The sequence below is a fragment of the Clostridium gasigenes genome, from assembly GCF_900104115.1.
In the GTDB taxonomy this organism is placed as follows: Bacteria; Bacillota; Clostridia; order Clostridiales; family Clostridiaceae; genus Clostridium; species Clostridium gasigenes.
Genome location: NZ_FNJM01000002.1, coordinates 470729 through 528399 on the forward strand (window position 1 = coordinate 470729; position 57671 = coordinate 528399).

A 57671-nucleotide genomic window follows, 5' to 3' on the forward strand; every position below is an offset into this window, starting at 1 on the left:
GATCTATTCAAATTTACATTCCACTATGGATAGATTAAAACTAAAAAACAAATAATTTTTAGGAGGAAAATTTTTTAATTTACATTCCACTATGGATAGATTAAAACTAACTTACATTCCCCCTAAACAGCCCACCCACTAAAATTTACATTCCACTATGGATAGATTAAAACAGACCGACAATAATAGCTAGTATTACCAACCATTCCAGGATTTGTTTTTGTCGATGTACTTTTACAATATATATATTTCACATATTATCACTTTAAAATTATATTATTATAACTTCAAACCATTAATAACAAAGGCTTTGTCTAACTAGTACTCTTTTATCACTATGTCACATCGACAACTTATTATTATTAAAAGAAATTTGATGTCGCATCATCTTGTTTTCCCCAAAATTCTTTATTTAGCCATCTTTCATTTCTACTCTTAAATATTATCACAGAATCTAAACTTTTTCTAATAAATTTATTTAATTCTGCATTTAATTTTACTATTTGACCTTCTGTCAACTCTCCTTCAAAGACAGAATTTTGAATATGAGTTAAGTATTTTTTACATATCTTAAACACTTTTCCTAATACTTTCTGCCCATCATCATCTCCACTTATATCATATACCAAAACAACATACATCTAATTAAAACCTCCCTACCACCACATTTTAAATCCTTCATATTCTTTTTCTTCCATAATATGCTTTATTAATTTATAGCATTCTAATCTTATCAGATGCTTATATGTAACATCTTTTGATAATTCTTTATGATAAATTGTTGTTTTTAACATTTCATCAAATTTCATTGCTATTGTTCTTGATGCATCTTTTGTTAAATGAAGATAGTTTAACTCTTTAGTAAAACTACTTGGTGTTATCTGGTTCTTGTTTAATAATGAAAAAATCAATCTATCACCTAAAATTGGTTTAAATACTTCTGCTAAATCTAAACTCAATGAAAATCTTCTCACCCCAGGTTCGTGTAAATAACTAATGGTTGGATTAAGTTGTGTGCTATATATTTCTCCCAAAACCCTTGTATAAACTAATCCATTAACAAATGAAATCATAGTATTAATCATATTATCTGGTGGATTCCTAACCCTTTTATTAAAGTCTATTTTTTGATTAACTATAACGTCCCACGTTGAATAATATTGTTTTCTAATATTACCTTCTATGCCCATTAATTCATTGATACTCTCCGTCTTCAATACTTTCTTCCTAAGGGATTCAATTTCTATCATTGCCTTTTCTACATCCTTACCTCTACCATTATAATATCTTAAATTTCTATAAATATTTGAGGCTGCAGCATCTATAAATTTTCTTGCTATACAAAGTCTTTTTTGATCATCCTCATAGTGCCTAACTTGTTTTACTAATAAATTACCTGCAAGTAAAGTTTCTTTAGGATAAAAGCTACCTGTATAAAAGCTATAATAATTAAAAAAATGTATTGGTATCTGATATTTTGATGCCAGATTTATAAATTTCGTATTAAATGTCATTTCTGACATGATATAAATATCTTCAACTTGCTCTATAGGAATATCTCTAGTTTCATTATCACTATTTTTAAATCTTAATGTATTATCTTTTCTTTTTATTTCTCCATCATTATATATATAAAAGCTACGTTTCAAAATAACTCATCCCCTTCATTAAATGTAGCATAATTCGAAATATGCACAACTCTTACAAATACTTTTTTTCTCAATAAGTGGTGGAAGTGGTTTGTTTACAAGTTCTTTCAAGTCTATTAATACTGTTTCTATATACTTTGCATCCTCCGCTGTTAATTCTATATCCACACTTTGTTTTAATAATGGATAGTCAACTTTGCCTGTAATACCTTCTACACCTCTTTGTTTTAAATAATACAAATAATATTTTATCTGCATTATACCAGCTTCCTCTATTTTTCTACTCTTTTTTACTTCATGCAATACGCCCCTATTTTTTATATAATCAATACTAATAACATCATCTATATTAATATGTTTTTCTTCTCTTCCATAAGCAGTTTCATCAAGAACCTTTCCTATTTTAACATTTTCATTATCTGATTCCATTTGTATTTGATTATAAAAGTACCATAGTTTCCTTTTACAGACAATATAATAATAAATCATCATTCCACTAATTGGCTTATCCATAACATTACCTCTCCTTACATGAAATTATCAACTAAGCCTTTTATTTCTTTGCTTGTTGCTCTTATAAATCCAAGTTTATCATATTTACAATTCATAACATCTATGAACTCATTTCTACTTAATTGAACTCTACTCACTCTTAGGTTTTCACCTTTAAAGAAGATATCATTTCTTCCAACTGGAACAGTATACTTTTTAATTTGCTCTTTGAGTTCCAATTTATCTAATCTAACTTTTTCTTTATCTGTCTTTGTTAGCTTAGGATTTATAGATTTTAGTAACTTTCTAGAATTCTCATCAATTTCTTTTTTATGATCTTCGTAAATTTTATTTGGTATTACATTGTAAGATATTATATCTCTTAACATAACCTCATCCTTATCAAGTTTATATGGTTCTAATTCACTTATCCACTTTGAAAATCTATTATACTTAACTAAATAATCGCTACCCTTTAATTTCTCTGTAGTAAGATTCTCTTCTATAATATTTATTTTCTCTCTTTCAGTTAAAACTCCATCAATATTCTTAAGTGCATTTTTTGATAATTCATATATTCTACTATCAATAAACCCTTTATCTCCATTTGTTAAAAGGTTTTTGTTTATGTTTAAGAACACAAAGCAATTAGGTTCATCTGTAGGCTTAACCCCTTTTCTGTTACATCTTCCAAGCCTTTGAAACAACCCTGTAATTTCTGATAGTTCTGTAAATAAATAGTCAAAATCTATATCTAAACTAGCCTCTACAATTTGCGTTGCTATCCATATACCAGTTCCTTTATTTTCAGTTTTACCAAACTCCATTATTTCTTTTTCTTTTTGCGCTCTTTCACATTTTATAAATTTGCTATGAAGTATATTGATATTTTTAACACCTATTTCTTTACAGCCTTCAAGTTCTTTATAAATTTCTTGAGCTTTTTTAACAGTATTACAAACTACAAGTATCTTATTACTTATACCTTTTTTTCTATTCTCTTCAAATTTACAATATATAGTTTCACAGTCAATTTCACTATCATAAACCTTTAAGTTATGCCTTTTGCTATCATTTATAAAAGTCATTTCCTTAAACTCAACTGGATTCTCTCCACTTTTTAGTTTATCTCTTATAAATGGAGCTAATGTTGCTGTTAAAATTGCAACCTTTCCTCCAAATTTATTTATGATTTTAATACCATAAATTAAGTATGCAAGTAAATCTGCGCTATACATTTGAATTTCATCAACAACTATTTTGGAATAAGATAAAGTCGTAAGCTTAAGCTCATATCCTTGATATTTGAAAACAAAATCAAATAGTTGATCCATAGTTGAAATGTTAAGTGGTATTGATAGTTGTCTGCTTTGCTTATAATAATCCATAATATCTAACTCTTTGCTCTTGTCACTATTATAATAACTTAATGCATCTGAATGTAATAATGCGAGTTTTGATTCAATATTATTCTTTTCTAAAATTTCTTCCTTAACTCTTTTATATATTGAATTAATGGCTGTTTTTAATGGTAATATGAAAAACCCCTTATTATCTCCTATCCAATGTAATCCACCTTCGGTTTTACCCATTCCAGTCTGTGCAACTACTAAAATATTTTCATCTGTGTTATTCTTGCAAAACTCTTGAAGTTCATTCCATTTTGCATTTTCATTTTCACTTTGCCATTTTTCTAATAATTTATCTAACCCACTATTTAAGAAATCATTTTTATGCTCAATTGGAAGATCTGCACTTGCACTATAATCACACTTATGAAGAAATCCTTTTATAAGAATAGCATCCTCTGTTTTGGTTATTCTTTTTAAGTTTTGTAGTGTACTTGGCTTAATAGTGTTAATTTTAAAATTGCTTAATAGGCTTTTAGCTAAATCTTTATTATCCTTACCTTGCAGTGCTTTTAAATTATCACAATAATTATGATGATATAAAACCGCAAAGGCTACTTTATAATAATCTTCTATATTTTCAAATTCACTTTCATTTATAAAATAAAGAGATAGCACATTATGTGCCATCTCAGTATTTTCATTAAATGTAGTATTATTCTTTATTCTATTTTGAAACTCTTTGTTAGCCTTACCATAATCATGATATTCACAAGCAATTTTTGTAAGTTCATATACATGATTACTTTTTATATAATCTAAGCCTTTTATTATCTCAAGATTATTTAATAAATCATCCGTATGCTCTCTTATACTTTTTTGTGGTTTAGCTTTATAAATAGATAAATCCATAATATCACCCCTAATTAAAGTTAACTATATATGACTTTTCTGAACTTATGTCAAAGTGCAGATTTTCACTACCTTCTTCTGCTACATATTCTGATGTGTAGACTACTTTCTTCTTATTAAAAATTCGTTTATTATCTTCTATTACATAATCTTTATTAATATAATACTTTGTACCATTTGCAGTAATTTTATCACCTAGCTTTAAAAATACACATTCATTTTTTATAAGGTTATAGTCAATATAAGCTGAATACTCACTAGTTATAGGCCCATCAATTGTATCTACAACTTCTACTATGGATGCATCTTTTATATCTACAAAATCTTCACTTCTACCTATAGATTTTAAATTATAAATATTATCCTTAATGTCCATAAGTGTTTCTTTATCGCTCTTTATATGGATTATTAACTCTATGTTATTTAAAACTTCATAGTACTTTAAAGACGTTGTAAGGATTGCAAAATTTGAATATGGTATCTCATATTCATTAACTTTATACGCCTTAATTCTATCGTTAATATTTTTCTCTAACTCTTTTATTTGCTTTTCTCTAATTAAAACTACGTTTAATGCTTCTTTATTTTCTTTAACCTTCTTCTTTTTATCAGCTAAATCTTTTTTACGCTTTTTAATAAGTTTTAGAACTTTATCAACTCTATTTTCTTCAAAGTCTTTAATTCTATCTAATAGATCTTTTAATTCCCTATACTCTGTTAGCAATTCTTGATTCATAACTTGTATTGTAGTTCCTTCTCTAAAGCTACTTCCCTGTTGTTTCTTAGCCTCAGCTACCTTGTCAAATCCTGTTGACAAGAAATTTTTATTATTCAATTTTACTAAGGTACCTCTATCGCCTTCACCAATAGAATTTAAGAAACAATAATCTCTATATGGTTCCTTATGCATGGCATCATATTTACCTTGAATACTTATATCCATTTTGTGATATTCTTTATAACCACAAGCACCATGTATTGCTCCAATTACAGTAGAAAAGGGTGGTAGAGGATATGTCATTTTATTTAAAATGGTTTCTTCTTTTTTATAGTTTGCACTACTTTGTGTTAGTATAATTCGTAAAACCTCCATACCTACACCCCATAGTATGTGTTAACTTCTTTTCTTAGCTCCACAAAGAATTTAGTAACACTAACTGGTGTTAGTCCACTTTTAATTTCATCTTCATTTTTGAAATTTCCACCGTCTAGTAGTGCAGCGCTACAACCATTTTTTATTCTATCTTTTAAGTCTTCTGTAACTAATATCTTGTCTTCCTTAACCTTTACTACATTTTCAAAGTAATGAGTTTTTCTATTTATTAAGCCCCCTACAACAAATAAAGGTTCTGCATTGTCTAAGTTTCCTTTTACAACTAAATTAAGCATTTCTACCGTATCTAAAATCGCTATTACTCTATCAGCTTTTTCTTTTGGTGATGCTTCTTCAGCCTCAAAGTTATCATCTTTTCCAATCATTTCAAGATCAATTGTTAAACTATACATTTTCATAGTTTTATCGTATTCATATTGATATGGCATAAGTCCACATTTACCTGCATCTGCTTGTAAATTAAGATTATTATTTTCTGCAAAATTTGATGCAAGGTGTAAATTATTATGGAATCTTGTTTCATTTACAAAATTATCACAAGCAATTGCATCTGTTAAATAAAAAGAACTCTTTCTAATATTTGTTGTTTTCCCCTTTGTATTCATATATCCACCTTCTAAAGCCCTACAGTTTGTAGCATTTATCTCATTTGATACTAACTTTTGTGTGGCTTTATCTACTGATGTTTGTAAATCATCATACATCCCACTTTGAACCATAATGGCATTTTTAAGACTTTCTCTACTTCTTGTTGCATAACTTTTACCGTTTTTAAAAACCTTTTGAACGCTTGATATATTTCCCGAGCCTTCTCCATAATTAGATGTCATATTTGCTACTACTGTAAGTGTTAATGCTTTTTTACTCATCTTTATTTCCCCCATTATCTTTATTAGATTCATTATTAAGTGCATTTATAAATGTGTATGCTATATTTTTATTTTCTTCAAAATCACTAAATAAGTCATATGCAAAATAAAATATTACTCCTGAATATGAAGATAATTGTAGTAATATTTCACAAAACCTTCCATAGTCTTTAAATGTTATAGCGCTAATTAACTTTTGTTTGTAACTGTTAACCTTCTTTTCATCATTTATTTTGACCTTTACCCTTCTAGCACTCTCACAAGCTGATTTCATTTTCTCATTCATTTTATCCCCTCCATAAATTAATACATTTATATCTATAAGCGTTTTAATGTTATACCAATAATTTGGATACTTATATGTTTTTGTATCTTGTTTTGGCTTTAATAATAATTCTATTAAATAATCAAGTTTAATATTATTTATAATACAGTCAGTCACTTCTTTTTCAACATTTATATTATAATTCTCATTTACTCTATATTTTTTAGGAATCCCCTTATAATCATCTATTGCTTCAAATATTTTAATAACACGCTTTCTAATAAATATAGTTTCATAATATTCTTTGTTTTCAAATTTTTTCCCTTTCTCTATTTTTTGTTTGCTAATAACTTCTACATCAAAATTTATATAATTTCCTGATTTTTTTAAATTTTCTAATAATGTTGCTCTAGGATTTTCATCAATACAAATCAGTTTATTCGTATTAACTAGTTGTTTTATCGAATAATTATTATTTATAAAGAAGGAATCAAAAGACTTTGAAAAGGCGAATGGGATAAAGTCAAACTCACTTTCATCTTCAAATCTATAATTTTTAAAATCCCAATTAAATGAAATACTTTTACTTTTCCTCCCCAAATCTATATCATAATTCAATAGCCTACATATTTTATTTTTTTTCGTAAATAAGCATTTACGATTAGAAAATTTTTTATATAGTTCATCTCTATTTTTATATGTCTCCTTTATTAAATACTGTCGCTTTTCATTGATTTCTCTCAGAATACCATCTTTATTTTCTTTCGAAAACTTTGTACCAAAAAAAACCTTCTTAATTGCTGCTCCTGTATCTAATTTTATATTTATTAACTTTATTTGCTCCTCTGTAAATTCATCACTTTGCAACATTTTTTCAATATCTCTATGTTGCATCTCACTTTCAAAATAACTCTCAACAAACATCAAATATCTTTCTTCTGTAATTTCTTCACTGTTGTATTCTATAACATCATCATCTATTTTATAAAAATTGTATTCTTCATCATAACCTCGCTCTACAAGATAGTCAAAATATTTTACAAGGCCAACAATAGCTGCACTATATCTCCAGTCCGATGTTTCCATACTAGTATTAAATTTTTGGTTTTCTAAATTTTCTTTCTTCATAACATTTCCCCACCAACTATCTCAAACAATCCAAATCCTGAGGATTTTCTGCTTCCAATTCCATTTGTATAAAGAAAACTTAGTAATGCTACATTGCCTGTAAATTTAAAACTTCCAACTGTCGCTTCCACAAATTGAGAATGGTGCCTAACAACGGTTTTCTTACACCTTATTGGAGTTATTTGAAAATCATCTAAAATAGACATCGATAACATTTTCGACTTATCTATTTGTGATTTCAATACATTTTTAAAAGCTTCATTAAAACCGTCTTTTTCATAAGAATAATATGTATCCTTATTATTTTCTTTATTATGTTCTCTGACGCATAATGGAGATTTAAATATAACATCAATTGTATCTGTTATAATTGGATATTCTTTTTCTATTATAATATTTTTTATAGTCATTGTATTTTCATTTGCTAATGGATATGGTTTGTTTTTCTGAATAGATAGTGCATTAAAAAAAACAATACCCGTTCCTATATTCCCTGTACTAAATACAATATTAATTTTTTTATCAGGAACTAATATCAGCTCTTTTGTAAATTTGCTATTAGGTATTCCCACCGCAAATGTAAACATCTTATCTTTTCCTATTTCATAATAAGAACTAAAATGTTTTCCATCTTCATATATAGTTAAACTATGTTTGAATAGACTTATTATCGCAGGACGATAATCTAAAAGCAAACGTTCACTTTTAAGTTCTAATTCTATTTTAAACCTCATTATTTTTATCCCCCTTAACTATAAATTTTAATATCACGCTTTATTATATTTTAACATATATTATCTCATTTGTTTATTTTTACTCATTGTCTTTATGCTTTTATACATAAAATGCTTATATTTTACATAATTAAAGCCCTTATTCTATAACACCACAATAGGTGCTATAATATAAGGGCTTTATTTTAACAAGTCCACTTTAATTTTTTCTAAATTTTGTTCCTCAGGCTAACTAGCACCTAAAGATACTTGCTACATTGCAAATGTTCCAAAGTTTACCTACTATTTCTTATGTGCTCTTTATTATGTCTCTAATATATATTTAATTTATCCTACTATATATAAATAAGTATCTAAGCTATTATCAACAGTTTCTGCTACTATTTTAAACTAATTGCCTTTCCTTCTACCCCACCAAGTTTCTCCCATATATAATTATGTTGTTCCACACCATTTGAGAAGTCCTTATTTTTCCAACTATTTAAAAATGCTAACAATTTTTCTTTATCCTCATAATTATTAGTATTTACAACTTCAATAAGTTTATTGCAGTCTTCATTAGTTATTTCTATCATACCCCAAGTATTTCCATCTGCTGCATTTATTTTAGTATTTATCATTCCATGCATTCTAATGTATACTCTTTCCTCAGCAACTATATTTGTATCAAAAACATCCTCTTTTGTACCAGCAGCCTTTTCTTTTGCCTTTGCCTCTTCTTTTTCTTTTGCCTCTGCTGCTATTTTATCCTTTGCTGCCTTTTCATCTTCCTCTTTTTTAAGTTGTACAATTTTTAGTTCATTTTCTTTTTTGATTTTATTAGTTATAGTAATGTATACAACCCCACTAGCTAATGCACATATTAAAATTGTAGATATTATAACTGTTTTTAAGTTTTTCATTTTATATAACCTCCATCCTATCTCACATTATATATTAGATAGATACAATTATATAGTATTTTGTCTAAATTGTTTTATTATGGATATATAATTAAATATCTACAAACCTTTGAATCTCTGGTATCCAATTTAATTTAAACATCCCAGTTTTTCCATTTCTATTTTTCCCTATTAATATTTCACAAATACCTTTTTCATTGCTATCTCTATTGTAATATTCATCTCTATATAATAATGCTATTATATCTGCATCCTGTTCTATAGCTCCCGAATCTCTTAAATCTGAAAGCACTGGTCTTTTATCTTCTCTTCCTTCTGTAGCTCTTGATAATTGTGATAAAGCAATAATATTTATTTCTAATTCACGAGCCATGCTTTTTAATTCTCTAGATATCTTACTTATTTCATATACTCTATTTCCACTAGATTTTGAATCTCCATTAATTAATTGAAGATAATCTATTACAACTATATCAAGTCCATCCTGTAATTTAGCTTTCATACATTTAGCTCTTATTTCACTAGTGTTTAAAGCTCTACCATCATATACAATTGCATATCTTTCACTTAAACATGCTGCTCCATTACTTATTTGTTCAAACTCATCACTAGATAATTTACCCGATTTTATCTTTCCAAGTTTCACACTACCTTCATCACTTAATAATCTATCTGTTAGCTCCTGTTTTGACATTTCAAAAGAAAATATAGCTACTCTGCTTTTTTTAGCTGCCTTACATGCAATATTTAATGCCAGTGCAGTTTTACCCATTGATGGTCTTCCCGCAATAATAAATAAATTCCCTTTTTGCAATCCACCTATAGCCTTATCAAAACTAACAAACCCTGTGGTTTTTCCAAGGCTCTCACCCTTGCTATTATAACGCTTTTCTATTTCTACAAGGGCGCTATCTAAACACTCAGCCATAGTGTACATCTTCCCATTATCACTACAAATTTTATAAAGTTCCTCAGCACCTTCACTAATAATATTCCTCGCAACTGATTTAGTATCATAAGCCTTTTTCATTAACTCTCGGCTTATGTGGATAATATTTCTCTTAGTCCACTTGTCCTTTATAATATTACAATGATATTTAATATTTTCAGAAAAAGTTGCTCCCAAGGAAAGGTCACTTAAATAACTAGCCCCTCCAACTTCCTCTATAAGCCCTTTATTATTAAGGCTTTGAGCTAAAGTTATTGTATCTATTACTAATCCCTCACTATATAAATTCACTATTTCTCTATATATTTTAATATGATTTGTATAATAAAAATCCTCACTTTTTAATAAATCAACTACTTCACTTGCAACACTTGGATATGCTATCATTGCTCCTAATACAGCTTGTTCACTTTCCATAGCCTTTGGTAATTCCATAACTACTCCCCCCCTTACAGCTTTCTATTAATCCTCAAAATCAAATTCTTTTAAATAGGAATAAACTAAACTCTTTTCCCCTTTGGATTCATTACTTTTTAAATAATGTTTATTTATATTATTATTAATAGGGTGCAAATTTTGTCCTTTAGTAGGTTCATTATTTGACCCTTGGTAGGGACAAATTTTATCATTACTTGATACCCCATTTTCTTTTCTAATTGCACCTAAATATAATCTTCTTTTACTATTAAACCCTTCCATTTTTTCAATTTTTAAAAGCAATAAATCCACAAGTTCTTTTAATACCTTTCTAGCTTTTCCCTTAGATACTTTAAGCATTTTCATAATATTTTCTATAGATGCCATAACAAATACTTGTCCAATTTTATCCTTCATAGCATTTCTGCTACTTAATTTAAATCTGTTAAGTAAAATTCCATATAATAAAATAGCATCATTGCTTAATTCACTATATAAACTTAAAGTATAAAGTTCCCTTGGAATAGTTATATAACCACCATTTAATTTTTCCCCTTGTGATAAATATCTAAAATCCCCCATATAATCCTCCGCCTTTTTTAAATTTTAATTACTCACTTTAAATATATGCAGAGAAGAGAATTATTGAAAAATTTATTAAATTATTTTTTAAATGCTCTGCTATTGATATCCATTATACTGCTCCAAATATCATTATCAGAAATTTACCATATTATTGACAATTATTATGTAACATGTTAAAATTTACATAAATAGTAAATTATAAAAAAGGGGGATTAATTTAATGATTATTAAAAAAATTACAGGCCTTACAATTTGCGCTTTTTTAACCACAAGCTTATTTTCCTATACTCCAGTAAAGGCATTGGATGATATATCGGAAAATAACACAAAATCAAATCCTATCCAAGGAGTGCAGCTAGATAAATCAACTGCAAAGGCTCCAAACAAGAAACTGACAGTAATGGTTTATAGTGATGCAGATAATAATTTAGAGGAAAGCTTACTTGAGGATATACAGGAAATGAAAACTGGATATATAGACAACCCTAATTTAAACTTGATTGCTTTAGTTGATAGAACTCCTGATTATTCAGATGACTCAACTATACTAGGAGAAGACTTTTCAGATTCGAGAATGTATAAAATTGAAAATCATAAAGCAGTAAGAATTGAAGGTGGAAAAGATTTTCCTGAGATAACAAAAACTAGTGAATATGAAGCAAATATGGGGGATGCACAAACCCTTAAGAAATTTATAGACTCCTGCAAAGCAAATTATCCCGCAGATAAATATGAACTTATTATTTCTAACCATGGTGGTGGAGTAAGAGATAATAAGGCATTACAAAAGCCTAAAAATCCCAAAGCAGTATGTTGGGATGACACAAATGATAGTGACTGTTTATATACTGGCGAAATATCAGATGTACTTACCAATGATCAATCCGTGAATGTACTGGCATATGATGCTTGTTTAATGGGTGCTGCTGAAATAGCATATCAATATAGGCCTGGTAATGGTAGCTTCCAAGCAAATGTTATGGTAGCCTCTGCACCCGTAGTTTGGGGAGATGGATATAAGTATGATGATATATTTAAACGTCTAAAAGCTGGTGGTGAAAGCACTTCACAGAATGATTTAACCTTAAAAGGAAAAGAACAAAATTTTGATCCTTCTACAGTTACCGATTTACAATTGGGCGCTCTAATGGTAGAAGAACAAAGAGATGCTGCTTCGTCTGCAAGAGCAAATGATCAAGTTCTAAGCTGTTTTGATCTTTCAAAAATAGAAACTGTAAAGAACTCTGTAGATACAATGGCTAAAAGTTTATGGAAAGAAAATAAGAAAGGCGATATAGAAAGACTTAGGGGCACTGGGAAAAATACAACTTTACTTCATTACTTCGATGAAAAGGATAAAGATGAATGGCTATCATATCCTTACTTCGATTTATATGACTTATGTAGAAGAATAAGTACAGATAATGCTTTTAGTGCTAATATTAAAAAATTAGCTACAACTGTTATGAAAAATGTAGATGACTTAGTAGTTTATTCTTATGGAGGTAAAAATTTTAAAGGGTTTACAGAAGGTCAAACAGGTCTAAGTATTTTCTTACCAGATGGAAATAAAATGTACAGAGATGTAACTGCAAATGCAAGTTATTCCGAGTGGAAAGGTCAAAGATGGTACAATTCCATAGATACAACCACCCTTCAACCAGATTATTTATATGGTAAATTAAATTGGTGCAGAGATGGTCAAAATTCTAAAATAAATGATATTGGAAATTGGTTTGAACTACTTGATTCTTGGTTTGATAGTAGCAACGGTTCTAATGGTGGAGATAACGGATACCAATGGTAAAAGTTTAATTTATATAAGCTTCTGTATTATCTTAAAAAGAATAATACAGAAGCTTATATTTTGGTTTATAATTCCTTATCTCAAAAGCCTAGTTCCCATTATAATAAATGCAATTTCTAAGAGAAACATAATACTATTCAACGTCAATCCTATTATTGCCCATTTATTTTTTTTCTTACTTAATGAGATTATAGCTAAAATTATGCTTAATGGACATATATATAAAGGCATAATTAGTATAAAAGAACTAACGTGTATAAAAGGTATTATCTTTGCAAAATAATTTACACATAAAAATATTACACCAATAGCAATACAAAATGATATTTTACCAAATATACTTGCTAATTTTTTCATAATTTTAACCACCTTTACTTTTATTGAGCATCTGAAGTATTAGTTATACTACTCCAATCTACTTTAAACTCTTTTACTGCATTAGTTCCTTTTATCCAATTATCAACGTTTTGTTTTAGTGCATCTGTACCGTTTACATTAACTGTTATTGCTTTTAAGTACCAATCTGCACCAATTGAACTAGAAACTCCTTTCTTTTTAACTATAACCTTGTCTACATCACTTGGAGCAAATTCAATTTCATTTATATATAAATAATATTCATCATTATCCCCTTGTTCAAAGTCATTGTAGTTTTTTTTATCTAGCTTCCACTCTTTAATTGTACCATTCTTTAATTAAATGTTTAAGAATATATCATCATCTGTCCCATTACCAAATTCATTTCCAGTTTCAACCACAGCTGTAAGTGAGCTTATAGGTGAAGCACTCTTTCCAACGTCTAAATTCCATCTATCTGAAAATTTACTATAGTCACCCTTTTCTGCTTCTATTAATAAGCTTGTACACTTATTCTGTGCATCAATAAATGCATTTTTTAATCTTTCAAGTCTACCATTTTGTGATAGAAGTTCTTTAGATTTTTGTAAATCCCCATAGTTATATCCAATTCCTGTTTGTAATCCTATCATTAATGTTTTACACTGAAGTTTTTCTTCGCTTAAATTTGCACTTACTCCATAAACTTTTTGTGATACATCATTTACTAGGTCAAAAGGTATATCTTCTATATTACTAAATATTGGTGCTATACCTTTTGAATAATCTTCTATAGGTTTTTTTGCTATATCTGCCCATACTATTGCTTCAGCATTATTTTCTAATTCTCTGTGTAATGGTCGAGTATTTTCATTATCTAAATATACTCCACATTCTGGATTTACAAATATTCCATGACATGCAAGGTCACCTGTTATATGTGAAAGCCAACCAGCAGCAAAAGCTATTTTTTTCATATCTTTTGATGCTAATGCCATCTTTAATTGTTCTGATGCAAAAGTTCCAACTTTATAATAGTGGTATCTATCAGCCCATGGTGCACGTTCCAATGCTTGTCCAGGTTGTAAATAACCTAAGTCTAAAGCGTTTGATCCCCAATTTGCTATTCCCGGATAAGTTTCCAGTGATTTTTTTATTATACTTTCTTGTGGCAAGTTCTCTTTTACATTTTCTATTAATGTGCAATGTGAAGCTGGTTGAAAAGCATAGGCTTTAAAAGAGCTAACACTTGAAAAAATTAATGTGACTGCTAAAAGTTTACTTATTTTCTTAAATTTCATTTTGTATTCCCCCTTTTTATATCTAGTGTAACACACGCTACTCTCATTGATTTTACTTGTTTTGTACATAGACTACATATAATTTATGTCGTCTATAATTAAATTATTTTATGATTATAATTTGTGACACAATTTATGAAAATTGCGAAGTAGTATAGGAAAATCCACGACAAAACTGTCAAAAATACAATGATATTTATATTTTCATCTTCTAACAAAATAAATTAATTCTTGACATCGTCTTTTAAACAGTATAATATGAAGTTAAGTTCACATGAAGCAAACTTCATATTATACTATGTTAGGAGCGATTTGTTTGAAAAATAGATTTACAGAGCTTTATTTATGCTCATTAGCAATTCTTACAATGGGAGTTTTTGAAACAATTTTCAATTACACTAAAGTTAATACTACTGAGGGATTTTATTTTGGTATTATAAAGTTATTTGTAGGAACAATCTCTTTAGTTTTCGCTATAACTTATCACATTAAATGTAAAAAAAACCGTAAACAGTTGGAAAGAGAATTATCAAAAGAATATGATGAGAGAGATGATTTAATAGACGGAAAAGCTTCGCACTTTACCATGAGTACTTTAATGATTATGATTTTCCTTATGATGTTTCTTTCAAGATGGATTTCCATTCCTACAGATATGGCTTTATTTATCATTATAATATTTTGCATGATTACTCAAGGATTAGCTAAAAAATATTATAGTCATTTTCTTTAAGGAGAGCTTTATGAAAAATAGAATAAAAGAATTGCGTTTAGAACATGGGATGACACAACAAGAATTAGCTGATAAGGTATGTGTATCTTCAAGAACAATTATTTCTTTAGAAAAACAACAATATAATCCATCTGTTTTACTGGCATATAAAATTTCTTTGGTCTTTAACCTACCAATTGAAGAAACTTTTATATTTGAAGAAGATGACTAATTATAAAAATGTATACAATAAAATAGTGAGTGGAGGAAAAAATTATGATAATTCAAAAACTATTATTTATACTTTTCGGAGTAGTATTAACATTATGGGGAGTACATAGAATAAAAACAGATAAGGCGTTTGTAGGAAAAACCCAAACAAGAAAAAATATTTTTAACTTTTTAATAATGGGAGAAGCTTCTGGACTTGGACAATTATTAGGTGGAATTATATGTATAATTTTAGGGGTTTTATCTTTTATAATTAAGTAATTTGTAATGTTAAGGAGTTAAGCTGTATTTAAAAGCTTAGCTCCTTTTATTTATATCTTATATTCGTACTTATTGCGTAATATAAGTTGGCTTGATTGCGATTTTGAGCCGTAAAAAAATAACATATATTTATGCCCTTACAAGGAATCAAAACTTGAGTTAAGCGAAATATAGGTATCTCAATATCGTAATCAATTACTAGAACGAAGTCGCTAAAAGCTGTCGCCCCGTATGGGGATTCAAAAATTCACGACTTGCTTCAAACTCTATTTTCAATTGATATTATAACTTTTTTAACAAATTTATTTTCAAATTTATAGTTATTTACTGTTTCAGTATATAGCATCCCCCTCACCATAATCAAGTACTTATTCTATTTTGTCATTTTTATGGTGGCGAAGTACTTCGAGGCAATATTTTGGCTATATTTATTAAATTTCCCTTCTCACAATATTTACACTTTCCTATTTTTATTCCTGTTAATTTAAAGAATAGCTCCGCTGACGATAGTTTATAATTTCTTTCTCTCCCAAATTTTCAGGAGAGGAATTATAATATTTAGAAAAAGTGCTTACAGCAAATATCATATTTTTAATTGTATCTTTGCTGTAAGCACTTTTTCTAAATCACTAATCATTTTTTCAATACTTTTATACATTTAATCACTCCTTAAAAAGGTGTGTAAAATGTGAGAAGTGAAGATTCCTTGAGAAAGAATCTTCACTTCTTATTTTTTTCATATAAACTTTATTTTAATCAAAAAAACCAGCCGTCGCTTTTGGCGATTTAGTTCTATTATACAAATGTGTACTTTACATCTTTTCATATAACTTACCTCTTAGAATTTCTAATTGTTCTTTTAACTTCTTATTTTCTTCCCCAAGGTCTCTAATCTTTTTATCCTTAGCCATTATGATAATATCCTTTGATTTAGCTGTTTTATCATACTTGGCTCTTTGATTAATAGTTCTACTTGTTTGCTTACCTCTAAGTTCTTCAATTCTATTTTTAATATCTTTATTGTTATAAAGAAAAGTCTTAGATACACCACTAAGTTGAGAAACACTATTAAAGTTAATTTTCTGTTCCGTAAGCGAAAGCTCCCTAATGGAATTATCAACCTTTTCTAAAGTTAATTGTGTTTTCTGTTTTGCATATTCTTTCAATCCTTTAGTGCTTCCAACCATTATGAATCCTCCCTTGACTTGCCGTTTTTGTGAACTAGTTTATGCTCTCTAACTTTTTCTACTGTTGTTTCAAGCAACTTTAAATACCCTTTGTTCTTTTCTGCCCAAAGCTCTCTACCAAACTTATCACTGATTTCAATTTGAGATTTAACCTTCTGTATTTCTTCTTCATATTCAGGAATATTCTCAGTAGTGGTACAGAAACTTGCACAAGTTAAACAGTGATTCATTTGTTGTTTACACGGTACTTTAGAAGCTTTAAAACATACTCCGAAAGGAACTCTAACAGCATCTAAATTCTTTTTAACATATTCATATCTAATAAGATTTTCACCATCATCAGTTGATGTATCCACTTCTATAAGTTTATTGCTTACAATATCTACTTTGAATAATTCTAAGTCCTCAGTATCTTTCCATTTTTCATAAAGAACATTCTCACTAACAGTAGCGTAATGAACTGTCATTTGCATGCTTCTATGCCCTAAAATCTGTTGTATAACACTTATTCCCATACCTTGCTCTACATATTCTTTAGCTCTTGTATGTCTTAGTGAATGAGTTTTAAAGTGATATAATTCACCATTAGCATTTCTAATATCTTTTTCTTCTATTAATCTTTTCATAGTGCTTAACAAAGATTGCTTCGCTAACGGTTTACCTTTAAGTTTCCCTTCATAAGTATTGAATAAATATTTATTAGGATTATTTTCTTCTGTACTTGATACTTTAGCTTTATCAATAGCTTTTTGAACCATTTCAGCAACCTTATCTCTTATAGGAATTTTAAGCTGTACTATACCTGTTTTAGTTATTTCTCCACAAAGATAATAGTTATAAGATTGCTCTTTATTATTCCATATCTGTTCTAAGCAGTTATGATATCTAAGATTTAATATATCAGTACCACGCCATCCTGTTTCACGAAGTAAAATATAAATAGGTATATATTGTGGTCTATCCAAATCCATAATGTTATTATCTAATTGTTTTAATATTGGTTCTGGAATAAATTTTGCCCTTTTTATAACATCTCCTGCTAGCTCTCTCTTAGGTATATCATCTTGAAATATTAAAAATGATACTTCTCTCTTAGGAGCTTTATCATATTGAGCCATTTGAATATATTCTAAAAATGTTCTAATCCAAGCTATATATTTAGTAGTTTCAATTTTAGCTCTATCTTTTCTATTATTTAAAGTATAGAAAATATATTTTTCTATATCTTCTCTGCATATATTTTCTAAAAATTCGTCATTATAACCATTGGTATAAAAATAATCAAAAAAATAATTTACTCTCAATAAATATTCGCAACAAGTACTCCAAGAATTCTTAGTTATTCTTGTTTTAAAGTATCTCTTAACAGTATATCTATAATACATAGGAATTTCATTGAAATTAATTTGATTATTCTTTGTATTATTTGCACCACTTGCAGGTATTTTGGCACCTTGAATATTCTTTGAATAGCATATATCTTTTTCAGTTTCTTCTCTATCATCATAGAAATCTTTAATGAAATCTAAAATATATGGTATATTATTCATTTCATTAGAACTTATCTTATTCCCTACTAGTTTAAAACCATTATTTAAAAGAAAATTTCTAAATTTCAACCTAAAAGTATTTTTATCAATATCATTAAAACTTTTATATTTGCTATAATTTTCATTTATAAAGGCTAATAAATATTTAAAGGTATGTGTTATTTTTACTATATAACTATTTTTTAATAATTTTTCCTTAAACGAATAAACTATATAATATTTCAATTCATTCTTCAAATATATATTTTCAAACGAAGAAAAATCAATATATCTTGAACTATAAATCCTTTTACCTATAAAAATACCTTCTATTAAATCCCATTTATCATTTTCTAACCAATATCCATTATCTTGTATAAGATACTTAATTATCTCATCATACTTACTTTGCTCAAAGCCAATTTTTTTCAAATTCTTCACTTTATTCATCCCCTTCATTGTAAATATCCAAATCTAAATTAGGTTGAGTTTTATTAAACTCTTCCGTTATTTCTTCATCAGAAGGGTGTATATAAGTGTTTAAAGTAGTATAAATATTTTTATGACCAGCTCTTATTCTAAGTAGTTCAGGTTGCCATCCAGCCATTCTAAGAACAGTTAATGAGCTATGCCTAAACATATGAGGTGTAACATATATACCTGTTTTCTTTTTCAATGTTCTAAATAAATTATCAGCATCAACATAGTTCATAGCTCTATATTTATTTTCACCACTTATTTTTATAAATACATGATTAGTTTCAACTTCATCGGTATGATACTCTGATATATATTCCATAAACATATCTACAATATTTTGAGATATATCTATTCTTCTAGGGCTTGATACAGTTTTAATTTCAGCATTATTTTCAAGTTCACCTCTATCTTTAAGGTCTATTATATTATCACTTATATCAAAGTCTTCTATCCATAATGACAAGGCTTCGCCTATGCGTATGCCAGTTTCATATAATAAGTTTAATAAGAATTTATCTCTAAGATTATTACAGGTTGCTATGAGTCTTGAAATTTCTGCTTTGCTTAATATTTTAGGTTTAGCCTTTGAAACTTTTAGCTTTAATATATTAGTTGTGACTTTTTTCTGTTCATAAGCTACTCCATACAAAAACCCTTTAAAGTTCCTACTTGGAGTAGATACAAACTTTTTAAGTCTATCTGAAATATTATTACTGTATTCTTCATGTCTTAAAATATAATCATAGAAAGATAAAACTGTATTAACTATAATGTTTATTGTTCTTGGACTTCTTGCTTGATTTGTTTGATGAACTGGTATAACTTTCAAACTCTTATATGGATTCTGTAACCAATTCACAAATAAAGCTAAGTTATCAATGGTTACATTTTGAAAATCTAATTCTCTTTGCTGAAGATATTCAAAATATAGTTTTAAATGTTGACAATACATTCTTAAAGTATTTCTTGCATGATTAGTATTATCCTTAAACCTAATAAACTTTAGTATTACTTCTATTGGTAATCCATCATCATCTGCAACAAAGTATCTTTCTTTTAAATCTTCTGTTCTTACTTTCACTACTTCCATATTCACACTCCATGGTCTTATTTTTCTAACCATAGTGTGTACTTAAATTACTACATTTATTCTAACTATCTAAATAGTAATTAAAGTTGTATATTGAAACTAAAGTAGTATATGGATTACTATAAATACCATCTAAATTCCTACACTATATTCCTTAAAAAAATAATTTATATAAACGTTTTCATTTATAATTTAACATAATTTATTCTTTTTTTCAATATAATACATTTTTTTATTTTCTTCACGTTTTTCTTTGGTCCTATTATTATTATCCCCTTTTCTATCTTTAAGCCTTTAAGGCATTGTAATATAGATAGATTTCTTCTCCAAGTACTATAAGCTATATAACTCATCTTCCAATAAGTTATATAGCTATATTTTTATTAGTTTACATTAGCCTTTATCCTACAGTATTTCCACCTGTTATAGTCTTAGAATTTTTAAGCTTTAATAGATATTTTGGAATAAAGCAGGCAACTATCATTAATGGCCATAAATTTAGAGGGAAAAATATAATTAAAAGAAATAAAGCTACAAGTGGAGATTTTAAAGCTGTACTTGTAAGCGACGCCGTTATAATAGCTGCACATAAAACAGGATCCAATGAAAAAATCATTGAAAATCCATAACCAATACTTATACCAGAAAATACTATAGGAAAAATATGTCCTCCACGCCATCCTGTTGAAAGACAAACCTCTGTAACAAACAATTTACAAAGTCCAGTAATAATTAATAAGTAAGCACTCGTAGTACTCCATTCAACAGCTAGAACTTTAAGTTCATGTTCTCCTGAAAATAAAGTAGAAGGAAGAAGTGTTCCTATTATTCCTAATATTAAACCACCTAAAATTGCTTTAAAAATTTTGTGTTTATTAAGAGGCTTAGTTATAGTATGAAGAAATTTCCCAAAGAATTCATATAACAAAGCAATGGATATTCCAACTAAAATAAGAGGTATAGTTGAAATAAGCTCTTTATTTCCTATAATTGAAGACCCAAAATCAGCAGAAAAAGAAGGTCTATTATCAATTTTAAGCAATAGTGTAAATATTAGAAATCCTGATAACGTAGTTATAGAGTAAATAACCACTTTTAATTTCTTTATAGCAGAGCTATCATCTTTATCATTAAAAAAATCAGAAATACCATATAAAGGAGCTCTAAATATCAGAGCCATTGTAGCTTTGATTTCGAAGTTTGTTAATAATGTTGTATACTCTCTAAATTCTTCATTTTCTTTAAAAAATGATTTAAGAATATCCCCCGTCCATGTAACAAGACCGCCTACTATTCCTACCAATGCAGCTTCAGGCCCAAGACTTGCACCAAAAAGTAAAACAATAAGTGCGGATAAAGTAGCTTTATGGATATTTTTATAATCAACGCGGTTAGTTTCTTTGTATTCCGAAACTACTTCTGGCATTTTGCGAGGATACTCGCCAAAAAACTTTTGGCATAAGCCTACTAATAAGCCACCTATTAAGCACATAATAACTGTCCAGTATTTAATGCTAAAATAGCTAGGCAAAGTATGCCATAAAAAATGAACTCCTAAATTTATAATAGATAAAAAGGTCCAAGTTAGCAATCCTACAAATCCCCCTATGATTATTCCATATAGGGTTAAAATACTTAGCTTAAAATATTTTTTTTTCATTTGTTTCCTCCTAATTTAATAAGTTTTTTAGAATTATACCATAATTATGTATGTAAAAAAAAGTCTAGGATGCATTTAGAAGATTATTTCTGTACTGTTAGCAATCACAGTGTGGTAATCCTCTCTCCTTAGACTCCCTCATATTAAAAGCATCACAAAAAGCATAGAAAAATAATAGCAGTTCAAATGATTAACACTCTATCCATATACTACTAATACCTTATATGCTATAATTAGACAATATTTAAAGACGAAAGGAAGATTTAAAATGTTAAATTATAATGAGGAAGTTGTCATAGATAGTCTTCCGTTAAGAATTAAGAATAGCTTTGTAGAAGGAATTACTAACAAGTATTTTTCAGAAAATTTAATTATGTTGCTACTTAAGACATTAATGCTTTTAATCCTTATTTCAGATGATAAGGTAAATGGAGTAAATTTCAAACTAATATTTTATTCAGTTCCTCCAATATTAGTTTGGATTATGGTGAATTCAGCATTTTTATCTTTAGGATTTTTCTTTAAGGGTAGTGCTCAGAAATGGTCTTTTTTAGGGCTTAATTTATTCTTTACGCTTATAGTAATAGGTGATATATGGTACCTTAGAAGTAATTCATCATTTTTAAATTATTATATGTTCGGAATGACAAATAATTTAGAAGATTTAGGAAGTTCAATATTTTCTATGTTTAGAATAGTAGACATTGTATTTGTTATAGATTTAGTAGTTATTTCTTTTAGAAATATAAAGTTCTCAAAAACTATAAAGAAGTACAATACAAATATAATAGGGGGCTTAGCTATATTATCTATTTCCATGATTTATATTGGATATGTTCATATAAAAATAGACGAAAAATCATTGGGATATAAATATCAATCTGTTTTTAGTAATAGTTGTTCACCCAATCAAACAATGTTTAATCTATCACCTATTGCTTATCATATATTTGATTCTTTTGATTCCTATAGCCGATCTAAACCTTATGTTTTTGACAAAACTGAAAAAGACTCTGTCAAAAACACATTAAAAAGCTTAAAAGAAAATAATGAAGATAATAAATATGCAGGAATGATGAAGGGTAAAAACTTATTAGTTATTCAGTGGGAATCATTAGAGACTTTTGTAATAAATCAAAATATTGATGGACAGGCAATAACTCCCACGTTAAATAAACTACTTAATAATTCCCTATATTTTGATAATTTCCATGAACAAACATTTAATGGTACAAGTTCTGATTCAGAACTTATTACAAACACATCCACATTTCCAGTAAGAGAAGGCTCAACGTTCTTTAGATATCCAACTAATACTTATGACTATTCATTACCTAATATATTTGAGGAGCTAGGTTATAATACTGTTGTATCTCATCCAGATAGAGGATCTTTTTGGAACTGGTTAATCAATCTTAAATCAATTGGATATGATACATTGCTAGATTCAACAGATTACGACACAACAGAAAAAATTAATCTTGGATTATCAGATAAGAGTTATCTCAAACAATTTGGTGATGTACTAAATTCACTAAAAGAACCTTATCTAGCATCTACTATCACTTTATCAAGCCATCTTCCTTTTAATATGCCTGAAGATGCAAAAATGATGAAACTACCATCAAATTTAGAAGAAACAAAACTTGGTGGTTACATGCAGTCTATTAATTATACTGATAAATATCTAGGTGAACTTCTAAAACAATTACAAGCTAATGGAACTTTAGATAATACGGTAATTGCAATTTTTGGGGACCATGAAGGTGTTCATAAGTACTATGCTGATGAAATCGCAAATACAAGTGGCTTAGAGGATTGGATGAAGGAAAATAATAGAAAAGTTCCATTATTTATTTATAACAAGGATTTAGAAAAAGAAACTTTCTCAATGTATGCTGGACAAGTAGACACCTTACCAACATTAGCTTATTTATTTGGAGCTCCAAAAGAGCAATATAATACACCACTTACACTCGGAAGAAATTTATTAAATACAAATAAGAGTTATGTATTACTTTCAAATAAACAATTACTCCAAGATGGGTTAACTGAGGAAGAGCAAATTAATATAAAAAATCTTACTGATATAAGCGATAAGATGATAAGAGGAAATTACTATAGAAATGAGGCTGGTATGAATGAATAAGAAAATTATATTATATATTACAATCGGATTAATCTTTTTAATGCCTATAATATCAATTGAAAGTGTTATACCTTGGGTAGTTGCATTCTTTTTTATAAATAAATCTATAAAAAGATTTAAGGCAAATGATGAACTTAAATTTATCTGGTTTAATATGATTTATTGTGGTGGAATAATATTAATATACAATATTATAGCTAGATATCTAGAATATATCTTGATTAAAACGTGGCTTTAAAATTAAAATTGGCATAAACCAATTTTAAAAATATTCATATTATTAATTTAAGCAAAAAAGTGGATTCTTATCGAATCCACTTTTTTGCTTTATTCATAGGCTAGTTTACAATAGCCTCCTATTTTCTTTAACATGAAATCTTTACTTTAGATATTATTGTCTATGTATTACATATACTTATGTTATTTCCTTACACAAGATTCTCTTTTTACAAGTTTTGTTTCTAAAATAATATGTTCATTAGGTGTGGCTTTTTTTATCTGTTTTAATAATAAATCTATACTTATTTTAGCCATTTCTTCTCTTGGCTGTACTACAGTTGTAATTGCTGGTGTATAAAACTCCGTCACATCCATTCCATCAAATCCAACTAATGAAATATCCTTCCCCACTTTAAATGCATTATCTGATAATGCCTTTGCTGCACCTATTGCCATAATATCAGAAATTGAGAATATAGCATCAACTTCTTTATATTTCTTTATAAATACTTCAGTTGCCTTGTAAGCTAATTTAGGATTATATTGTCCATATATAATATAATTTTCATTGAATTTTAATCCATTTTCTATTAATGCCTCTTTATATCCTAAAAATCTTTCATATACTAATCCTGAATCTGATTTAATTCCTAAAATAATAGCTATATTTTTATGTCCAAGATCTATTAGATATTTTGTTGCCATATATGCTGAGTCTTTTTGTTTAATTCCTACAGAAGAAAAATTATTAACTTTTGTATTATAAGTTGTATTCACTGAAGCTAAAACAAGTGGACTAGTTATACCCTTAAATGTCTCTTCCGTTACTTCTCTAATATCACACCCAAGATATATTATTCCCTGAAGTTTCCTTTCTTTTTCAAATGAAATAATCTCCCTAACTTCATCCTCACCTTTTAAAGAATAATCAGTTTGCCTTAAAATCATAGATTTTCCACTCTTTTTAATTTCTTTATTAATAACATCTATCATCTCAGAAAAAAACGGATTAAATACTCCTCTTACTAAAACACCTATATCATTAGAATTACTTTTTTTTAGATTCCTTGCGCTATTATTTGGTATATAATTATTATCCCTTATTATTTCCAAGATTTTTTTCCGTGTTGTATCTTTTACATTTGGATCATTATTTACAACTCTAGAAACTGTTCCAACCGCTACTTCTGCCATCTTCGCAATATCCTTAATATTCATAAGCTACATCCTCTCAATAATTTTAATTGGACAATTGTTGCAATTAATTTATTATATAATTAGATGTAGTTTTAAGATTTTCTAGATATCTCTACACCATAAATTTTATTCTTTTACAGCTCCTGCAACTAATCCTTTAGCTATAAACTTTTGTATTGAAATAAATATAACTGTAAGTGGTATAGTCGCCATTACTGATGCTGCGGCATATACTGGCCAACTAGTTGTAGATCCACTCTTCATCATTCCATTTAATCCCAACACTAGGGTTTTAACTTGTGGTGATTTTAATAAAGCTGCTGATATCATAAATTCTCCAAATACCCCTATAAAAGAGAAGAAGAATATTACTATTAACATAGGCTTTGCTAGTGGAATAATAATTTTTGTGAATATTTTAAAATGAGATGCTCCATCTACAAGCGCCGCTTCATCTAGTTCTTTTGGAATACCATCTACAAAACCTTTCATTAGCCATATATTATAAGCACTTGAACCACATAAAACTAAAACTAAAAAAGGTAAATTATCCATACCAAAAGGTAATTTATACGCTACAGATAATATAGCTGGAATAGCCATTGTAGCTGGAAACATTTGAAGTATTAACAATGTCATTAACCCATATTTTTTGCCAGCAAATCTTAATCTGCTAAATGAATATGCTGCCGGTAATGTCATTATAACCTGAATCATTGAAACAAATAAACATAATATTAAACTATTTTTAATCCAAATTAGAAAATCAGTATTTTTTAAAACATTAATATAGTTATCAAATGTAACAGCTTTAGGTATTATTCCATTTTCATAAAAGCTTGTTCCAGGTGATAATGAGGCTGAAATAATTGCCCATATTGGAAATGCTATTATTAGAATTGAAATCCATAAAAACACTCTACTTGCCCATAGTTTTATTTTGTCTTGTTTCTTTAATTTTACTTTATATATTTTATTCTTTTTTATCATAATTAATCCACCTCTTTAAATTGTCCTGATGCTCTCATTTGAATAAATGAGATTCCACCCACAATTATAAACATTAATATAGATAATGTAGATCCCAATTCAAATCTACCAAATTGAATTGACATTTTATATGCTGCTGATCCTAATATATCTGTATATCCCGCAAAAGGTGAATCTGGTCTAACTGGTCCACCATTGAATAATAGGAACGCAACTCCAAAGTTTCCAAAGTTCATTGCCCATGATCCAATTAATAAAGGATATGATGTTTTTGCTAAACATGGAAGTGTAATTTTCATAAACTTTTGTATCCAATTAGCGCCATCCAGGTCTGCTGCTTCATAATAAGTATCGGAAATAGATGATAATCCACCAATACATACATTCATCATATAGGGGAATCCAATCCATATACTAACTAAAACAAGTGCAATTCTTGCTGGTCCAACCTGTGTTAACCACATAACTGGTTCACCTATAATGTGTAATTTCATTAAAATTTCATTTATTGCTCCATATTGACTATTTAACAATCCCCCAAAGGCTATTATTACTATTGTTGCAGGTAATGCCCATGGCAATATTAATATTCCTTTATAAATAGCCGCTTCTTTCATATTTTTATTTGATATAACCATAGCAAAAACTAAACCTACAATAAAACTCCCTAGAGTTATTAATGTTGCGGCTACTACTGTCCATAAAAAAACAGGAAGAAAAATTTCCTTCAATGGTCCAGTAAGAATACTTTTAAAATTTTCTATTCCGATAAATTTCCATCCAGTATTTACAGTTTTTAAATTATAATCTGTAAAAGCTATTACCATTGTCAGCACTATAGGTATAACCGATAATATCAACATACTTATTAATGCTGGTGCTAGAAATTTTGCTGCTGTAGCATTATCTTTACGCTTATGTTTATTTTTACTCATACCCTTTCCCCCCATTATATAATTAGGGGAATTTCTTCCCCTAATTTATTAGTTTTGTAATTCTATTCCTTTTTTAATTCCTGATAAAATTTCATCTGCAACTTTTTGTGGGTCTTCACCTTGTAAAATTCTTTGTACATTTTTCATTGGCTCCCAAACTGCATCCATAGCTTTTATATTCGGCATTGGTTCAGAGTTTTTAGATGCATTTAAGAATGCTGTTACATTTTCATTATCTTTAACTTCTTGTTTGTCCATCATTGATTTAAATACAGGAGTTTTTCCTTTTTCATACAAACCTTGTTGTGTTTCTTTAGTTAAGTAACTTAAACACTCCCAAGCCTCATCTTGACTTTTTGATTTTGTACTTACAAATCCACATTGAATACCTGATAAAGCTTTATAAGGCTTACCATCTATTGAAGGAATTTCAGCTATACCAAAGTTTACTTTTGAATCCTTTAACTGTTGTATATCCCAAGGTCCAGAAATGTAGAACATTGATTTTCCTTCTTTAAAATTAGTTACTGCAATATCTAATGTAATATCTAATGGCATAAATTTCTCTTTAACAACTAAATTTTGAAGTGTTTGTAACCCCTTAACTGATCCTGCATTATTGATTCCTATATCATTTATATCATATTTACCATCTTTTTGAGCAAATACATATCCACCATTTGTTAATAAAAATCCTAAATTAGTATATGGATCATTAATATTAAATTGGAAGCTTCCTTCACCTTTAGCAGATGCCATTTTTAATAGTTCATCCATAGTTTTTGGAACTTCCTTCACTAAATCTTTATTATAGTATAATGCAGTAGTTTCAATTGATATTGGCATGGCATACTTTTTACCATTTACAGTTACAGCATCCCAAACCCCTTTATTTATATATTCATCTTCTTTTACATACTTTTCTGCAACTTCTGTAACTAATCCAGCTTCTTCGTAAGCCGCTAATTGATTATGAGGTGATCCAAAGTATATATCGGGACCTTGTGATGAATTTGCAGCTTGTAAAAATGCTTTGTAATCTCCATCATCTCTTACTACCTTTACTTTATTTCCAGTTTCATCTCCCCATTTTTTTGCTGCTTCTTCTAGAACTGGTACTTCTAGTTCTGGTAACTTAGTCCAAATTGTTAATTCCTTACCTGCCTTTCCAGATACGCTTTTATCCTTCCCACCTGAACACCCCATAAATAAAGAACTCATAACTATACCAACCATCATTGTTGCGAATATTTTTTTCTTAATCATAATTTTATTCCCCCTATTTTTTATATATTAAAGCTAAGACGTTATAAAATAAATAATATACCAAAATCAAGGTTACTATTCTAGTATTTATTTTATGATGCCTAGTTCTCTAAAAACTTAATTTATTTTGAAAATTCTAAATGAATTAGCTTCCATACTAACTGATTCTACTAATTCTTCATTTGTTAAATCATATAAATTAAAAACCTTTTCATTTCTAATTTCTTCTGGTAACATTACATCCACCATTTCATTTGAATTATTTATTAAAATCGTTATATTACCTTTTGAATATACTAAAGCTTCTTTAGTACAGCAATAACTTATCCACCTATTATCTAATAACTTAAATTCCTCATACTCTTTTCTTATTCCAATAATTTTCTTCATGAATATTTGGAATTCCTTATCTTGTTTTTCATCTTCCCAAACCATGCATCTTCTATGGAATTCACGTCCCATGCCTTGTTCACCCTCCATGCCAACTTCATCCCCGTAATATATACAAGGTGAACCCGCTTGAGTAAACATAAATAAATATGCTAATTTCATTTTTTCTTTATCACCATTTGCAACTGTTAACATTCTTGGAGTATCATGACTATCCAAAAGATTAAATGTGACTTCACCTACTTGTCTTGAATATGCTACTTTATTTTCTTCAACCATATATCTAAATTTTTCTCCACTAATATCATTTAAACAAAAATATTCTTTTATAGCTTCAGTTAGAGGATAATTCATTACTGCATCAAATTGATCTCCCATAAGCCATGGCAGACCGTCATGCCAAACTTCCCCTAATATATAAACTTCCTTATTTATACCTTTAACAACTTCTCTAAATTTTCTCCAAAACACATGATCTACTTCATTACAAACATCAAGTCTCCATGCATCTATTTTCATGTCTTCAACCCAATATTTAGCTACTTTAAGTAAATGCTTAACAACCTCATTATTTTCTGTATTTAATTTAGGCATTAATGGAGTTCTACCAAAGCTTTCATAGTTAAGATTATTTCCATCTAATTCTTCTAAAGGTCTATCTACCGCAGGAAATTTCTTTATATAAAACCAATCTTTATATTTTGATTCTTCTCCATATTTAACTACATCCTGCCATTGCGCTGAAAAATATCCTAGATGATTGAACACAGCATCTAACATTATTTTAATTCCTCTTTTATGAGATTCTTCGACTAATTTCTTAAACGTTTTCTCATCCCCTAAAGTAGAATCTACTTTAAAGTAATCTATTGTATCGTATCTGTGATTAGTCGTTGCCTCAAATATAGGACATAAATATAATCCCGTTATACCTAAGTCTTCTAAATAATCAAGTTTATTTATTATACCTTGAAGATCTCCGCCCATAAAATTTTCTCCAGTTGGTTCTGTTCCCCAATCCTGAACATTTATTGGATTTATAGATTTATCCCCATTACAAAATCTATCAGGGAATATTTGGTACCATACAGTGTTTTTAACCCACTCAGGTCCCCTTGCTACATCTATGTTATTTAAATATGGAAAACAAAAGAAATCACTTAATTTACACAGCTTTCTTTCGTCACCCTCATCTCCATTTAATTCCCTACTTCCTTTTTCTGTATATAACAATGTTTCTTCATATCCCTCAAGTATAAATGCATATCTTGATCTTTTCATATCTGGTTTATATTCAATAATCCAATTATCAAAGTATTCAGTTTCACACTCCTTTCTCATAGGGTAACTCTTACCACCTACCCATACGCCTCCAGTAGCATTCATATTACCACCATCACAACCACCAGCATCCCATATATATGGATCACCAATTCTAATTATTACACTTTTAACCTCATTTTTTTTAGTTTTTACTCTTAAATGTAGTGTCTCACTATCATATCCATAAGAATAATTACTTTGTGCACTATGATAAATTGCTTCTCTTGTAATAGTTTTTTTCATATCTTCCCATCCTCTCAACTATAATTAATTTTTGAAACGTTTCCAATTTTTATATTACTGAACTTCTTTCAATAAATTTATAATCTAATCTAACATATTTTTCTACACTTTCATTTTTTATAAGCTTGTCTAACAGCGCTGCGCCATTATATCCTATGTTATACGTATTTTGCTTAATAGTAGTTAATGAAGGTGTTAAATATCTTGAGATCTCATTATCTCCACAGCCTACAATAGATATTTCATCTGGAATTTTTATATTTAACCTTTTAAGTCCCTCATATACCCCTATTGCAATATTGTCAGAAGCACAAAATATTCCATCCACATTTTTATATTCAATAATACTTTTCACTATCTTTTCTCCGAATTGTTTAGAAAATTCTCCGTATATTATGTTATCACTATTTATTTCTATACCATTGTCCCGTAGAGCTTGCTCATATCCACGAACCCTTTGTTTTGTTATATATAGACTTCTCTTACCTTGAATTGTTTTTATTTTTTTGCAGCCTTTTTTAATCATATAATTAGTAACTTCATAAGCTACCCTAAAATTATCTATACCTATATTTACTACTTTCTCTCCTTCTAAATCGCAATCGACTAATACAATTGGAAATTTTTTATCAATTAATTCTTTAACATATGGATCATTCGCTTCCATTCCATATAACAAAGCTCCCGATATGTTATTTTCCTTGCAAAATTTATAATATGATTTTCCATTTTTTATAGATTTTCCTAATGTAAATAACGATACTTCATAATCTAAAATTTCTACATAATCATATAATCCACTAAGAATTTGGAAAGGATTGAATTCTTCATTAAGCTCTTTTATTATTATTGCTATATGATTGTTATTTTTCTTTACTAAATCCCTAGCATTTTTATTTGGTATATAATCTAATTCATCAGCAGTTTTTAAAACCAATTCTTTTGTGTCTTTGTTTATATCACTATATCCATTTAGAGCTCTAGATACAGTCGAAATTGATACATGGCATTTCTTCGCAATATCTTTAATTGTATTCAAAATACTTCTCCCCCACCATTCAATAGTGTTAAATTCAAACAAATTATTTTAGTCATTTATAGAAATTTATATATATTATTATATTTTTTCCCATATTTGTTTCTTGTATAAGTATATTATTTTTTTTTAAGTTGTACAACCTAAAAATATACTTTTTTTACCGAAATCGTTTCCGGTTTATAATGTCTTTTATTTATGTATATCGAAAAAATAACTAGTCAGATTTTGATCTGTTTTGAACTATGTTTTATCACTAAACCACTTTCGCAGATTTTAGTTCTTCCGCCTATATCAAAACATCATCACAATCTTGACTTGTTATTTTTTCAGTCTGTTATTTTAATTTTGCCAATCTACTATTATTTCTCCAGTATTATTCTCTGGTACCTTGTAGGTATGATTATTTCCACTTTCCCATACAAGATTATTTCCATTTTTCTTTATAAATTTAAAGTTAATTGTTTTTCCTGCTGGAACACTTACATCAAAATACCAGTTAGGATATTGATATTCAACTTTATTGTATATTTCTCCAATCATATTATTTGCATTCCAATTTCCAAGCTCTGCAACATCACCTGATAAATATACATTTTGTCCCAAGCTAGTATTTGCATTTTTCACTACAAATCTTACTGAAACTTGTTTTCCAGTTAATACATCAAAATTTTTATATATATTTGATTTTACTCCAGATGCTGTTTGAACTATAACATTAATTTTTCCTGCATCAATATTTGGTACTATTACTTTTATTTCTTTATCATCCCATGAAACAACTTGACCTTCAGTAGTACCAAAAGAAACTTTTCCTTTTATATCGCCAAAACCTCTACCATCTACAGTAACTGTTTTCCCCGGTTCGACCATAGGACTACCTATATTACCTATAATCGGAGAGTTGTTATTTGATACATAGCTCCAAACCGCTGCGCTGCCTGCTTTTAATGTGAATTTTTGAAGTTCCCCTTTTGAATTTACATTAATATCATTTCCGGAAACTACATTTCCCAATGTATCTTTATAAATACCTTCAGGTAAAGTGGTCAATGCTCCTGATATATCCACACTTTTTGATTTATTTCTATTAACCGCAACTAAAGCAACATTATTTCCAAATTTTCTTTCATAAATATATACATCATCATTTATCCACTTTTGTTGTGTATCGCCATATGCTATAGCTGGATTATTTTTTCTCAATGGTGATAATTTCTGTATTATTTTATATGCATTTGTATTTTTATCAAATCCACTCATCATTGCTCTGTTGTTTGGATCTCCATTCCCACTCATATATTGTTCAGTACCATAGTATATAGCTGGAACCCCTCTTGATGTTAAAGTTAACACCAAAGCTTGGTCAACATTAGCTTTCGCAGTTCCCTCATTATAAAATCTATCCATATCATGATTATCTATGAATGTAACTTGATCATTAACATGTTCATATTGATTTGCAGTACTAGCTATAACTTCATTTAAACCCTGCATATTATCAGTCCCATCCCTTAATACTTCCCTAATTTTTTGTGCATACCTAAAATCTAACAAACTCATTCCACTATCATTTGCAAATTTAACATTTTTAGGATCCTGTTCCCTCTTACTTAAAAACCACTCTCCAAATGTGAAAACTTGCTTATAATCATATACAGAATCCATAAAATTCTTTTGCCAACCTTCTGGCATATGCTTAACTGCATCCATTCTAATACCATCAATTCCTGTATCTAACCATAATTTAATAGAATCTTTAAGATATTTATCAACAGTATTATTTTGAGTATTTAAATCTGCTAGATCAAATAAATTCCTATAAGTCCCATCTTCAACTGTAGAAAAATCTGTTCCTCCATTATGATTAAACATCCCATTCTTATCATTTGAATAACCAGCTAATAAATTCCCATTATCATATAACTTCCCATTTTCAGCATATGAAGGCTCATCAGGGTTAGCTGGTGATGTATGATTCGGAGCAAAATCGATAATAACTTTTATATTATTATCATGAGCAACTTTTACTAATTTTTTAAATTCTTCAATAGTCCCAAATGCTGGATTAGGCTTTTTGAAATCCCTTGCCCAATATCCATGATATGAAGTACTTCCATCAGCGAATACACTATATATATTCTCTACTGGTTGCGAAATCCATATTGCTGTTATGCCCAGATCTCTTAAATAACCATCAGTAATTTTATTAGCTATACCATTCCAATCCCCTCCAAAATATTTTTTTGGACTCTTCTTTGTTCCATCGTAAATATTTCCTTTAGGATTATTAGAAACGTTTCCATCAAAGAATCTATCCGTTACTATTTGATAAATAACATCAGTATTGTAATTTACTTTATTTTCTACAGATGCATCACTTGTGTACTTTTCCGCTGCATAAACAATTTTGGTTGGTATACATACTAATTGCTGTGCCATAATAATGCTCAGTGTTAAACAGGTTGCCTTTAACTTTTTATTCATAATTTGCCTCCTTATATTTTAATAGCATGTCCGCTATTTATATTTATGGCTTTATTATAGTTTTCCTAGTAATGGTTTACAATGAATATTTTTACAAAATCGTTTCCGGATTTTATAACAAATTTAATTATATCCCTCTATCTTTTAATAGCGTCTTAAAATTGACATTTTATTTTTGATAACGTATACTTTTTAATTGTATAATCCTATATAATTAAATTTAAAGTCAACGATTATACACACTACTAAAAAGTGAGGATAGTTTATGATAACTAATTTAGAATTAAACATTGATAGACTTGAGGATTTCTCTGGAACTGTATCTGTAAAGAAGCAGAATAAGATTTTATTAGAAAAAGCATATGGATTAGCTAATTTTAGTTTTAATGTTAAAAATAAAATTAATACTAAACATGGTATTGCTTCTGGTGCCAAACTTTTTACAGCAATCGCAATATGTCAACTAGTTGATAGTGGTTTGTTAAGCTTTGATACTTTACTAAAAGACTGTTTAAATATTAAGTATCTTAATTATGATGATCGTATAACAATTAAGCACTTATTAACACATAGTTCTGGAATCCCTGATTATTTTGAAGAAGACGATATAAATAATGTAAATGAATTCTCAGAACTGTATCAAAACCCACCAATGTACATGTTAAAAACTCCAAAAGATCATTTAAAACTTTTCAAAAATAATCCTATGGAATTCGAGCCAGGTTATAAATTCGATTATACTAATGCAGGATATATACTCTTAGGATTAATCATAGAAGAAAAAAGCGGGTTAGAATTTAAAGAATATATGAAAAAAAATATAATTAACAAATTAAAACTTAGTAATACAGGCTATTTCTCTATTGATAAATTACCTGAAGGTTGCTCATATGGTTATACAAAAGATCATAATGGGAATTTAAAGAGTAATATATACTCCATCCCTATAGTTGGTGGTCCTGATGGTGGAATTTATATAAATGTTCAAGATATGAGTAAAGTTTGGAATGCGCTATTAAACTTTAAATTATTAAGAGAAGCTACAACTAAAGAATTGCTTACACCTCATATTCACTGTGAAAATGATTGTTATTATGGCTATGGTATTTATATTATAAAAAAGGAAAATGAAATCTATAAATATTTTCTTATGGGTGGGGACCCCGGTGCAGAATTTATGTCAGCTGTGTATCCACAAAATAACGTAGAAGTAATTGTTATGTGTAATAGAGATTCTGGTGCAAATGATGTAGCCATGCTTGTAGAAAACTCACTTTGTTAAGATTTCAAAAAACTTGTTGTTAAAACTGTACTCCATAAAATAAATAGTTTTAGCAATCAATATCTATTGCAAATAATAATATACCCCCTTTAAATCAAAAAAGCTCTACTTAACTATAAGTAGAGTTTTTTCATTTTTTCTTTTTCATTTCATCTAATATTTTTTTAAAATCGTCATTTTCCACACCTAAAGCATCTTCTTTTCTTATCATTTTAGGTACTAATAATATTCCTACTCTCTTATTTTTAGGTTTTATTACATAATCTATTATTTCCCCGGAAAACTTTTTGATTTTTATTGTAATATCAATGGTGCTATCTTTTACTGTATGGAAGATATCCACTTCTGATAAAACTTTTTTATTATTTATTTCTAAAATTTTATCTCCAGTTCTTATCCCTGCACTAAATGCCGGTGAACTTGGCGCAACTTCTAAAACTGCCACCCCGACCTCATCACTTACATAAATAAATTTACCATTATCCTCTGATTTCTTTTGTATTTTCAACATAAGTTCATGAGCTAAAGGTGCATAAATGATTACTATCAACTGCCCTATTATACCAAATGTTGCAGCTTGAGCAACTATTGCTAATGTTATTCCGTATATTAATATTAACATACCTGAATGCAATGTTTTTTTTCTCTTTAGTTTTGTAAATGTTACTGCATTATAACCTATCATTCCGTATAATGGTACACATGTAATAACAGTCTTTGCTAACAGCGTTAATGTTTCTGATTTGTTTATTATGGGCCACCATGCAGGTGTAACCATAGCACTACTAGCGCCACCTGCCATTTGTGTAGTAATAGCTATAAAAATAGCTATTGGCATTGCCCAATATCTATTAAAAGAGAATCCACCAACTATTTTTCCATCTTTAGTTGAAAAAACTGGTACAGCCCCTCTATTTCCATCAACCATAACTAAAAATGCTTCTACAATATGTAAAACTCCTATAAATGTCATTAATGATACTACATTTATATTTAAGTATGATTGAGTACCGGTTGCATTTGTGATTACACTTATAAGCCCTAATATAGCACCTGAATATGAAAAACATACAAATCTTTTTTTAATAAATACCAGAAATAATGAAACCATAAATATTAACTCTATTCCTGAGTTTTGATTAAATACAATTCCTAAACTGCTTAATATAATACTACCTATAGCACCTGCAACAATACCTAATACTAATTGAGATAATGTAAGTTCTAGGGGCGAGTTTAAACTCTCCCCAACTGTCATCTTTTGCATTATAGATACTCTTCTATTTTTCATATAGAACATTATTCCCAAAATTACTAATATAATCAAATGTGCTGGATCAACTATGGCATACGCTACGGATCTTAATGTATATAATATTAACTCCATAAAGCAAGCCTCCTATTTAAGTTTTTCTCTTATTACCTCTAACCCTTTGGTAAATTGTGGATCTTTAGTTCTATTATATTCTGCCTTTAAGAACTCTTCTGGTATTTTAACCTCTATATCTGGTTTTATACCTATTTTGTGTATATTTTCTCCATTTGGAGTGTAATACTTAGATGTTGTAACTTTAAGTCCGCCTAGTCCATCTTTAAACTCTATAAGTTGTTGAACTACACCTTTACCAAAGCTATTAACTCCAATAGTAGTAGCAACTCCATAATCTCTTAAAGCGCCTGTAACAACCTCTGATGCAGATGCACTTCCACCATCAATTAAGACTACTAAAGGCATTCCTTCAGCTGTTCCACCAACAGATTTAGATTCTATCTTTTTATCGTATTTATCTATTGTGTAGGTTACAACTTTTCCTTTTGGAATAAACTGTGAAGCAACTTTAACAGATTCGCCTAAAAATCCACCTGGATTTCCTCTTAAATCAACTATTAATCCCTTCATTCCTACAGCCTTAAGTTCTACTATTTTGTTTTCAAAATCTTTAGCTACATTTTCATCAAATGATGACATTTGAATATATCCAACTGTTTCGTCAATCATTTCACCTTTTACGGCAACCATATTAACTACACCTCTGACTATTTTAATATCTATAGGTGCTTCCCCATTTCTTTCTAAAGTTAATTTGACTTCCGTACCCTCTTCTCCTTTTATAAAAGCAATAGTTTTTTCAACATTAACTTCTGTAATAGGATTATCATCAACTTTAAGTATTACATCTCCAGCTTCCACTCCTGCTTTCTCTGCTGGCGACCCTTCAATTGGAGCAACTATAGTTACCTTATCATCTTTTATTCCAATCTGTGCTCCTATTCCTACAAAATGACCTTCACTTTGTTCAACAAAAGATTTATATTCTCCTGCATTCATAAAAATAGTATATGGATCTTTCAACGATAATGTCATTCCCTTAATAGCAGCTTGTAATAACTGCTCATCATCTATTTCACCATCATACTTTGATAAAAGAGTATTCCTTACTTCAAAAAGCAAATCATACTTTTTAGTATCTTTTATTTCACCTGCAACTTCTTTATTTATACTATTTAAACTTATTCCACTAAATGCAAAGCTATTTCCTAAGTAGAAAAATCCTAAATTTGAAATAAATAAAAGTGCAACTATAGAAATTATAATAATTACTTTTTTACCTACATGCTTTTTCTTTAACCCATTATTATTTAATTCGTCCATGTGCTACTTACTTCCTCTCATAATAAATTGCTTTATTTTTTTGAATGTCCTTATACTACTAAGAACTTTCTTAATGCAGCAAAACTTCCTATAGCACCAATAACCATTCCACCTGCTAAGAATATCCATATTAATGTGCTAAATACAAATGTAACTGGTACAAGACTTACATAAAACATATTTGTTACAATAGCCTTTACAACAAATTTATATGCAAAGAATAAAAGTCCACTAGATGCTAATGACCCAATCGCTCCTATTATTATTCCTTCAATTATAAATGGCCATCTAATAAACCAATCTGTAGCTCCTACAAATTTCATTATTCCAACTTCTCTTCGTCTTGAATAAACTGTTAATTTAATAGTATTTGTTATTAGGAATATAGATACCGCTATAAACAGAATAAATAATCCCATTCCTAAAATTTTAAATCCGTCTACAACCTTAGCAATAGTATTTATTACTTCTTGTTGATTTGATACATTTTCTACCCCTACCATTTCTTTAACCGATTCGCTTATTTCAGTTGCAGATTCAGGATTTTCTAACTTTACTATAAATGAACTTGGTAGTGGATTGTTTTTTAGTGTATATCCTTGAAGCAATCCTGGATTATCAGCTAAACTTTCTTGAAAATTGTTAAATGCTTCTTCTCTCGATTCATATATAACTTCTTTTACTCCAGGTTGTTCTCCTAATTTTATTTCTATTTCCCTTTGATCCACTAGTTTTATTTCATCATTTAAGTAAACTTTTAATTCTACCTTTGAGGCTACATCCTCAATAGCATTATTAAAGTTTAATGCTACTAATATAAATGTTCCAAATACGAAGAATGTTATTAGTACTGTAACCATTGCTGCTATACTTATAGTTCTATTTCTCTTAATGCTTTTTAATGCATCTGAAATAAAATATTTTGTCGTGTTAATTTTCATCTTCGTAGGACCCCCTCTTCTCATCTCTTACAATATTACCTTTTTCTATTGCTATAACTCTCTTTTTCATATTATTAACTATCTCTTTAGCATGTGTTGCCATTAAAACAGTTGTTCCTGCTCTATTTATGTCGTCTAATAAATCCATTATTTCTTTTGCTGTTTCTGGATCTAAGTTCCCTGTAGGTTCATCGGCAATAAGTACTGATGGATTATTAACTATAGCTCTTGCTAAAGAAACCCTTTGTTGTTCTCCACCTGAAAGTTCATTTGGGAACATCTTATATTTATGAGAAAGCCCTACTAATGACAACACCATAGGTACTCTTCTTCTAATTTCCTTTTGAGATGCTTCTACAACTCTCATTGCGAAGGCTACATTTTCATATACATTTAAAGTGGGAATAAGTCTAAAATCTTGGAACACCATTCCTATTCTTCTTCTAAAATACGGTGTTTGGCGTCTTGTTAATTTAGCTACTTTCTTATCATCTACAACTATTTCTCCTACTGTCGGCTCAATTTCTTTAATTAATAGTTTTATAAATGTTGATTTCCCTGATCCTGAAGGACCAACTAAGAAAACAAATTCACCTGCTTCAATCTTGATATTTACTTCGGATAATGCCTTTACATTATTATCATATAATTTTGATACATTATTAAATTCTATCATACCTAACACCTCTCTTCAGCGCAATTTTTCTTTTTATTGAACTTATATGGCTATTATAACATAACAATTCTATCTGAAAAATGTTTTTTCGATTATTTTAAGCAATAGATATTGATATTCATATACTTATCGACTTATATTTTTAAGCATTATATCCATATTTGAATATAAAAGTAAAATAATTTTTAATGTTCTGTAAATCCTTGTCCTAACGCTTCTGTCGATTCTGTAACAGTTATAAATGCGTCAGGATTATTTTCTTTTATAAAGTTCTTTAAAGTTATAAATTGTCTTGATGTTAATACTGTATATACAATACTTGTATCGCCCCCTGTAAATCCACCTTTTCCAGCGAGTATAGTGCATCCTCTATTAATATCTTTCATAATAAAATCTACTACTAATTTTTCTTTACTAGTTATTATAAATACTTGTTTAACAGGATTGAAGCCTGCTATAAATTTATCAACTAATATACCTACTACTATTGCACTAAGTAATCCAAATAAACCAAGTTCAACTCCAAATACATACATTGCTAAAATAGTTACTGTACAATCTGTAAGCAATAACCCTTGGCCAATAGGAATATGAAAATATTTATTTATTATTTTAGCAATTATCGAAGTTCCACCTGTAGATGAACCCTGATTAAATACAATAGCTGTTCCAAGCGCTATTATTAAAGATCCAAATATACTTGCTAAGAAAAGATTCTCTGTTATGGCTCTTGGACTTAATAATTTTTCTGTAATCCACATAAATACTGCTAATAATACTGATGCATATATACTTCTTCCTCCAAAAGAACCTCCAACTAATAAAAATGCTAACGCAAATAATATTATATTAAATCCAAGTATTAAAATACTTGGTTCTATATTAAATACTGAATTTAAAACTAATGCTAATCCTGAAATTCCTCCGGATGCTATTAAATTAGGGAAAAAGAAATATTCTAAGGCAAATGTAATTATTGCTACCGCTATTGTTATCCATAAATACTCTTTGGCTTTTACCAATATTTGATGTATTTTTTCTTTATTCTTTTTCATTTTTTATCTCCCTTTTTTCTTATAGTGTATCTTCAAATAAATAACTAGTCATTATCCTTTTTTAACTAGCTATTTATTCTACAATGCCCTATTAATCTTCTTTTATTCCTTTAAACCCTTCACCCATAACTTCATGAACTTCTCCAACTGTTATAAATGCTTTTTCATCTACTTCTATTATGTGCCGTTTTAACTTTATAAACTCACTTCTTCCAAGGACAGCATAAATTATAGTTGTTTCTTTTCCTGTAAATCCACCTATTCCCTTTACAAACGTACATCCTCTATTTAAATCTTGTAATATATATTTACTTATTTCTTCACTTTTTTCACTTATTATAGTTACTTTTTTACATAAATTGAAACCTTCTATTGCATTATCTATAGCTATTCCAGTTATTATTACTGAAAGTAATGCGTAACAGCCCTTATCTAACCCAAATGCCATTATTCCAAAAGCTATAATTACTAAATCTACAAATACCAACGATTTACCAATATCTAAATGCAGGAATTTATTTAGTATTTTTGCTACTATATCTGTTCCTCCAGTTGATGCATTTAAACTAAACACCATAGCCATCCCTATTGCTGAAATAAATGTACCTGATAATGTTGCTACTAATAAATCTGCTGTTATAGCATGTGGTACAAGAAATTTTTCTATAATCCACATACATATAGATAATCCAAAACTTGCATATATTGTTTTGGATCCAAAGTTTCCACCAATAACAAAGAATGCTACCCCAAATAATATTATATTTATTATAAAGACTAATGGACCAGCTGATATAAATGGAAAATAGTTATTTATTATAATAGCGAGTCCAGTAACTCCTCCAGCAGCTATTTCATTTGGTATAAAAAAGTATTCCATTGCAACTGCTACTAAAATTACCCCAATTGTAATTAATGAATATTCTTTAAAATTCTTTTTTATCATAACCATCCTCCTTGTACAATAAAGCATTCATTTTCTTGAAGATTTTTTAGTTATTTTTGAAAATTAACTAGTCCATATGCCAGTCTATTTTTTAGATTCCTTATCTTTCCTCGATATACTATTTTTTATCCCTTTATTATTATTATAAATTTATTAAACTCCTTTTCTAATTATATTACGTAGCTATCTACTTTGTAATCATAATTTAATCTATTTAAGTTAAATTTACCTATCTTACTATATTTAAACCATTTTTTTATTATTTTAGCAAAAATAATAGTCGCAGAATATTCTTCTGCGACTATTTGGTAGTAAAAATAACTATTTTATTTATTCTATATATTAATTATCTTTTTAACATTATTGATTTTTTGACTTTTTCAACTATTGCTTCTGCTGTTAAACCATATGCTTTTAATAACTCTTCTGGCTTACCACTTTCTCCAAACACATCATTAACTCCGACTTTTAATACTGGAACTGGATATTCTTCGCCTAACGCTTCTGCAACCGCTGATCCAAGTCCACCGATAATACTATGTTCTTCTACAGTAACTATTGCATTTGTTTCTTTTGCTGCATTTACTAGCAACTCTGTATCTAATGGTTTTAATGTATGAATGTTTATAACTCTTGCATTAATACCCTCATTTGCTAATATATCACTTGCTTCTAATGCAGTCTGAACCATTATTCCTGTTGCTATTATAGTAACATCATTACCTTCTTTTAAAGTTACACCTTTTCCTAACTTAAATTCATAAGTTTTAGCATCGTTTATAGTGCTAACTGGAAGTCTTCCAAGTCTTACATAACAAGGACCATCAAATTCAGCTATTGCCTTTATTGCAGCTTCTGTTTCAACATCATCTGCAGGACATATAACTGTCATGTTTGGTATGCTTCTCATTAATGCCAAATCTTCTATAGCTTGGTGTGATGCTCCATCTTCTCCTACTGTTAAACCAGCATGAGTTGCACATACTTTAACATTTAGTCTCGGGTAACATAATGAATTTCTTATTTGTTCAAAAGCTCTTCCAGCTGCGAACATTGCAAATGTACTTACAAATGGTATTTTACCACAAGTTGAAAGACCTGCTGCAACTCCCATCATATTTGCTTCTGCAATTCCCATATTGAAAAATCTTTCAGGACAAACTTCTTTAAAATCTGCTGTCTTTGTTGACTTTGAAAGATCAGCATCTAGTACTACTACATTTTCATTTGTTTTAGCTAATTGCGCTAAAGCCTTTCCGTAAGCTTCTCTTGTTGCTACTTTCTTACTCATTATCTGTCCCCTCCAATTTCTGTTAATGCTTGCATGCATTGTTCCTTGCTTGGTGCAGTTCCATGCCAAGATGCCTTGTTTTCCATGAATGAAACACCTTTACCTTTAACTGTTTTGCATATTATAGCAGTTGGTTTATCTGTACATGCTTTTGCTTTTTCTATTGCTGCTAATATCTCATCCATGTTGTGTCCATCTATTATAATAGTATTCCACCCGAATGCTTCGAACTTTGTATCTATTGGTGATGGATTCATAACCTCTTCTATATTTCCATCTATTTGTAATCCGTTAAAATCTATAAATGCTGTCAAATTATTTAATTTATAATGAGCTGCGCACATTGTAGCTTCCCAAACTTGACCTTCCTCTAATTCTCCATCACCCAAAATTGTGTAAACTCTATATGATTTATTATCAATTTTTCCAGCTAGTGCCATTCCTACAGCTGAAGAAATGCCTTGTCCAAGTGAACCAGTAGACATATCTATACCTGGTAAACATCTCATACTTGGATGCCCTTGAAGTCTTGAACCTATTTTTCTTAAAGTTTTAAGTTCTTCTACTGGGAAATATCCCTTTCTAGCTAAAGCACTGTATAATACTGGTGCTGCATGACCCTTTGATAATACAAATCTATCTCTATTTTCATCTTTAGGATTGTTTACATCTATATTCATTTCTCCAAAAAATAGTGCTGTTACTATATCAGCTGCTGACAGTGAACCACCTGGGTGTCCTGATGCTGATTCTGTTAACATAGAAACTATATCACCACGAACTGTTTTAGCTATGGCTTTTAATTCTTGAACATTTTTTTTCATTTTGTATCCTCCTAAGATATTGTTTTCTTTATTATATTGCCCTGTTTATCTAAAAATATTTTATCACATTTTCTAACAATTGTACATTATATTTATATATATGTTGTCTTTTTATCTTTTTACACCTATATAGTATACACTATATAACTATATTTTGATTAATTATGCTTTCTAATTTCATATGCATACTTTTAACCCTGAAAACTTCTGTAGTTTTATTTGTATATATCTATCTCAAAGAATTAATTTTGTTTAATAGTTATAGAATATTCTTTAGTTGTACTCCAAGCACTGGAATAGTAGTTGTTCTTATTAAAAATATCCTCTCTGAAAACTCTATTTTATCCTTGGCTATACAATACTTCCATTGCTTATACTGAATTATTAGATATATAAATGTATATTTAGTAGTAAAATTACTATAACTAAATTATATCATAATATATAGAATATAAATTTTATAATATCCTATTAAATAAAAAAAAGAGGCCTAAGCCTCTTCAATTTATATTAAAATAAATAACATAGTAATAAACTACTAACCCACTATTTATTTTAGTGTAATAATTATATATCAGATAATTTTTTATTTAATTTCTTAAGTAAGGTTTAAACTGACAATTAGTGATTTATTCACCTTTTTCATATCAGCATCAGTCATATGACCAATTTTTTCTTTTAACCTTCTCTTGTCTAATGTTCTAACTTGTTCTAATAGAACTACGGAGTCTCTGCTTAATCCATACTCTTCTGATGAAATTTCGACATGTGTTGGCAACTTAGCCTTATTTATTTGTGACGTAATAGCTGCAACTATAACTGTTGGGCTATATTTATTCCCAATATCATTTTGAACTATAATCACCGGTCTAATTCCACCTTGCTCTGAACCAATAACAGGACTTAAATCCGCATAAAAAATATCCCCTCTTTTTACTACCATAGTCGTCATTAGAAATCTCACACTCCGCAAAGCCAGTTCTCATATTCATTAATATTTGCATTTTCGCACTCGAAAGGAATATTAGCAATTTCCAAATTAATTTCTGCCATTTCTTTATAGCCCTTTTCCATTAATATTAAAAAACTTGCTTTATATTTTTGTTCATTATATTCTATTAAACTACATTCAATAAATTTACTCTTTTTTGTACTATTTAAAAATTTATTTCTCAACCCTAGTGCTTTAACATAATTTGACATAATTTACCCCCTAGGTTGTAACATTTCTTTATATGTAAATTATATTGCAAATTATGTCGATTTGTCAAAGAAATATGTTTTGTATTTCTACAAATAATTTCTAGTTTTGATTGTAGTTTTATTTTTTTTATATACTCTAGGTATTCTCTTACCTATTAAACAAAGAACTTCATAGTTTATTGTATTTAATAATTTAGCTATATCATCAGCATTAAATTTAATACCTTGATCTTCCCCAATTAATATTACTTCATCTCCAACCTTAACTGGACCCACATCCGTAATATCAATCATACATTGATCCATACATATTCTACCAACTATAGGTGCGCTTTTACCATTTATTATAATCTTACCCTTTTTATACAAGGCCCTTGTATAACCATCTGCATATCCTATTGGTAATGTAGCTATTATACTTTCTCTTTCAGTTTTAAATTCTCTACCGTAACTTATGTACTCACCTTTTGGTAATACCTTCACGTGCACTATATTGCTTTTTAATGTTAGAGCTGGCTTTAAATTAATTTTTTCTTTAATTACTTCATTTGATGGATAATATCCATATATTATTATTCCTGGTCTTACAGCATCAAAATATGCTTCTTCCATATCTAGTATCGCAGCACTATTTGATAAGTGTTTTTCTTTTATTTTTATTCCTCTCTCTTCAAGACTTTTATTAAATTGTTTAAATTTATTTAATTGCATCATTGTATATTCTTTATCAGTCTCATCTGCTGAAGAAAAATGAGTAAATATACCCTTAATATTTATGTTTTTCAAATTATTTATTTTTTCAATATCATCTAAACTTTCTTCATTAGGTAAAAATCCTAATCTTCCCATCCCTGTATCTATAGCAATATGAATATCTATTTGTTTTCCTTCTTCCAAAGCTATTTCTGATAATCCTATTGCATAGTCTAAAGAATATACTGTTTGTTCTATATTTTGATCAATTAAATCTTTAGTAAAATCTAAAGGAGTATATCCTAAAATCAAAATTGGAGCTTCTATCCCGCTTTTTCTTAACTCTAAAGCTTCCGTAATAACTGCTACTCCTAATTTATCAGCACCATTTTCTAATAAAACAGAAGCTACATCTATAGCTCCATGCCCATAAGCATCTGCTTTTACTATTGCAATTATAATTTTTTCTCCTACTTGTTTCCTAATTTCTATCATATTATGTTTTATGCAATCTAGGTCTATTTCAGCCCAAACTGCTCTTATGTTTTCTTCCATTATCAATACACCTCATATTTATTATATCAAACTATAATAAGTCATTATCTATTTCCTTAAGTTTTTCGAAATTTTTATATATAATTCTTAATCTATCATTACCTTCCTTGTCATATATTATTGCTCCTATAGGTGTTTTCTCTTTTTTATCTATAAAAACCTTAGCTTTATCTAAATGATCATTTTCAAGGAATAGTTCTAAAGTTAATTCTATATATTTTTTTTCGCCCCACTCTTCTTGCCCTTCTTTTATACTGCCTTCCTCTATTGGATAGGATAATAAATTTTTCATAAAGGCTAAGGAATGTAACTTATCTAAATCCGCTTCTACATTATACTCCTTATTAGATATATTATCTTCAACCCTTATATTACCATCTTTATAAAATTTAATTCTATCTATTCCAAAATCGATTCTTGCACCTTTGTCTTCACTGTAATATTGCGTTGTTTCCTCTTTTTCTTCTCCTCTACTATTATTAGTTATATATTCAACATTAGTTTTATAACATGTTATCTCTTTCAGCTGAGAAATAACCTCTTCATTTGTTGGCACTACTGTTAATCTAAACATAATCACTAAAATAATAGATATGAATGGGATACACAATAAAAGTGTAATTAGTACTTTCTTTTTCATAAAGCCTCCTAAAATTATTAATCTTCATTAATACTATTATTACTTTAAAAGGCTTTTTATTCTAAATATATTATTTTTCCTCTAATACAGCAAAGGCAATAGCTGATAAATTATTATGAGATATTGATATATTTAAGTTGTATCCTTTATTTCCAAGCACTTTTTCTACTTTTTCATTTAATTTAGCTACTGGTTTTCCAAGTTCATCTCTCAAAATTTCAATATCTTTAAAAGAAAAACCTCTAACACCAGTTCCAAGAGCTTTACTAACAGCTTCTTTCGCAGCAAAATTCCCTGCTATAACTTCAGACCTCATAGCTTTACTTTCAAATAATAGAATTTCATTTTTAGTAAATAGCTTGTCCAAAAAATGTTTATTTGTTTTTATAGCTTTTTCTATTCTCTCAATTTCTATAATATCTGTACCTATTCCTATAATCATAACTTCACCTCTACCTATATTTTACTACAAATTTTGAGATGTTATTAAAATTAATTTATACTAATTTCATTTTGTATATCATTAAAGTCATATATGTAATCATCTACATATTCTCCCAATATTTCTACTAGATGTATTGGTGATACTTGATTTTTATATAATAATTTTAAAAGTTCATTAACTTTATATTTATTGTTAGATATAAGATTAATATTATCTCTTTCTATATTTATTGCTTGTCCACCTTTTAAGTCCTGTCTCTCCACCTCTATTCCATAAGCTTGACCACCTTTATAATTACTTTTAGTCAACCTATACATGTATTTCATTTCAGTTCCTTCTCTACTAATTGAAGAGATTAAACTTTCTATGATTTTCATCTAAATCCTCTCCCTTTATTTACTATTATAGAATATATTAATTAATATATTAACTACAATATCACAGTATTTAATGAAATTTTGTCAAAGATTGTTTGACCACTACTTAAAATATTATTCTATATTTCAACATTATTTTTCCTATAGTTCTAATAAACTCTTATTTGTATATTCTTATTACATATTATCTTCGCATATACAAATAGGATTTCTGTCGAAACAGTATTTAAAATAACAAATTATGACTAATAATATTTTTATTTTATTATTTATTTTTTGTCAAATATAATAATTATTGTATTGCTTATATGTATAAGATTGTTATATAATTAACTCATGGATAATTATTATCATTAAATATCTTTTGTTATCATATTGTATAGTATGTATATTTATAATTAAATTATTCCATAATAAAATATAAAACTTTTACTTTGAAAGGTGTGTTATTATGCGTTCTTTAGAAATTAAAAAAGATATCCATTGGGTTGGTGCTTTAGATCCTAACTTAAGAATTTTTGATATTATTATGTACACTCCATATGGTACAACTTATAACTCATATGTTGTTAAAGGAAGCGAAAAAACTGCTATATTCGAAACTGTTAAAGTTCAGTTTTTTGATGAATATATAGGCAGACTTAAAGATTTAGGAGTCAATCCAAATGAAATAGACTATATAGTAGTTGATCACACTGAGCCAGACCATGCAGGTTCTGTTGCTAAATTGCTTGAACTTTCCCCAAATGCTAAAATTGTAGGTTCTCCAGTTGCTATTAACTTTTTAAAGAAAATAGCCAATTGTAAATTTGAACATATTTCTGTTGGTGATGGTGATTCTTTAAGCCTTGGAAACAAAACACTGCAATTTATTTCAGCTCCATTTTTACATTGGCCAGATTCTATGTACACATATGTTGTAGAAGATGAAGTATTAATAACATGTGATTCATTTGGTTCACATTACTCATCTCCTGAAGTGTTTAATAATAAAATAGAAAGCCAAGAAAATTATATGGAAGCTTTGAAATATTATTTTGATTGTATATTTGGGCCGTATAAACCTTATATTCTTAAAGCTATTAATAAAATTAAAGATTTAAAAATAGATATTATTTGTCCAGGTCACGGGCCTGTACTTATAGATAATCCTATGAAAATAGTAGAGATTTATAAAGAGTGGAGCACACCTGTAGTTAAACCTGCAGAAGCTAAAAAATTAGTTACTATTCCTTATGTTAGTGCTTATGGTTATACAGAACAATTAGCTAAGCAAATTGCTAAAGGAATTGAGGCTAGTGATAATATTGAAGTTAAATTATTTAATGTAATTGAACATGAAATGGGAGATATTATTGCAAGCATTGGCGAATCTGAGGGTATTCTTTGTGGCTCTCCAACAATAGTTGCAGAGCTTCTAGAACCTATACGCGATGTGCTTTCAAAATTAAACCCTGTTGTTCACGGTGGAAAACTTGCTGGTGCTTTTGGATCATATGGTTGGAGCGGAGAAGCTATTCCAAGAATGGAAACTAGATTTAAAGAATTAAATATGAAGCTTTATGGACCTAGTTTAAAAATTAACTTTAAAGCTAATGATAATGAATTAGATGCAGCTTATAACTTTGGTTTCGGCTTTGGTGAAACTTTGCTTGGAACTAGAGATTTTATTCCTATGAAGGATGAAAGCTCTACTATAAAAGATATTTCTGGTGATGGAGATCTTAAACTTTGGAAATGTGTAATTTGCGGAGAGATATTTGAAGCTGAAATAGTTCCTGAACTTTGTCCCGTTTGTGGTGCAGGAAGTGATCAATTTATAGAAATTGAGCGCGAAGCCACTAAGGTTTCAATTGATAAAGAAGAAACTTATGTAATTATCGGAAATGGTGCTGCTGGTTTCTATGCAGCTCGTGCAATTAGAGAAAGAAATGCTAAAGGTATTATTAAGCTTCTTTCAAATGAAAAAGAACATTCATATATAAGAACTCAGCTTTCTGATTTAATTTCTGAAGAATCTGATGATAAGTTCTATATTGTTTCATCAGAATGGTATAAAGAAAATGAAGTAACTGAAATACTTGGAGTTTCTGTTGAAAACATAAATAATAAAACAAAGAAAATTATGTTAGATAACAAAATAGAAATTTCCTATGACAAGTTAGTTATAGCTAACGGAAGTTATAACTTTGTTCCGCCTACTAATGTTATCTTAGATGGTAACAAAACTGAAATTAACTCTTCAAATTATTCAACAATTAAGGGTATTCATTCTATTAAGAAATTATCTGATGTTGAAAAAATTAAGAAGGAACTAGTTACTGCTAAAAATGTTGTTATTGTCGGTGGTGGTCTGCTAGGCCTTGAAGCTGCTCACGAAATTCAAAAGAGAAATATCAATGTTACTGTAATTGAATTGGCTGATAGACTTCTGCCAAGACAATTAGATACTGAAGGTTCAGCTTTCTTTAATAATATTGCAAATTCCACACCTGTAAATCTTCTTTTAGGTGAATCAGTTAAAAATGTTTTAGCTACTTCTAATGGTGTAACTACTGTTAACTTAAATAGCGGAAAAACTTTAGATGCTGATATCATTCTTTACTCCGTGGGTGTTAGATCAAACCTTGATTTAGCTAAAACTGCAGGAGTTGAATGTAACAGAGGGGTAGTTGTTAACTCTAACATGGAAACAAATATTCCTGATATTTATGCTTGTGGTGATGTAGCCGAACTTGAAGGAGTCTACTATGGGAACTGGCCAGCTGCAATAGAAATGGGTAAAGTTGCAGGTGCTAATGCCTCTTATGATGATATTAAATTCGAAAAATTTGTTTCATCTGTAATATTTAATGCTATGAATACTACCGTATTCTCAGCTGGAGTAATTAACTTTGATGATGAATTATTAGAAAAGGTTGGATATGTAGATAATAAAAATAATAAATACTCTAAATTATTCTTCCAAGATGATAAACTAGTTGGTGGTATCTTGATTGGAGATATATCCTCATCAGTTAAAATCATTACTGGAATTCAAAAAGGTCAATCAAAAGCCAAAGTTCTTTCAGGTGGAATACTTTAATTAGCTTATAAATATCACAGAAGGCATAGTAAAATATTTACTATGCCTTCACTTTTTATCTTTTTTCTTAAGATGTATTTTTTTTAATACCTCTTAAGTCAACTCTTAATTAACAATTCTGGATATTCTTATATTAAAAATTAAAAAATTATATTATAATTGACTTAGGAATTTGAAAGAAATTAATTAGGAGGTATTAGAATGGCTATATTAGTTTGTGGTGGCGCTGGTTATATAGGTAGTCACATGGTTGCAGAACTTTTAGAAAACGGAGAAGAAGTTGTTGTTTTAGATAATCTTGAAAAAGGTCATACTAAAGCTTTACTAGGCGGAAAACTTTATGTTGGTGATTTAAGAGATAGAACTATATTAGATAAGGTCTTTACTGAAAATAAAATAGATGCTGTAATTGATTTTGCTGCATACTCACTTGTTGGTGAGAGTATGACTGAACCACTTAAGTACTTTAATAACAATGTAGGAGGAACTATAAGCCTATTAGAAGCTATGAAGGATTATAATGTTAAGTATATTGTGTTTTCTTCAACAGCAGCTACCTATGGGGAACCTGAAGTGGTTCCAATAGATGAAGATAGTAGAACTATTCCAACTAACGCTTATGGTGAATCTAAATTATTAGTTGAGAAAATATTAAGATGGTGTGACAGCGCTTATGGTATTAAATATACTACTTTAAGATATTTCAATGCTGCCGGTGCACATGTTAGTGGAAAAATTGGTGAAGATCATTCTCCTGAAAGTCATCTAATACCTATAATTTTAGACGTTGCTTTAGGTAATAGAGATAAAATAATGATGTATGGTGATGATTATGATACTGAAGATGGGACATGCGTAAGAGATTACATACATGTATCTGATTTAGCTTCTGCACATTCTCTTGCACTTAAGAGATTAATGAAGGGCGGAGAAAGTAGAATTTACAATTTAGGAAATGGAACTGGTTTTTCTGTAAAAGAAGTAGTTGAAATTGCTAGAAAAGTAACAGTACATTCTATTCCAGCTGAGGTTGCGCCAAGAAGAGCAGGTGACCCGGCTATTTTAATTGCTTCATCTAAAAAAGCAGTTGAAGAACTTGGATGGAAGCCAAAATATAATACTGTTGAGACAGTTATTGAAACAGCTTGGAATTGGCATAAAAACCATCCAAATGGTTATAGCGAATAATTATTTACTATAATATATATTTAGAAAAAATTTAATTCTAAATACTAAAAAAAATACCTATAGCCAGCCACACATGAAAGTGTTTAGCTCATAGGTATTTTTTTATAATTATTTTTATCACCATACAGATTTAACTATTAATCAACTAACGTTAAACCTTTTAACTCTTCTAATATCTCTGAACTTATACTGTCATTTACAAGTACAACTAAATAATCTCCACTTAATATCCTAATTTCACCCTTAGGAATAATCTCTTTTCCACCCCTTTTAATAGCTACCAATAAACATTCTGCCGGCCAATCTATATTCTTTATTCTCTTTCCTTCAACAATACTTCCCATTTCAATACCAACCTCTAATAAAGTGTTTTTCATCGATCCACTCTTTAGCGGTGTCCCTACATTCTTCAATAACCTATCTAATAATACTTCATATACCGGCTCACTTCGTAGTAAATCCGAGGTTATATATGCAATGAATACAACTATTGATATTGCTAATAAATGTTCAAATGACCCTGTCATTTCAGTAATTAATACTATTGCTGTTACCGGAGCTTTTACCACTGCTGCAAAATACCCTGCCATGGCTAAAATAATGAAATTTATTATAAACGTAGATGGTATATTGGCTAAATTACATATTATAATACCAAATATATCCCCTAAAATTGAACCTAACAGTAACATTGGTAAAAATATCCCGCCCGGCACTCCAGACCCAAAGCATATTAATACTATAATTAACTTAATAAGGAATAAAGCTATCAACATCAATATAGAAATGTCACTTCCATATAAAGATATTATTATTTCATGTCCTCCGCCTAAAAGCTGTGGAGCTAAAAAACCCACTACTCCTGTTATTAGAAACGGAATCATTATTTTAACTTCTATAGGCACCTTTTTTAATCGTCCATATATATTTTGAGAAATAACTACCCCTTTAGTAAAGAAAATAGCTATTGCCCCTGTTAGAACGCCTAATATTACTAATGTCCAATAATACTCTAATGGAATTACAGATACATCCATAAATTTTAATGCCGGATCCATACCTAAAAATTGCTTTGTTACAAAATCTGCCATTAGAGTCGCTGCCATAGCTGGTAATAATACTAGTGGAGAAAAACTTCTATGTACCTCCTCTAAGACAAAAATCATCCCAGATAAAGGTGAATTAAATGCAGCTGCAAGGCCTGCTGCAGCTCCAGATGTAACTAAAAAGCCCTTTTTCATCGGTGCTTTTTCAGAACTATTACTTACACCTTGTGCTATCGCAGCTCCCATTTGCACGGATGGGCCTTCTCTTCCAACTGATAATCCAGCTACTAATGCCATAGTCCCACCAATAAATTTTAGAACTAATACTTTAACCCAATTTACATTTAACTTTCCTAATAATATTGCATTAACCTGAGGGATACCACTCCCTGATATCATAGGTTCCTTTTTCACCATAACACCGGTAATCCAGCCCATAAGCGCTAACAAAAGAAATACGCCTATAACCTTTATAGGACTTCCTTTTGAATATAGATATATTTCTTTAAAAACATGAGAAAATTTACTTATTGCTATTCTATTTAAAACTATTACAATTCCAGTTATAAACCCTATTATAGTTCCCTGAATAATTAAACTTACCCTTAGATTACCTCTATCGCTTAAAAGTTTATGTATCCCTTTCTTTTCTACTGAATCTTCCACAATATAATCAACTCCTTATCCTTACTTTTATTAAGGCACAATCAAATAAATTATACTAACTGTATCAAAATATAAACTACCTTTGTCTTATATCACATATGGGCTAGTATACTTCAATATATATATCTAGTCAAAACATACCATAATTGCCACATTTCAATATTTTCTTGTTTAAATATAATCTTATTTATCTAATACATTTTACTGTTTATTTAATTATATAAAAATACCTATAGATTAAACACTTTTTTATGTGTCTAATCTATAGGTATAACCTTATATCAATTCTCTCTTTGTTTCTTTCTAAGTATAAGAACTGAATTAATTTCCGCTCCCACTATTAATATCATAGAAGTTATATATAGCCATGTCATTAATATAAATACTGCCCCTAAACTTCCATACAATCTAGAGTAATTCGAAAAATTATTTATATAAAAAGAAAATCCCCTGGATACTACTATCCATCCTATAGTACTAACTATTGCTCCTGGCAAAACTTGTTTCCATCTTATTTTTTTAGCTGGTGTAAATCTGTATATAGATGCAAATATTCCAATCATCATACATACTACAATAACATATCTTAATATATTCCATACAATTGTCATTGCTTTATAAAATGGTACTATTGTTAATATATATCCTCCTATTAAATCTCCAAATACTAACATAGCTAAAGTTAAAACTATTACTAGCGTCAATGCAAAAGTAAAAATAATTGCTATAATGCTTCTTTTTATAAAAGATCTTGTTTCTTTTATATCATGTGCTTTATTAACACCTTTAATAACGGCTCTAAACCCCGATGAAGCTGCCCATATAGTAAGAACTATAGATATTCCAAGCAACCCGCTATATTGATTATCAACCACTTCTCTTATTATAGATGCAACTAAATCAAAAACACTACTTGGCAATATAGCTCTTAACCCGTCTAATATCTCAATTGAATTTAAAGAACTAGCTCCAATAACCGTCATAAGAAATATTAAAAATGGAAAAAACGCTAATATTAAGTAATATGCAAGCTGAGATGCCAACGCAAATATATCATCATTATTAATCTTAACTATAAAATATACTATAAAATCTAAGGTGGACCTTTTTTTGCCTAGTTCACCATCATTCATTTAATCACCACATCTTTACTATTATTCATGTATTAATTTATATATTAGATCTATTATATTATAATTATAATATCACTGTTTTACTAGTGTTTTATACCTACAAATTTTTCACTTAATTTATATACACAACTTCACTATGTTTATTTGAGTAATATTTACTCCATATACTTCTCATATTCACCTGTTATTTTTCATATGCCTAACAAACTTACTATAGTATAATTTAATATATACTACTACTTAGGCATCCCTAAATAAATAACAGACCAGTATTCTTTATTTTTTAGTCTGTTATTTATTTCACTGTGCCTTATATTATGCTATATGAAAGGATTTGTGATTATGTTATATACTTTAGAAAATAAATCAATAAAAATTACTGCTAGTACTGCTGGTGGAGAATTACACAATATTATAAACAAAAAAGATAATACTGAGTTTCTTTGGAATGGTAATGAAGATTTTTGGAAATATCATTCACCTATACTATTCCCTATAGTGGGTAAAGTTAACAGCGGTGAATATAATGTTAATGGAGTCACTTTTAATCTTCCTCAACATGGACTTGCTAGAACCTCAGAATTTAATATGATTAAAAAAAGTGAAAATAATATTGTCTTCGAATTAAAATATTCAGATGAAAGTTTAAAGGTCTATCCTTATAAATTTTCCTTAAAAATAACATATACTCTTGTAAATAATGGTGTTAAGGTTGGTTATTCTGTAGATAATTTAGATAATGAAACCATCTATTTTTCTATAGGTGCTCATCCAGCATTTATATGTCCTTTAGAAGCTAATGAAACTATGAGTGATTATTTCTTTGAATTAAATAAAAAAGAAACTTCTTCTATTATGCTACTTAATGAAGAGGGGCATTTCTTACAAGAGAGACAATCATATTTAATTGATAATAATATAATACCTTTATCTAAAGAAGTATTTAAAAATGATGCTTTAGTTTTTGATGATTTAAAATCTACAGTTATAAGCTTAAAATCTAAAAATCATAATAAAGTGTTATCTATGGACTTTACAGGGTTCCCTTACATGGCAGTATGGTCTAAACCAACTGGTGCACCTTTTGTTTGCATAGAGCCTTGGTATGGGCATGCAGATCATGCTAATTTCCAAGGAGAACTTAAAGATAAAGAAGGAATAGAAAAACTAGGAGTTGGAAGTACTTTCAATTGCTCATACACTATATTTGCTGAGTGTAACTAATAAGGCAACTTTAACTTATTAGTTCCTTTCATCTTACTAAGTCTTATAACTTAAACAATATAAAAAAATAAAAGCTGAATTTACTATCATTGTAAATTCAGCCTTTTTATATGAGTCTTCTTTTTTTAAATAACAAGTTACTATGCTAGTCTATTATGTTTTCAACTACTTAGTATCTTTTAATTTCCCATTCCTTAGGTACTAGCCCTCTATATTTATTATTAAAGTACCTATCATCTATAAGTAATAATCTTCCCCGATCCTCTTCTGTTCTAATTACTCTTCCAGCAGCTTGAAGCACTTTATTAACTCCAGGATAAACATAAGAATAATCAAATCCCTTATCCTTATAATAATCCTTTATTATATCTCCCTCTTTAGATATTCTAGGAAACCCCACTCCAACAACTATACTTCCAATTAACCTTTTACCTGGTAAATCTATTCCCTCTGAAAATATTCCTCCAACAACACAAAAGGCTGTTATTTGGGATTCTACTCTAAATCTACTTATAAAGACTTCTCTCTCTTCTTCATTTAACATTTCACCTTGGAGATATGTATTTTTTTGTCCATATAACTCAACATATTTTTCATATACTTTATTTAAATAATCATAAGATGGTAAGAATACCATATAATTTCCACTTATCTCATTTATAAATTTATTAATTAACTTACATACACTTTCAATATTTCCCGCCCTTTGGTTATATCTCATATTAAGTGGATATCCATATATTTCAAAATTCTCTTTCTTAAATGGCGATGCCAATGTCATTCTATAGCTATCCTTATTTCCACCAAGTAAATCTATATAATAATTTAAAGGGGTTAATGTTGCTGAAAATAATATAGTTGAATAACTTTCTCTAACTACATTAGCTAAATTCTTTGATGGATTAACACAAAATAACTTTACTCTTACTTCACTTTTATCCACTTCTACTAATGTTACATATTCCTCTGAATATAACTCAGCTACAGAAAGAAAACTCCTAATATCAAAGTATAAATCTAAAACATCCTCATATGCAGATGTTCCTACGCCTCTAACTAAATATTCATCCCCTTCTTTTAATGCTACTCTTAGTAATCTGTATAATTCATTATATTCCTCTTTATTATATATACTATTTTTTTCTAGTTCTTGAACTTCACTTCTAATATTACCTAATTCCTTATTTATAGCATATAATGATTTATATAAAGTTGGCACTGTGCCTTTTACTAATCTACTTACTAATAAAACTTTACTTTTATAAATTTCAGCACTAAACATTTCTCTTGCTCTGCTAACCAAATTATGTGATTCATCAATTAAAATAATATTTTCACTTCCATCAGCTTCAAATATTCTCTTTAATCTAACTCTAGGATCAAAAGCATAATTATAATCACAAATAATAGCATCACACCATACACTTATATCTAAAGATAATTCAAAAGGGCATAATTTAAATTCTCTTGCATATTTCTCTATTATTTCTCTGGAAATATTCTTTTCTTTGCTAATAACTTCAAAAACTACTTCATTTGCTTTTCCAAAATAAT

Annotated in this window: 52 protein-coding genes and 1 pseudogene (1 of these 53 cut by a window edge); 10 read left to right on the top strand and 43 right to left on the bottom strand. The window is 28.8% G+C overall.

What is annotated here, in order from left to right; translation table 11 throughout:
- Positions 1-362 precede the first annotated feature (362 nt).
- The 11 genes from cas2 to BLS77_RS07200 all read right to left on the bottom strand — a co-directional run bounded on the left by cas2 (position 363) and on the right by BLS77_RS07200 (position 11362).
- Positions 363-641, bottom strand: a complete 279-nt coding sequence (cas2, locus tag BLS77_RS07150) for a CRISPR-associated endonuclease Cas2 (protein ID WP_089967394.1) — start codon at positions 639-641, stop codon at positions 363-365.
- A gap of 15 nt (positions 642-656) precedes the next feature.
- Complete coding sequence (gene cas1b, locus BLS77_RS07155) at positions 657-1649, bottom strand: type I-B CRISPR-associated endonuclease Cas1b (RefSeq protein ID WP_089967398.1); 993 nt, start codon at positions 1647-1649, stop codon at positions 657-659.
- 18 nt (positions 1650-1667) lie between these two features.
- Complete coding sequence (gene cas4, locus BLS77_RS07160) at positions 1668-2162, bottom strand: CRISPR-associated protein Cas4 (protein ID WP_089967401.1); 495 nt, start codon at positions 2160-2162, stop codon at positions 1668-1670.
- A 14-nt stretch (positions 2163-2176) separates the two neighbouring features.
- The gene (locus BLS77_RS07165) at positions 2177-4402 is read right to left on the bottom strand and encodes a CRISPR-associated helicase/endonuclease Cas3 (protein WP_089967405.1); all 2226 of its coding nucleotides are present in this window, start codon (positions 4400-4402) and stop codon (positions 2177-2179) included.
- 10 nt (positions 4403-4412) lie between these two features.
- Positions 4413-5495: a CRISPR-associated protein Cas5 gene (gene cas5 / locus BLS77_RS07170; RefSeq protein WP_089967408.1), complete on the bottom strand. Its 1083-nt coding sequence runs from the start codon at positions 5493-5495 to the stop codon at positions 4413-4415.
- 2 nt (positions 5496-5497) lie between these two features.
- Entirely contained in the window at positions 5498-6385 is an 888-nt protein-coding gene (gene cas7i / locus BLS77_RS07175) for a type I-B CRISPR-associated protein Cas7/Cst2/DevR (RefSeq protein ID WP_089967411.1), read from the bottom strand.
- Positions 6378-7778: a type I CRISPR-associated protein Cas8a1/Csx8 gene (gene cas8a1, locus BLS77_RS07180; RefSeq protein ID WP_089967413.1), complete on the bottom strand. Its 1401-nt coding sequence runs from the start codon at positions 7776-7778 to the stop codon at positions 6378-6380. Before cas8a1 ends, cas7i begins: the two co-directional genes overlap by 8 nt.
- Positions 7775-8512, bottom strand: a complete 738-nt coding sequence (gene cas6, locus BLS77_RS07185; protein WP_089967416.1) for a CRISPR-associated endoribonuclease Cas6 — start codon at positions 8510-8512, stop codon at positions 7775-7777. The genes cas8a1 and cas6 overlap by 4 nt, the downstream gene beginning before the upstream one ends.
- A gap of 380 nt (positions 8513-8892) precedes the next feature.
- Positions 8893-9414, bottom strand: a complete 522-nt coding sequence (locus BLS77_RS07190) for a DUF6241 domain-containing protein (RefSeq protein WP_089967419.1) — start codon at positions 9412-9414, stop codon at positions 8893-8895.
- A gap of 91 nt (positions 9415-9505) precedes the next feature.
- On the bottom strand, positions 9506-10798 hold the full coding sequence (dnaB, locus tag BLS77_RS07195; protein ID WP_089967421.1) for a replicative DNA helicase: 1293 nt from the start codon (positions 10796-10798) through the stop codon (positions 9506-9508).
- Between the two features lie 27 nt (positions 10799-10825).
- Entirely contained in the window at positions 10826-11362 is a 537-nt protein-coding gene (locus tag BLS77_RS07200) for a replication initiator protein A (protein ID WP_089967424.1), read from the bottom strand.
- A gap of 223 nt (positions 11363-11585) precedes the next feature.
- Between BLS77_RS07200 and cloSI the strand changes: the two genes are divergently transcribed.
- Positions 11586-13172 (top strand): clostripain, encoded by a 1587-nt coding sequence (cloSI, locus tag BLS77_RS07205; protein WP_089967427.1) that lies wholly within the window; start codon positions 11586-11588, stop codon positions 13170-13172.
- A gap of 75 nt (positions 13173-13247) precedes the next feature.
- On the opposite strand, the gene BLS77_RS07210 is transcribed toward cloSI, so the two are convergent.
- Genes BLS77_RS07210 through BLS77_RS07215 form a run of 3 tightly spaced genes read right to left on the bottom strand, consistent with a single transcriptional unit; the run spans position 13248 to position 14809 of the window.
- On the bottom strand, positions 13248-13529 hold the full coding sequence (locus tag BLS77_RS07210) for a hypothetical protein (RefSeq protein ID WP_089967430.1): 282 nt from the start codon (positions 13527-13529) through the stop codon (positions 13248-13250).
- A gap of 20 nt (positions 13530-13549) precedes the next feature.
- Positions 13550-13852: a PLAT/LH2 domain-containing protein gene (locus BLS77_RS20750; protein ID WP_139164826.1), complete on the bottom strand. Its 303-nt coding sequence runs from the start codon at positions 13850-13852 to the stop codon at positions 13550-13552.
- Between the two features lie 15 nt (positions 13853-13867).
- The gene (locus BLS77_RS07215) at positions 13868-14809 is read right to left on the bottom strand and encodes a zinc dependent phospholipase C family protein (protein WP_175490805.1); all 942 of its coding nucleotides are present in this window, start codon (positions 14807-14809) and stop codon (positions 13868-13870) included.
- Between the two features lie 316 nt (positions 14810-15125).
- Between BLS77_RS07215 and BLS77_RS07220 the strand changes: the two genes are divergently transcribed.
- Genes BLS77_RS07220 through BLS77_RS07230 form a run of 3 tightly spaced genes read left to right on the top strand, consistent with a single transcriptional unit; the run spans position 15126 to position 16013 of the window.
- Positions 15126-15542, top strand: coding sequence for a DUF2178 domain-containing protein (locus BLS77_RS07220; protein ID WP_089967436.1), 417 nt, complete (start codon positions 15126-15128; stop codon positions 15540-15542).
- Positions 15543-15552: 10 nt separating this feature from the next.
- The gene (locus BLS77_RS07225; RefSeq protein WP_089967439.1) at positions 15553-15753 is read left to right on the top strand and encodes a helix-turn-helix transcriptional regulator; all 201 of its coding nucleotides are present in this window, start codon (positions 15553-15555) and stop codon (positions 15751-15753) included.
- A 44-nt stretch (positions 15754-15797) separates the two neighbouring features.
- A complete protein-coding gene (locus BLS77_RS07230; protein ID WP_207648678.1) occupies positions 15798-16013 on the top strand; it encodes a hypothetical protein in 216 nt (71 codons plus the stop codon).
- Between the two features lie 387 nt (positions 16014-16400).
- On the opposite strand, the pseudogene BLS77_RS20755 reads toward BLS77_RS07230, so the two are convergent.
- The 5 genes and pseudogenes from BLS77_RS20755 to BLS77_RS07250 form a co-directional block, all read right to left on the bottom strand.
- A pseudogene (locus tag BLS77_RS20755) lies at positions 16401-16523 on the bottom strand (IS91 family transposase); the annotation flags it as partial.
- A gap of 302 nt (positions 16524-16825) precedes the next feature.
- Complete coding sequence (locus BLS77_RS07235; protein ID WP_089967441.1) at positions 16826-17200, bottom strand: DUF6262 family protein; 375 nt, start codon at positions 17198-17200, stop codon at positions 16826-16828.
- Complete coding sequence (locus BLS77_RS07240) at positions 17200-19179, bottom strand: tyrosine-type recombinase/integrase (RefSeq protein ID WP_089967444.1); 1980 nt, start codon at positions 19177-19179, stop codon at positions 17200-17202. Before BLS77_RS07240 ends, BLS77_RS07235 begins: the two co-directional genes overlap by 1 nt.
- Positions 19172-20299, bottom strand: coding sequence for a tyrosine-type recombinase/integrase (locus tag BLS77_RS07245; protein WP_089967447.1), 1128 nt, complete (start codon positions 20297-20299; stop codon positions 19172-19174). The genes BLS77_RS07240 and BLS77_RS07245 overlap by 8 nt, the downstream gene beginning before the upstream one ends.
- A 400-nt stretch (positions 20300-20699) precedes the next feature.
- Positions 20700-21959: a chloride channel protein gene (locus BLS77_RS07250; RefSeq protein WP_089967450.1), complete on the bottom strand. Its 1260-nt coding sequence runs from the start codon at positions 21957-21959 to the stop codon at positions 20700-20702.
- A 268-nt stretch (positions 21960-22227) separates the two neighbouring features.
- Here BLS77_RS07250 and BLS77_RS07255 point away from each other — a divergent pair, with 268 nt between their 5' ends.
- Positions 22228-24108 carry an LTA synthase family protein gene (locus tag BLS77_RS07255; protein ID WP_089967453.1) on the top strand — a complete coding sequence of 627 codons (1881 nt, stop codon included), beginning with the start codon at positions 22228-22230 and terminating at the stop codon, positions 24106-24108.
- Positions 24101-24346, top strand: coding sequence for a hypothetical protein (locus tag BLS77_RS07260; protein ID WP_089967456.1), 246 nt, complete (start codon positions 24101-24103; stop codon positions 24344-24346). The genes BLS77_RS07255 and BLS77_RS07260 overlap by 8 nt, the downstream gene beginning before the upstream one ends.
- Before the next feature lie 182 nt (positions 24347-24528).
- On the opposite strand, the gene BLS77_RS07265 is transcribed toward BLS77_RS07260, so the two are convergent.
- The 7 genes from BLS77_RS07265 to BLS77_RS07295 all read right to left on the bottom strand — a co-directional run bounded on the left by BLS77_RS07265 (position 24529) and on the right by BLS77_RS07295 (position 34194).
- A complete protein-coding gene (locus BLS77_RS07265; protein WP_089967459.1) occupies positions 24529-25545 on the bottom strand; it encodes a LacI family DNA-binding transcriptional regulator in 1017 nt (338 codons plus the stop codon).
- Between the two features lie 105 nt (positions 25546-25650).
- On the bottom strand, positions 25651-26514 hold the full coding sequence (locus tag BLS77_RS07270; RefSeq protein ID WP_089967462.1) for a sugar ABC transporter permease: 864 nt from the start codon (positions 26512-26514) through the stop codon (positions 25651-25653).
- Positions 26515-26516: 2 nt separating this feature from the next.
- Entirely contained in the window at positions 26517-27449 is a 933-nt protein-coding gene (locus tag BLS77_RS07275) for a carbohydrate ABC transporter permease (protein WP_089967465.1), read from the bottom strand.
- 48 nt (positions 27450-27497) lie between these two features.
- The gene (locus tag BLS77_RS07280; RefSeq protein WP_089967468.1) at positions 27498-28715 is read right to left on the bottom strand and encodes a sugar ABC transporter substrate-binding protein; all 1218 of its coding nucleotides are present in this window, start codon (positions 28713-28715) and stop codon (positions 27498-27500) included.
- Positions 28716-28832: 117 nt separating this feature from the next.
- Positions 28833-30671, bottom strand: coding sequence for a glycoside hydrolase family 13 protein (locus BLS77_RS07285; protein ID WP_089967471.1), 1839 nt, complete (start codon positions 30669-30671; stop codon positions 28833-28835).
- A 49-nt stretch (positions 30672-30720) separates the two neighbouring features.
- Complete coding sequence (locus BLS77_RS07290) at positions 30721-31710, bottom strand: LacI family DNA-binding transcriptional regulator (protein ID WP_167866066.1); 990 nt, start codon at positions 31708-31710, stop codon at positions 30721-30723.
- 339 nt (positions 31711-32049) lie between these two features.
- Complete coding sequence (locus tag BLS77_RS07295) at positions 32050-34194, bottom strand: alpha-amylase family glycosyl hydrolase (RefSeq protein WP_089967476.1); 2145 nt, start codon at positions 34192-34194, stop codon at positions 32050-32052.
- 265 nt (positions 34195-34459) lie between these two features.
- Here BLS77_RS07295 and BLS77_RS07300 point away from each other — a divergent pair, with 265 nt between their 5' ends.
- Complete coding sequence (locus BLS77_RS07300; RefSeq protein WP_089967478.1) at positions 34460-35476, top strand: serine hydrolase domain-containing protein; 1017 nt, start codon at positions 34460-34462, stop codon at positions 35474-35476.
- Between the two features lie 130 nt (positions 35477-35606).
- Here BLS77_RS07300 and BLS77_RS07305 read toward each other — a convergent pair whose 3' ends face one another.
- The 14 genes from BLS77_RS07305 to BLS77_RS07370 form a co-directional block, all read right to left on the bottom strand.
- On the bottom strand, positions 35607-36863 hold the full coding sequence (locus BLS77_RS07305) for a PDZ domain-containing protein (protein ID WP_089967481.1): 1257 nt from the start codon (positions 36861-36863) through the stop codon (positions 35607-35609).
- Between the two features lie 12 nt (positions 36864-36875).
- Positions 36876-38129: a S41 family peptidase gene (locus BLS77_RS07310; RefSeq protein WP_089967484.1), complete on the bottom strand. Its 1254-nt coding sequence runs from the start codon at positions 38127-38129 to the stop codon at positions 36876-36878.
- Positions 38130-38179: 50 nt separating this feature from the next.
- Complete coding sequence (gene ftsX / locus BLS77_RS07315) at positions 38180-39070, bottom strand: permease-like cell division protein FtsX (protein WP_089967487.1); 891 nt, start codon at positions 39068-39070, stop codon at positions 38180-38182.
- Positions 39060-39746 carry a cell division ATP-binding protein FtsE gene (gene ftsE, locus BLS77_RS07320; protein ID WP_089967490.1) on the bottom strand — a complete coding sequence of 229 codons (687 nt, stop codon included), beginning with the start codon at positions 39744-39746 and terminating at the stop codon, positions 39060-39062. Before ftsE ends, ftsX begins: the two co-directional genes overlap by 11 nt.
- Positions 39747-39931: 185 nt before the next feature.
- Entirely contained in the window at positions 39932-40801 is an 870-nt protein-coding gene (locus BLS77_RS07325; RefSeq protein ID WP_089967493.1) for a YitT family protein, read from the bottom strand.
- Between the two features lie 91 nt (positions 40802-40892).
- The gene (locus BLS77_RS07330; protein WP_089967496.1) at positions 40893-41747 is read right to left on the bottom strand and encodes a YitT family protein; all 855 of its coding nucleotides are present in this window, start codon (positions 41745-41747) and stop codon (positions 40893-40895) included.
- A 346-nt stretch (positions 41748-42093) separates the two neighbouring features.
- Complete coding sequence (locus BLS77_RS07335; protein ID WP_089967499.1) at positions 42094-43038, bottom strand: transketolase family protein; 945 nt, start codon at positions 43036-43038, stop codon at positions 42094-42096.
- Positions 43038-43862, bottom strand: a complete 825-nt coding sequence (locus BLS77_RS07340; protein WP_089967502.1) for a transketolase — start codon at positions 43860-43862, stop codon at positions 43038-43040. The genes BLS77_RS07335 and BLS77_RS07340 overlap by 1 nt, the downstream gene beginning before the upstream one ends.
- Positions 43863-44460: 598 nt before the next feature.
- Positions 44461-44814 carry a type II toxin-antitoxin system PemK/MazF family toxin gene (locus tag BLS77_RS07345; RefSeq protein ID WP_089967506.1) on the bottom strand — a complete coding sequence of 118 codons (354 nt, stop codon included), beginning with the start codon at positions 44812-44814 and terminating at the stop codon, positions 44461-44463.
- Between the two features lie 8 nt (positions 44815-44822).
- On the bottom strand, positions 44823-45065 hold the full coding sequence (locus BLS77_RS07350) for a hypothetical protein (protein WP_089967509.1): 243 nt from the start codon (positions 45063-45065) through the stop codon (positions 44823-44825).
- A gap of 87 nt (positions 45066-45152) precedes the next feature.
- Positions 45153-46313, bottom strand: coding sequence for an alanine racemase (alr, locus tag BLS77_RS07355; protein ID WP_089967512.1), 1161 nt, complete (start codon positions 46311-46313; stop codon positions 45153-45155).
- Positions 46314-46344: 31 nt separating this feature from the next.
- Entirely contained in the window at positions 46345-46953 is a 609-nt protein-coding gene (locus BLS77_RS07360; protein WP_089967513.1) for a germination lipoprotein GerS-related protein, read from the bottom strand.
- A 70-nt stretch (positions 46954-47023) separates the two neighbouring features.
- The gene (gene acpS / locus BLS77_RS07365) at positions 47024-47395 is read right to left on the bottom strand and encodes a holo-ACP synthase (protein ID WP_089967514.1); all 372 of its coding nucleotides are present in this window, start codon (positions 47393-47395) and stop codon (positions 47024-47026) included.
- Between the two features lie 50 nt (positions 47396-47445).
- Positions 47446-47775 (bottom strand): DUF6514 family protein, encoded by a 330-nt coding sequence (locus BLS77_RS07370; protein ID WP_089967517.1) that lies wholly within the window; start codon positions 47773-47775, stop codon positions 47446-47448.
- Between the two features lie 451 nt (positions 47776-48226).
- Here BLS77_RS07370 and BLS77_RS07375 point away from each other — a divergent pair, with 451 nt between their 5' ends.
- Both BLS77_RS07375 and galE read left to right on the top strand, forming a co-directional pair.
- Entirely contained in the window at positions 48227-50860 is a 2634-nt protein-coding gene (locus tag BLS77_RS07375; protein ID WP_089967520.1) for an FAD-dependent oxidoreductase, read from the top strand.
- Between the two features lie 201 nt (positions 50861-51061).
- Positions 51062-52048 carry a UDP-glucose 4-epimerase GalE gene (galE, locus tag BLS77_RS07380; protein WP_089967523.1) on the top strand — a complete coding sequence of 329 codons (987 nt, stop codon included), beginning with the start codon at positions 51062-51064 and terminating at the stop codon, positions 52046-52048.
- Between the two features lie 137 nt (positions 52049-52185).
- Here the strand turns inward: galE and BLS77_RS07385 are convergent, their stop codons facing one another.
- Together BLS77_RS07385 and BLS77_RS07390 are read right to left on the bottom strand one after the other, a co-directional pair.
- Entirely contained in the window at positions 52186-53760 is a 1575-nt protein-coding gene (locus BLS77_RS07385) for a ClC family H(+)/Cl(-) exchange transporter (RefSeq protein WP_242873953.1), read from the bottom strand.
- Between the two features lie 281 nt (positions 53761-54041).
- A complete protein-coding gene (locus BLS77_RS07390; protein ID WP_089967530.1) occupies positions 54042-54893 on the bottom strand; it encodes a YihY/virulence factor BrkB family protein in 852 nt (283 codons plus the stop codon).
- A 342-nt stretch (positions 54894-55235) separates the two neighbouring features.
- Between BLS77_RS07390 and BLS77_RS07395 the strand changes: the two genes are divergently transcribed.
- Positions 55236-56117, top strand: coding sequence for an aldose 1-epimerase family protein (locus BLS77_RS07395; protein ID WP_089967533.1), 882 nt, complete (start codon positions 55236-55238; stop codon positions 56115-56117).
- Positions 56118-56286: 169 nt separating this feature from the next.
- Here the strand turns inward: BLS77_RS07395 and BLS77_RS07400 are convergent, their stop codons facing one another.
- Positions 56287-57671 carry the 3' portion of an ATP-dependent DNA helicase gene (locus tag BLS77_RS07400; RefSeq protein WP_089967536.1) on the bottom strand. It continues 907 nt past the right edge of the window, so the window shows 1385 of its 2292 coding nt (coding positions 908-2292); the start codon falls outside the window, past its right edge — the gene reads right to left on this strand; the stop codon is at positions 56287-56289.

Bases quoted from the DNA above. Each gene is read 5' to 3' on its own strand.
- cas2 (WP_089967394.1), bottom strand. From the start codon at position 641: ATGTATGTTGTTTTGGTATATGATATAAGTGGAGATGATGATGGGCAG.
- cas4 (WP_089967401.1), bottom strand. From the start codon at position 2,162: ATGGATAAGCCAATTAGTGGAATGATGATTTATTATTATATTGTCTGT.
- BLS77_RS07165 (WP_089967405.1), bottom strand. From the start codon at position 4,402: ATGGATTTATCTATTTATAAAGCTAAACCACAAAAAAGTATAAGAGAG.
- cas5 (WP_089967408.1), bottom strand. From the start codon at position 5,495: ATGGAGGTTTTACGAATTATACTAACACAAAGTAGTGCAAACTATAAA.
- cas7i (WP_089967411.1), bottom strand. From the start codon at position 6,385: ATGAGTAAAAAAGCATTAACACTTACAGTAGTAGCAAATATGACATCT.
- cas8a1 (WP_089967413.1), bottom strand. From the start codon at position 7,778: ATGAAGAAAGAAAATTTAGAAAACCAAAAATTTAATACTAGTATGGAA.
- cas6 (WP_089967416.1), bottom strand. From the start codon at position 8,512: ATGAGGTTTAAAATAGAATTAGAACTTAAAAGTGAACGTTTGCTTTTA.
- BLS77_RS07190 (WP_089967419.1), bottom strand. From the start codon at position 9,414: ATGAAAAACTTAAAAACAGTTATAATATCTACAATTTTAATATGTGCA.
- dnaB (WP_089967421.1), bottom strand. From the start codon at position 10,798: ATGGAATTACCAAAGGCTATGGAAAGTGAACAAGCTGTATTAGGAGCA.
- BLS77_RS07200 (WP_089967424.1), bottom strand. From the start codon at position 11,362: ATGGGGGATTTTAGATATTTATCACAAGGGGAAAAATTAAATGGTGGT.
- cloSI (WP_089967427.1), top strand. From the start codon at position 11,586: ATGATTATTAAAAAAATTACAGGCCTTACAATTTGCGCTTTTTTAACC.
- BLS77_RS07210 (WP_089967430.1), bottom strand. From the start codon at position 13,529: ATGAAAAAATTAGCAAGTATATTTGGTAAAATATCATTTTGTATTGCT.
- BLS77_RS07215 (WP_175490805.1), bottom strand. From the start codon at position 14,809: ATGAAATTTAAGAAAATAAGTAAACTTTTAGCAGTCACATTAATTTTT.
- BLS77_RS07225 (WP_089967439.1), top strand. From the start codon at position 15,553: ATGAAAAATAGAATAAAAGAATTGCGTTTAGAACATGGGATGACACAA.
- BLS77_RS07230 (WP_207648678.1), top strand. From the start codon at position 15,798: ATGATAATTCAAAAACTATTATTTATACTTTTCGGAGTAGTATTAACA.
- BLS77_RS07235 (WP_089967441.1), bottom strand. From the start codon at position 17,200: ATGGTTGGAAGCACTAAAGGATTGAAAGAATATGCAAAACAGAAAACA.
- BLS77_RS07240 (WP_089967444.1), bottom strand. From the start codon at position 19,179: ATGAATAAAGTGAAGAATTTGAAAAAAATTGGCTTTGAGCAAAGTAAG.
- BLS77_RS07245 (WP_089967447.1), bottom strand. From the start codon at position 20,299: ATGGAAGTAGTGAAAGTAAGAACAGAAGATTTAAAAGAAAGATACTTT.
- BLS77_RS07250 (WP_089967450.1), bottom strand. From the start codon at position 21,959: ATGAAAAAAAAATATTTTAAGCTAAGTATTTTAACCCTATATGGAATA.
- BLS77_RS07255 (WP_089967453.1), top strand. From the start codon at position 22,228: ATGTTAAATTATAATGAGGAAGTTGTCATAGATAGTCTTCCGTTAAGA.
- BLS77_RS07260 (WP_089967456.1), top strand. From the start codon at position 24,101: ATGAATAAGAAAATTATATTATATATTACAATCGGATTAATCTTTTTA.
- BLS77_RS07265 (WP_089967459.1), bottom strand. From the start codon at position 25,545: ATGAATATTAAGGATATTGCGAAGATGGCAGAAGTAGCGGTTGGAACA.
- BLS77_RS07270 (WP_089967462.1), bottom strand. From the start codon at position 26,514: ATGATAAAAAAGAATAAAATATATAAAGTAAAATTAAAGAAACAAGAC.
- BLS77_RS07275 (WP_089967465.1), bottom strand. From the start codon at position 27,449: ATGAGTAAAAATAAACATAAGCGTAAAGATAATGCTACAGCAGCAAAA.
- BLS77_RS07280 (WP_089967468.1), bottom strand. From the start codon at position 28,715: ATGATTAAGAAAAAAATATTCGCAACAATGATGGTTGGTATAGTTATG.
- BLS77_RS07285 (WP_089967471.1), bottom strand. From the start codon at position 30,671: ATGAAAAAAACTATTACAAGAGAAGCAATTTATCATAGTGCACAAAGT.
- BLS77_RS07295 (WP_089967476.1), bottom strand. From the start codon at position 34,194: ATGAATAAAAAGTTAAAGGCAACCTGTTTAACACTGAGCATTATTATG.
- BLS77_RS07300 (WP_089967478.1), top strand. From the start codon at position 34,460: ATGATAACTAATTTAGAATTAAACATTGATAGACTTGAGGATTTCTCT.
- BLS77_RS07305 (WP_089967481.1), bottom strand. From the start codon at position 36,863: ATGGAGTTAATATTATATACATTAAGATCCGTAGCGTATGCCATAGTT.
- BLS77_RS07310 (WP_089967484.1), bottom strand. From the start codon at position 38,129: ATGGACGAATTAAATAATAATGGGTTAAAGAAAAAGCATGTAGGTAAA.
- ftsX (WP_089967487.1), bottom strand. From the start codon at position 39,070: ATGAAAATTAACACGACAAAATATTTTATTTCAGATGCATTAAAAAGC.
- ftsE (WP_089967490.1), bottom strand. From the start codon at position 39,746: ATGATAGAATTTAATAATGTATCAAAATTATATGATAATAATGTAAAG.
- BLS77_RS07325 (WP_089967493.1), bottom strand. From the start codon at position 40,801: ATGAAAAAGAATAAAGAAAAAATACATCAAATATTGGTAAAAGCCAAA.
- BLS77_RS07330 (WP_089967496.1), bottom strand. From the start codon at position 41,747: ATGATAAAAAAGAATTTTAAAGAATATTCATTAATTACAATTGGGGTA.
- BLS77_RS07335 (WP_089967499.1), bottom strand. From the start codon at position 43,038: ATGAGTAAGAAAGTAGCAACAAGAGAAGCTTACGGAAAGGCTTTAGCG.
- BLS77_RS07340 (WP_089967502.1), bottom strand. From the start codon at position 43,862: ATGAAAAAAAATGTTCAAGAATTAAAAGCCATAGCTAAAACAGTTCGT.
- BLS77_RS07345 (WP_089967506.1), bottom strand. From the start codon at position 44,814: ATGACGACTATGGTAGTAAAAAGAGGGGATATTTTTTATGCGGATTTA.
- BLS77_RS07350 (WP_089967509.1), bottom strand. From the start codon at position 45,065: ATGTCAAATTATGTTAAAGCACTAGGGTTGAGAAATAAATTTTTAAAT.
- alr (WP_089967512.1), bottom strand. From the start codon at position 46,313: ATGGAAGAAAACATAAGAGCAGTTTGGGCTGAAATAGACCTAGATTGC.
- BLS77_RS07360 (WP_089967513.1), bottom strand. From the start codon at position 46,953: ATGAAAAAGAAAGTACTAATTACACTTTTATTGTGTATCCCATTCATA.
- acpS (WP_089967514.1), bottom strand. From the start codon at position 47,395: ATGATTATAGGAATAGGTACAGATATTATAGAAATTGAGAGAATAGAA.
- BLS77_RS07370 (WP_089967517.1), bottom strand. From the start codon at position 47,775: ATGAAAATCATAGAAAGTTTAATCTCTTCAATTAGTAGAGAAGGAACT.
- BLS77_RS07375 (WP_089967520.1), top strand. From the start codon at position 48,227: ATGCGTTCTTTAGAAATTAAAAAAGATATCCATTGGGTTGGTGCTTTA.
- galE (WP_089967523.1), top strand. From the start codon at position 51,062: ATGGCTATATTAGTTTGTGGTGGCGCTGGTTATATAGGTAGTCACATG.
- BLS77_RS07390 (WP_089967530.1), bottom strand. From the start codon at position 54,893: ATGAATGATGGTGAACTAGGCAAAAAAAGGTCCACCTTAGATTTTATA.
- BLS77_RS07395 (WP_089967533.1), top strand. From the start codon at position 55,236: ATGTTATATACTTTAGAAAATAAATCAATAAAAATTACTGCTAGTACT.